The following is a 57,671-nucleotide window of genomic DNA, read 5'->3' on the forward strand; positions in this document are numbered from 1 at the left end:
CTGCTGCTGGTGGTGGTGCTGACTCGCTTCTTGCCCCCGGATGACCCGCGCGTGCGCAATACCGTCCTGGCGATCGCCAACGAGCTCACCGAGGAGGGCCTGGTGCTGCGGTACCGGGTCGAGGAGACCGACGACGGACTCTCCGGCGAGGAGGGTACCTTCACCATCTGCTCGTTCTGGCTGGTCTCGGCGCTGGTTGAGATCGGCGAAGTGGCCCAGGCCAAGCGGCTCTGCGAGCGGCTGCTGTCCTACGCCAGCCCGTTGCATCTGTACGCCGAAGAGATCGAGCCACGCACCGGGCGGCATCTGGGCAACTTCCCGCAGGCGTTCACCCACCTGGCGCTGATCAACGCGGTGGTCCACGTGATCCGCGCCGAGGAAGAGGCCGACAGTTCCGGGATGTTCCAGCCGGCCAACGCGCCGATGTAGCCCCCGTCGATTCGGGGTCAGCTCATATTGCTGACTCTTTCCATCATGGCGTGGGCGATCTCGATAGCGCTGGTATTGATGTCGGCGGACCCCTTGTCTGCGGGTCCTCGCACACTGAAAAACGCGATCTCGACTTCGACCAGGCAATTCCCCCGCAGGCCAATGGCACGCGCCTCCGGTCTGGCCGCTTTGAGCTGTGAACCGGATATCCGGGTGCCAATCGAAACGGTCGCCGCCAGCACGGAGTTGGTGATGCGCACGTCGGTGATCTTGTCCGCGAAGGCGACCTTGCCGCTATCGATGGTCACCATCGCGCCGTCGCAGCTGTCCCATTGCTGGGTGAAGCTCTCGAACAGTTCGGCGGCCTCGTCGGGCCCCGACAGCGCGACCACGCCCTCCGCCACGCTGATCACCTTCGCCGGTCCCGCGGAGTTCCACCAGGTCTCCCGCACCACGTTCTCCACGCTGCCGGATCGACGCGCCGACTGATAGGCGCTCTTGGCCAGCATGGTCGTGATGCCCAGGCAGTCGACCCGCGACACCCGACCGAAGACTTCCTGCAACCTCTCCGGGCCACCGAAGCGCGGTGGCAATTCTGACTTGGCCGTGAAGTCCTGGCCGAGAATCTTTGCCAGTGCGGCGCTGTCCAACAGCACGTCCTTGATCGCTTCTCCGGTGACCAGCTGGGGGGCAAGCCCCGCCGCGGGGAGCGCGGCGCCCGCAACGACAGACGTGCAGCCCGAAGCCAGACTGATGACCAACAGGCAGGCCAAGACCAATCGAGTTCTCATCAGTTCGTGCTCGATACCTTGCGCAGCATCACCTTGACGAGTTCGATCGCCCTGGTCCCGGGTTGCGAGTGCGGCCTGAGCGCCACCTTGGCATCGGCGAGGACGTCGCCCTGGACGCCGACGGCCCGTTCGACCGGGGACTGCGGAGTGTGGTGGTTGTCCCAGCTGATGATGGTCGCCGAAAGTATCGGCCCGTCGGTTCGGACTTCGGTCACTTTCGAATACAACTCTGTATCGCTCCTGTCATGGGTGTACATCGTGACGGTGCGGCCCTCACATTGTCGCCATTGCTGCGTGAAAGACGCGAATAGTCGTTGCGCGTCGTCTGAGGACGCCAGCTTGATCGCGGCCACCGTTGCACTAGACGCCACCACACCGGAGTCGTAATTCCAATAATCCTGCAGTGCCGCCGCGCGGACCGGCGCCACCTCGTAGCTGATCCGCATCGCCGGCGCTATCGCCCCCAGACATTCGATGGGCGCGGCGGCAGAATTATCGCGAATCCCGTTGGGCAACACGCCGATATCACCCACCATCGGCGGGCTGTGGGGCGGCAGATCGTTGCCGACCGCGGCCTTGACCTCCTCGCCATCCGGCAATACTTGCTCGGGGGTAAGCGCATTCGCACCCGGCTGGCCGGCGTGGGTGGACACTCCCGCAACGGTGTTCGTGCAGCCGGTTCCCAGCAGGCCGATACCCAGCAGGGCAACGGCTCCCGCCCAGCCGGCTCGCCCCACCGTCACGGCTACTTCTTGCCCTTATCCCCCGCGGCGTCGGTGGACAGTGCCGCGACAAACGCCTCCTGCGGCACCTCGACCCGGCCGATGGTCTTCATCCGCTTCTTGCCCTCTTTCTGCTTTTCCAGCAGCTTGCGTTTGCGGGTGATGTCACCGCCGTAGCACTTCGACAACACATCCTTGCGGATCGCGCGGATGTTCTCGCGCGCGATGATCTTGGAACCGATGGCCGCCTGCACCGGCACCTCGAACTGCTGACGCGGAATCAGCTCCTTGAGCTTGGTGGTCATCTTGTTGCCGTAGGCGAACGCCGAATCCTTGTGGACGATAGCGCTGAACGCATCGACGGCCTCGCCTTGCAGCAGGATGTCGACCTTGACCAGTTGGGCTTCCTGCTCGCCGGACTCCTCGTAATCGAGACTGGCGTAGCCACGGGTCCGCGATTTGAGCGAGTCGAAGAAGTCAAAGATGATCTCCCCCAACGGCATTGTGTATCGCAGTTCCACCCGTTCGGGCGACAAATAGTCCATGCCCCCCAGCTCGCCGCGCCGCGACTGGCACAGCTCCATGATGGTGCCGATGAATTCGCTGGGCGCGATGATGGTGGTCTTCACCACCGGCTCGTAGACGGTGCGGATCTTGCCCTCGGGCCAGTCCGACGGGTTGGTCACCTGCAATTCGGTGCCGTCGTCCTTGATGACGCGGTACACGACGTTGGGCGAGGTCGAGATCAGGTCGAGGTCGAACTCGCGCTCCAGACGTTCCCGACTGATCTCCATGTGCAGCAGGCCCAGGAAGCCGCACCGGAATCCGAAACCCAGCGCCACCGACGTTTCGGGCTCATAGGTCAGGGCCGCGTCGTTGAGCTGCAGCTTGTCCAGGGCGTCCCGCAGGTTCGGATAGTCCGATCCGTCAACGGGATACAGTCCCGAATACACCATCGGCTTGGGTTCGCGGTAGCCGGTCAGTGCCTCGGTGGCACCTTTTCGGGCGGTCGTGACGGTGTCGCCGACCTTGGACTGCCGCACGTCCTTGACCCCGGTGATCAGATAACCCACCTCGCCGACACCAAGGCCGTCGCTGGCCTTGGGTTCGGGTGAGACGATGCCGACCTCGAGCAGTTCGTGGGTGGCGCCGGTGGACATCATGGCGATGCGCTCGCGGGCGGTGATCTTGCCGTCGACGACGCGGACGTAGGTGACCACACCGCGGTAGATGTCATAGACGGAGTCGAAGATCATTGCGCGAGTGGGTGCGTCGGCATCGCCCTGCGGTGGCGGCACCTCGCGCACCACGTGGTCGAGCAGGTCTGCGACGCCTTCCCCGGTTTTGCCGGAAACCCGCAGCACGTCGCCGGGCTCGCAGCCGATGATGTGAGCAATCTCGCCCGCGTAGCGGTCCGGGTCGGCGGCCGGCAGGTCGATCTTGTTCAGCACCGGAATGATGTGCAGGTCGCGGTCCAGTGCCAGGTAGAGGTTGGCCAGCGTCTGGGCCTCGATGCCCTGGGCGGCGTCAACCAGCAGCACCGCGCCCTCGCAGGCCTCCAGCGCACGTGACACCTCGTAGGTGAAGTCGACGTGTCCTGGCGTGTCGATGAGATGCAGGACGTACTCGGTTCCATCGAGCTGCCAGGGCAGCCGCACATTCTGCGCCTTGATGGTGATCCCGCGTTCGCGTTCGATATCCATCCGGTCCAGGTACTGGGCCCGCATCGAGCGCTCGTCAACGACCCCGGTCAACTGCAGCATTCGGTCCGCCAGCGTCGACTTTCCGTGGTCGATGTGAGCGATGATGCAGAAGTTCCGAATCTGCGCCGGCGGGGTGAAGGTTTTGTCGGCGAAACTGCTGATGGGACTCTCCTGAAGCGGGGGTTTGCGGGTTTCCAGCCTATCTGTGCAGCGCCGCCCGGACCTACTTGAGGCCAATCGCGCTCGGCGGATCGCGTCTATGCTGCGAATATGACGTCTGCCGGGAAGTCCCAGTGGAAGACGTTCCAGCGCTTCGCGGAGAACCTCGTGTTCAACGAGGCGCCCAAGGTTGTCCATCGTCTGCAGAACACCCAGGCAACGCTGCGGACCATTCAGCAAGCCGTCAAAATCACCGCCAACATCGTGGCGATGGGGCTGCCGCCGCCACCGGCCGAGATCACCGCGGGCCGGCCGGTGACCGACACCAGCTCCCCGACCGCTGCGCGGGCGCGCAAGCTCACCTACTCCCCCGACCTCGATGGCCGAGCCGACCCGGGCGAAATCGTGTGGACCTGGGTGGTTTACGAAGACGATCCCACCCAGGGCCAAGACCGGCCGGTGCTCGTCGTAGGCCGTGAGCGCAACGTGTTGCTGGCATTGATGTTGTCCAGCCAGGAGCAGTACTCGGCCGATCCGGACTGGGTCGCAATCGGCACCGGCGACTGGGACTTCGAGGGCCAGCAAGGCTGGGTGCGGCTGGACCGGGTGCTCGATGTACCCGAGGAGAGCATCCGCCGCCAGGGTGCGATCCTGCAGCGCGACGTGTTGACGTGCTGGCGGCGCGGCTGCGTGCCGAGTACAGCTGGCGCTAGCGACGAATGCGGCTATTGGCCGCCGCGGCACCGGGCAGTGATCACCCCTGGGTGATGTAGGACTGCAGCTGCTCCTGCTCGGCCTCGAGTTCTCCCATCCGCGACTTCACCACGTCGCCGATGCTGACGATGCCGATCAGCTTCTGGCCGTCGAGCACCGGCACGTGCCGCACCCGGTTCTGCGTCATCAGCACACTGATGCTGTCGACCGTGTCGGACTTTGTGCAGGTGGCGACGGCACTGGTCATGATTTTAGAGACCGGGCGAGTCAGCACGCTGGCGCCGTGCGTGTGTAGCTGGCGCACGACATCGCGCTCCGACACGATGCCGACCACACCTTCCACTCCGACCACCACCATCGCGCCGATGTTCTGCTCAGCCAAACCGGCAAACAATTCCCGGACCGTCGCATCGGGGTTGATGGTCGTCACCGCTGCCCCCTTGTTCCGCAAGACGTCCGCGATCCGCATTGAGGCCTCCCACAGCTTGTGACCCGACTCACACCCAGGCTACGACTAACTCGTGCGGCGGGAAAGCCAACACCCCAACCGGGCACAAACAGCCAAGTATCGATCCGGTCACCTGCACCTGGGCGCTTCCCGAGCCCCCTGACCGATGGAACCAATCCTGATACCCGCCAGCCGGATCGACCGGTTGAGCGATGACGCACCGACCCGGCTTGCAAGGATGGGCTCATGATTGAGATCACGTTGCTCGGAACGGGAAGTCCCATCCCCGACCCGGATCGTGCGGGGCCATCGACCCTGGTGCGAGCCGGCGGACAGGTCTTCCTGGTCGATTGTGGCCGCGGGGTGCTGCAGCGCGCGGCGGCCGTCGGGGTGGGTGCGGCCGGCTTGTCGGCAGTGCTGCTCACCCACCTGCACAGCGACCACATTGCCGAACTCGGCGACGTGCTCATCACCAGCTGGGTCACCAACTTCGCGGCCGATCCCGCGCCCCTTCAGGTCATCGGGCCGCCCGGCACCGCGGAAACTGTCGAGGCAATGCTCAAAGCGTTCGGCCGCGACATCGGTTACCGGATCGCCCATCACGCCGACCTGAACGCTCCGCCGCCCATCGAGGTTCACGAATACACCGACGGTACGGTCTGGGACCGCGATGGTGTAGCGATCCGAGTGGCACCCACCGATCACCGCCCGGTGGCGCCGACGATCGGGTTCCGCGTCGAGTTCGACGGCGCGTCGGCGGTGCTGGCCGGGGACACCGTGCCCTGTCCCAGCCTGGACGAATTGGCCGCCGGCGCCGGTGCGTTGGTGCACACCGTGATCCGCAAGGACATCATCACGAACTTCCCCCAACAGCGAGTCAAGGACATCTGCGACTACCACTCCTCGGTACAGGAGGCGGCCGCGACCGCCGCCCGCGCGGGGGTGGGCACGCTGGTCATGACGCACTACGTGCCAGCCATCATCGCGGGTCAGGAAGACCAGTGGCGGGCGTTGGCCGCGACCGAGTTCGGCGGGCGCATCGAACTGGGCAACGACCTGCATCGCGTCGAGGTGCACGCCCGCTAGCGGTCCTCCGGGCACGCCCCACTGACTGTTCACCGCCGACACGAATTGCCCTTTTGTCGGCGCGGTGCGGGTTTCGTGGAAACGCAAATCCGCCTGCTCACGCTGCGTAACATCCATATCGCCTGGTAATTGGTCAATGGTCGTGAAGTGGTGGTGGTCGTGATGTCGTTTGCGGTCGTAGCGCCAGAGCTAATGCGGGTGGCCGCTTCGGATCTGGACAATATCGGCTCCACGCTCAGCGCCGCCAACGCGGTCGCGGCGGCCCAAACGACCGCGGTGCAGGCGGCCGCGGCCGACGAAGTGTCTACCGCGATCGCGGCCCTGTTCGGCTGGCACGCGCAGACGTACCAGTCACTGAGCGCGCAGGCGACGTCATTTCATGACCAGTTTGTTCAGACCCTGGCGTCGAGCGGGACCTCGTATTGGTCCGCGGAAGCCACCAATGTCGAGCAGACGCTGCTCAACGCGATCAACGCACCCACCGAGGCCCTGTTCGGACGCCCGCTGATCGGCGACGGCGCCGACGGGCAAACCGTCAACGGGGTGGGACAGGCCGGCGGCGACGGGGGCTTCCTGTGGGGCAACGGCGGCAACGGCGGCGACAGCACCAGTGCCGGTGTGGCCGGCGGCGCCGGCGGTAGTGCCGGGCTCTTCGGCAATGGCGGCGCTGGCGGCACCGGCGCGGATGCTGATGTGAGCGCGACCAACGGTGGCGCCGGCGGGGCGGGCGGCAACGCCGGACTGATATTCGGCTTCGGCGGAGCCGGCGGCACCGGCGGCAGCGGCATCAATTCCTTCGCCTCGTTCGGCGGCGACGGCGGCGCGGGTGGTAACAGCTACCTGTTAGGGGCCGCCGGCGCAGGCGGCAACGGCGGGGTGGGCCTGGGGACGTCCGGATTCGGCGGCACCGGCGGGGACGGCGGCCAGGGCGGGCTGTTCGGAAACGGCGCCGCGGGCGGGCTGGGCGGTCAGAGCACCGACGGTGACGGCGGCAGTGGTGGCAGCGGCGGTCGAGCCGGAATCCTCTATGGCGACGGCGGCGACGGCGGTGCCGGCCGGTTCAGTTCAGGGTCCGGCGGCGCCGCCGGCACCGCCATCCTTGCCGGCAACGGCGGTAGCGGCGGCAACGGCGCTAGCAGCACGGCTACCAGCGGCGACGGGTTCGGCGGTTTCGGTGGGATCGGCGGCACCGGCGGCCTGTTCTTCGGCAACGGCAGCGACGGCGGCAACGGCGGCGACGGGTTCGACGTCGCCAACGGGGGCGGCTGGGGCAGCATCGGCGGCTCGGCCCTGCTCTTCGGCGACGGTGGTGCCGGCGGCAACGGCGGCGCCGGCGGCGGCCAGGGCGCAAACGGCGGCCTCGGCGGCCTGGTGATCGGCAACGGCGGCAACGGCGGCATCGGCGGCGCCGGCGATTCCGGTAACCCCGCCGGCGGTCAAGGTGGCAACGGCGGCGGCGCCTACCTGATTGGCAATGGCGGCTGGGGAGGCGTCGGCGGTGCCGGCGACGGCACCGGCGACGGCGGCGACGGCGGCAGCGGTGGCGACGGCGGGTGGCTGCTCGGCAACGGCGGTAACGGCGCCGAGGGCGGCACCAGCTCAGCAACCGGTGGGGCCGGCGGCAATGGCGGTGACGCTCGGTTCATCGGCAACGGCGGCGACGGCGCTCACGGAGGTGACGGTACCCCCGACGGTGCCAGCGGTACCGGCGGCAGCGGCGGCATCCTGTTCGGACAGAACGGCAGCGATGGCGGATAGCCCACAGCGTCGGGCGGACGCGGGCGAAATGTGCCCGGACTGCTGATCGCATCGCGATACGATCCGCACCTGGCCCAGTGGTCCTGACCCTCAGAGGTGCGCCATGGCATATGTGATCGCCGACCTGGAGGCAATGGCCGCGGCGGCCGCCGATTTGGCCGGGGTGAATTCGGCAATCGCGGCAGCCAACGGGATTGCCGCGGTCCCGACGACCGCCGTGCAGGCCTGCGCCGGCGATCAGGTGTCAGCGGCCGTCGCGGCGTTGTTCGCCGCGCATGCCCAGGGCTATCAGAGCATCAGCACACAGATGTCGGCAATGCATGACCAGCTCGTGCAGACCCTGTCCGCCAGCAGCGCGTCCTACGCCGGGGCCGAGGCCTCCAACGCCGCACAAGCATTGCTCGGTCTGATCAACGCTCCTACCCAAGCGCTGCTGGGGCGCCCGCTGATCGGTAACGGCGCCGACGGCGCGACCGTCGGCGGAATCGGGACGCCCGGCGGGGCGGGCGGGCTGTTGTACGGCAACGGCGGCCGGGGCGGTGACAGCACCCTTGCCGGTGTCTCGGGAGGCGGCGGTGGCGACGCCGGGCTGATCGGTAACGGCGGCAGTGGCGGCACCGGCGGCAACGGCGGCAGTGGCGGGCTCGGCGGCAATGCCTGGCTGCTCGGCAGCGGCGGTATCGGCGGCACCGGGGGTGCCGGTGTCTCATCCGGATTCGGGGGTACCGGCGGAAACGGCGGCCTGGGCGGGCTGCTCTACGGCAGCGGCGGTGCGGGTGGCACGGGTGGTGCCGGTGCCGCGGGCGCCGTGTTGGGCGGCATGGGCGGGCTGGGCGGTGACGCGCGGCTGTTCGGCACCGGCGGCGCCGGCGGGACTGGCGGCGACAACAGCCTGGGCCTGACCGGTCAGGGCGGCCAGGGCGGCGACGGCGGCTACGGCGGTGCGCTGTTCGGTTCCGGAGGTTCCGGCGGGGGCGGCGGCACCGGGAGTTCCGCTGGCGGCGACGGCGGCGCGGGCGGCGCCAGCGGCTACGGAATCGGCAACGGCGGTGCCGGCGGTGCGGCCGGCGACGGTGGTGGTGCGGGCAGCCTCGGCACCGGCGGGAATGGCGGATCGGGCGGACGCGCCGCGTTGCTCTACGGCGTCGGTCGTGACGGCGGGGCCGGCGGCGCCGGCGGCGACGTCGTCGGCAGCGCTGGCGGCAGCGGCGGGCTCGGGGGCGCCGCCGGGTTGGTCGACGTCGGCGGCGACGGCGGAGCCGGTGGGGCGGGCGGCGGCGCCGGGGGTGACGGCGGCGCCGGCGCTTATCTGATCGGCGACAGGGGTGATGGCGGGGCCGGCGGGGACGGCAACGCGGGCAGCCTCGCGGGCGGCACCGGCGGCAATGGCGGTGACGCCAAGCTCATCGGTAACGGCGGCAACGGCGGTGACGGTGGGGTCGGCTTCGGCGGCGGCGCCAACGGCTCCGGTGGTACCGGCGGCGCCGCGGGGCTGCTTGGCAGCCCCGGCAGCGACGGCACCACCGTTTAAGGCCCTAGGCCAGCCGGGTGATCTCCACGTCCACGTCGAGGTCGGTGACGCCAAGCCCGGAGTAGATGCCTTTCAGCGGAGGTACGTCGCTGTAATCGCGGCCGGCGCCCACGCTGATGTACTGCTCGCTGATCTCGGTGTCGTTGGTCGGGTCGTAGTGCCACCAACCGCCGGTCCACGCCTGGATCCAGGCGTGACTGCGTCCGGCCACCGACTTCCCCACCACCGCGTTGCGCTTGGGATGCAGATAACCGGACACATAGCGCGCAGGAATTCCCAGGCCCCGCAACACAATCAGCGACAAGTGCGCAAAGTCCTGGCAGACGCCTTTGCCCTGTTCCAGGGCATCGAGCCCGGAGGAGTGCACACCGGTGGTGCCGGGCAGGTAGTCCAATTCGCTGCGCGCCCAACGGGCCGCCGCGACGACCGCCTCCGCCGGGTCGTGATACTTCCTGATCCGGCGTCCCACGGCGGCGACACGTTTGCTTGTCGGGGTGTACGAGGTGGGGCCGCAGCACCTCGTCGAAACGATCGATGACGGCCATCGACTCGAGTTCTTCCCAGGTGACCTTCGCCTCCGGCGGCTCCGGACGCTCGGTCTCGACGACCGAGGAGGACGTGACCGTCAGCTCGGTGTGCGGGGCGTGCAGGTCGAACGCCGTCACCGCGGTACCCCAATAGTCGACGTAGCGGTAGGACCGGGTAGCCGGAATGGTTTCGACCCGGTTGAGGATCACGTTCTGCCGGGAGTTGGACCGCGGCGTCAGTCGCGCCTCGTTAAACGACGCCGTGACCGGCGCCTCGTATGCGTACCCGGTGCTGTGCACCACCCGCATCCGCCACATCAGGATTCTCCCTTCCTGGCGACCATCTGGCCGCGGGGGCCGGCATCGGTCCAGGCTACCCATGGGGTTACGTGGAAATACTGCAGTGTCAAGGCTTCTCCGACGTCACGACAGGTTCGTTGCAGACCTGACAAGCGGCTGTCCAGGGACTCCAGCAAGACCCCGGGCTGGACGAACTCGAGTTTGCTGCGCGCTTGCCCAAGCAGCCGCTGCGCTTCGGTGGTCGCCCCGATGCGGCTCTGCGGATTATGCAGCAGCTCATCGAGGTTGTGTTCGGCCATGCGCAGCGAGTAGTAGACCGAGCGCGGGAACAGCCGGTCCAGCATCATGAACTCGACCACCCGGGCCGCGTCCAACACCCCGCGATAGGTGCGCAGATAGGTGTCGTGGGCACCCACCGAACGCAGCAACGTGACCCAGGCCGGCGATGACGCGCTGTCCCCTACCCGGGACAGCAACAGGCGCACCGTCATGTCGACCCGTTCGATGGCGCGGCCCAGCAACATGAACCGGTATCCGTCGTCGCGCGACAGAGTGGAGTCGGCCAGCCCGGCGAACATGGCCGCACGCCCTTCGACGAATGACAGAAATTCATGCGGCCCAAGTCGTTTGGCTGCTCGCTCACGTTCCGGGAGAGCGTGGTAGGTGGTGTTCAGGCACTCCCAGGTCTCGATGGACGTCACTTCGCGAGCCGACTTGGCGTTTTCCCGCGCCGCTGAGATCGCCTCGACGATCGAACAGCCGCCCGAAGCGTTGGTGCTGAAGGCCACCAGGTCGGTCAACGACCAGACATCCAGCTCGTGATCGGGAAGGTCGATGCCGAGCACCCGCAACAGCAGCCGCGAGGCATGGTCGGGGTCGATGCTGGAATCCTCGAGCAGCTGGTGTATCGCGACATCGAGAATTCGGGCGGTGTCGTCGGCGCGCTCCACGTAGCGACCGATCCAGTACAGCGCTTCGGCGTTGCGGGCAAGCATCACTTCTTCGCTTTCTGCTGCTGTTGTTGCTGGTGCTGACCTTCTTGCGGCTGATTTTGCTGCGGCTGCTGCTGGTTGGGCCGCGTATCGTCGGGACTCTGCTCGGGCACGGTCCGCGGCAACGACCGCAGCACTTGGGCGCCGCCCAGCTCACGGCCGGTAGCCAAGGAGCGCGGCGCCAGCACCCAGGTGTCCTTCGACCCGCCGCCCTGACTGGAATTGACCACCCGTGACCCCTCGACCTGGGCCACCCGGGTCAACCCACCCGGCAGCACCCACACGTCGTTGCCGTCATTGACCGCAAACGGCCTCAGGTCGACGTAGCGTGGCGCCAGCGAGTCCTCGATGCGTGTCGGCACGGTCGACAGTTCCATCATCGGCTGCGCGATCCAGCTACGCGGATCGTCACGAATCTTCTTGCCGACCGCGGCCAGCTCCTTGTCCGACGCGTCCGGGCCGAACACGATGCCGTAGCCCCCGGATCCCTCGACCGGCTTGAGCACCAGTTCCTTGAGCCGGTCCAGCACTTCTTCGCGTTCCTCGTCCAGCCAGCACCGATAGGTGTCCACATTGGCCAGCAACGGCTTTTCGCGCAGGTAGTACTCGATCATGGTGGGCACGTAGGTGTAGACGAGCTTGTCGTCACCGACACCGTTTCCGATCGAGCTCGAGATGACCACATTGCCCGCGCGGGCGGCATTGACCAGACCGGCCACTCCCAGCACCGAGTCGGCGCGGAACTGCAGCGGGTCCAGGAAGGCGTCGTCGATGCGCCGGTAGATGACGTCGACCTGGCACTCCCCCTCGGTGGTGCGCATGTACACCTGATTGTCGCGACAGAACAGGTCGCGGCCTTCGACCAACTCGACGCCCATCTGCCGGGCCAGCAGCGAATGTTCGAAATAGGCCGAGTTGTAGACACCTGGGGTCAGCACCACCACGGTGGGGTCGGCCTCGTTGGTGGCCGCCGAGTTGCGGAGCGCCCGCAGCAGGTGCGAAGGGTAGTCGTCGACCGCACGGACCCGATGGGTGGCGAACAGGTTCGGGAAGACCCGCGCCATGGTGCGCCGGTTCTCGATGACGTAGGACACCCCCGACGGCGAGCGCAGGTTGTCCTCGAGGACCCGGAAGTCACCGCACTCGTCGCGGATCAGGTCGATGCCGGCGACGTGGATGCGCACACCGTTGGGCGGAATGATCCCCACGGCCTCCCGGTGGAAGTGCTCGCAGGAGGTGATCAGCCGCCGCGGAATGACGCCGTCACGCAGGATCTCCTGGTCGCCATAGATGTCGTCCAGGTACATCTCGAGGGCCTTGACGCGTTGGATGATGCCGCGTTCCAACCGGGACCATTCGGCCGCCGAGATCACCCGGGGCACCAGGTCAAGCGGGAACGGCCGCTCCTGGCCCGACAGCGAAAACGTGATGCCCTGGTCTAGGAATGCGCGGTCCAACGCATCGGCGCGGGCCTTGAGCTCCGACGCATCCGACGGCGCAAGCTCGGCGTAGATGCCCTTGTAGGGGCCGCGAACGTTGCCCTGGGCGTCGAACATTTCGTCAAAGGCTTGGGAATACACATCCGACGAGTTGTAGCCGCCGAATATGCGTTCCGGACGCGCTTGTGACCGCCGCCTACTTGCTTGCATCGGTTCAGTAAGACTCACCTGGTTCATGGTGCCTCAATTCGACAATCCGCCGAGCTAACGGCTCCTCTTTTGGGTGAAAACGTAACCGACTGATAACCTGAGCACTCGCTGTCGGGTGTCAAGGTCACCCGAGCAACCACCGAGCAGACTTTAAGGAACTAACGCGTGGCCAACATCAAATCGCAGCAAAAGCGCAACCGCACCAACGAGCGCGCCCGACTGCGCAACAAGTCGGTGAAGTCGTCGCTGCGTACGGCGGTCCGGTCGTTCCGCGACGCTGCTCACTCGGGCGACAAGGAAAAGGCCGCCGAGCTGCTGGTTTCGACCAACCGCAAGTTGGACAAGGCGGCCAGCAAGGGCGTCATTCACAAGAACCAGGCCGCCAACAAGAAGTCGGCTCTGGCGCGCGCCCTCAACAAGCTGGGCTGACCCGTCAAACCTGAGAACCGGGCCTGGTCCAGGCCCGGTTCAAGCGTGTCTCAGGCCTGGTTCACATCTGGTCAGGCCCGGTCGGCGACCAACTCGGCCACCGTTCTGACCGCGGATTCCAGCGCGTAGTCAGCGTCGGCCGCGGCTCCCTTGACGTCGGCGTTGAGTTGCGCGACCAACTGCATCGCCGTTGCGACCTTGTCGCACGACCAGCGCCGCGCTTGCTTCTGGGCCTTTTGCACCCGCCACGGCGGCATGCCCAGCTGGCTTGCCATGCGGTACGGGTCTCCAGACAACGGCCCCACCCGACCGATCGTGTGTATGGCTTCGGCCAGGGCATCGGCCAGGACCACCAGCGGTTCTCCGCGCATCATCGCCCAGCGCAGCGCCTCGGTGGCGCCGGCCACGTCGCCGGCCACCGCCTTGTCGGCGATATCAAAACCTTTCACCTCGGCCTTGCCGCTGTGATAGCGACGGACCGCGACGGCATCAACGTCACCGCCGGTGTCGGCAACCAGCTGTGAACAGGCCGAGGCCAGTTCGCGGATATCGGATCCGACGGCATCGAGCAGGGCCGTCACAGTATCCTCGCCGACCTTGACGCGCAGCGCGCGGAACTCGCCACGGACAAAGTCGACACGCTCGCTAGCCTTGCTGATCCGCGCACACGGGTGCACCTGCGCACCCAGCGACTTCAGCTCACCGGCGAGCGCCTTGGCCCGCCCACAGCCGGAATGCACCACCACCAGCACCGTGCCCGGTGGAATGTCGGCGGCGGTCGAGGCGATCAACGCGACCGCGTCTTTGCCGGCCTCGGCAGCGGCCTCCAAAACGACTATCCGCTCCTCGGCGAACAGCGAGGGGCTCAGCAGTTCGGCCAGCTCGTAGGTGCTGACGTCGCCCGCGCGCATTCGGTTGACCGGCACGTCGTCGGTGCCCGCGGCCTGGCGTGCCCGCTCACGCGCTGCCCGCACGATGTCGCCCACCGCCCGCTCGACCAACAGTTCCTCATCACCCAGGACCAAGTGCAACGGCGAAATCTCGCTCACCCCCTGATGGTGTCACGAGGGGCCGACCAGGCCCGCCACCGACCACGCCAGCCCACTGCCGAGGGTGGCCAGCAGAGCTGAAATCATCGCGAGCCGAATCCACCGAAATCGCCACAGCGCCACCACCAACACGGTGACTCCCCCCACAATCAGCACCCCGGCAAGCCCCGCCGGGACGGCCACGGTCGCCCCTGGCACATCGGCGGCCCACCGCGCCACATGCAACACCCACCACACCTGCGGCCCGGTGAAGCGGATCAGCAGCTGCGCGCCGGCCGGCCACGGGATGACCAGCACGGCCGCCGCACTGCCCAGCACGGTGATCGGCGCGATCACGGCGGCTACCGCGAGGTTGGCAACCACTGCGACCACACTGAACCGGCCGGAGATCGCGGCGACCAGCGGTGCCGTCACCACCTGTGCCGCGGTCGCGACGGCGAGCCCGTCCGCCAGCACTTTGGGCCAGCCCCGCGCCACCAGGCCGTCCGACCACCCCGGAGCGACGACGACCAGGGCCGCGGTAGCCACCACCGACAACGCGAAACCCATGTCAACGGCCAGGTGCGGCGCCGCGACCAGCAACACGAGCACGGTGGTCGACAGTGCCGGAATCGCCTGCCGTCGACGCGACGACAACATCGCGGCCAGCGCGATGGATGCCATCAGCGCCGCCCGCAACACACTTGCCGTCGGCTGCACCACGACCACAAACGCCACCAGCGCGATCCCGGCCAGTGCCACCGCGGCCCGCGGTCCAACCCAACGCGCCGAGAACAGCACCGCACCGCACCGCACCGCAGACGATGGTGACGTTGGCTCCCGACACCGCCGTCAGATGGGTCATCCCCGCTGACCGGAACGCGCGGCCGGTCTCGGTGCTGACCGTCGAGGTATCACCGAGGACCAAGGCGGGCAGCATCGCGGCCTGGTCGGCGGACAGAACGCGCCGTGCCGCCGCGGCAAACCGGCCGCGCACCTGGTGAGCGGCCCGCTGCAACGCACCGGCACGACCAGCCTTGACCGCACCCGCCGAGTTGAGCACCGCGACCGTGAGATCGTGGCGGGCGGGACCGCTGATGCGGGCCGTGAAGCGCACCGGCCGCCCGACCATCAGCTCTCCCATCTCCTCGAGCTCGGAGGCACGCGCGAACACCACGACACGACCGGAGATCTCGTCATCACGCAACCGCTGGATCGTCGCCCGAAACATCAATCGGTCAGACCCCAGCGACAAGGCACTTTCACTGGGTGTGACGGTCACCGCGGCTGAGGTTCCGAACGCGGCGCTGATCGGATGGCGCGCCAGGGCCTCGGTCCGCAGCGCGATCGCCATTCCAAAGCCCGCGCCCACCACCCCGACCGTGACCAGGCCGGCGCTGACTGCGCACGGCCACCGCCTCGACCGCGGCCGGCGATCGGTGATCCACCACAACACCCCGGCCCCGAGCGCGAGCAGCAGGCACCCGGATGCGCACGCGCGACCGACCGGCCAGACGATTCCCGCCGCGGTCACGATCCAGCTGGTAAGCGCACCCGGAACCAGACGCACATCCAGTCGCTCCGCGACGTCGCGGCCGGCGCCGGCCATCCCGCTATGCACCGGCGTCAGACGCGAACCAGGGACCGCAGCTTCTGCAGTCGCGCCGGACCGATGCCGTCAACTTCAGCAAGCTGGTCCACGCTGGTGAACTTGCCGTTAGCCGCTCGCCACGACACGATCGCAGCGGCGGTGACCGGCCCCACCCCGGGCAGCGAATCCAGTTGTTCCACCGTCGCGGTGTTGAGGTCGAGGACCTCGGCCGGATTGGGGCCCGGGCTCCTCGTGCCCGACGTCGCCGCGGGCGCTGGGCTTGGTGTGGCGGCGCCGATCGAGCTGCCGAATCTTTTGGGCTGCCCCGCGACGGGTGCGAGCCCCACCACAATCTGTTCGCCATCGGCCAGCTGACGGGCCATGTTGAGGCCGATGGTGTCCGCACCGGCCAGCGCGCCGCCGGCGGCCTGCAACGCATCGGCTACCCGGGCGCCCGGTGCCAGCGTGAACAGTCCCCACGTATGGACCAGGCCAACGACACTGACCACCACCGGCCGATCCGGGCCGGCAGCCGCGGCGGGACTTGCCGAGGATCCAGGGCTGGCTCCCGAGCTCCCCGAAACATGTTCCACCGCGGGTAGTTTCGCCGACATCACCGGCGCAGGGCGATCGTGCAGCAACGTGAAAGCGGTGACCAGCACCGCAAGCGCGGCGACTACGGCCAACGCGATGGCACCGGCACGCCCGGGGTCGGCGCGCACCCTGCTCAACAAGCCGCTGCCATCTCCTGCCTCCGACAGCCAGCGCGGGAGCAGCGAGTTCGGGTCGTCATCGCGATCGTCGTGCGGATCCGCACCGGATTCGGCGGCACCGGACTCGGCGTGCAATCGGAGGTCGGGGGCGGTGGTGAGCCGTCGCTGCAGTCGCTCGGCGGGAAGCTCTGTTCGCATGGGCCGACGGTAAATGCGCCGACCGCCACACCAACTCGAAGCGACGGCGCCAAGCCTGGTGCTTGTGGATGAACCCGACACTGTGCATCGGGCAGGTGCAGCAGGACCGGTCCAACACCGGTGTCGAGGCACCCGATTAACAGGTGAGCCCGCGATGCGCCTAACGTGCGAGGCAGGACTGCCGGTTTCCGGCACGCGCAGTCCCTGCGCGGGAAGCAAACCCAACGGTGGTCACCTGAAACAGGAGGCTGCCGATGAAGCTGGCTCTCACCCCCGACGAAGCCGCCTTCCGCGACGAGCTTCGCACCTTCTACACCACCCGGATACCCGAAGACCTGCGCGAGCTGGTGCGCCAGGGCCAGTCGCCGAGCCGCGATGAGATCGTCACGTGCCACAAGATCCTCAACGATCACGGGCTGGCGGTGCCGAACTGGCCGGTGGAATGGGGCGGTAAGGACTGGACACCGACTCAGCACCAGATCTGGGCCGACGAGATGCAGCTGGCCAGCGTCCCGGAGCCGTTGAACTTCAACACCAAGATGGTCGGTCCGGTGATCGCCGAATTCGGATCCCAGGAGATCAAGCAGCGCTTCCTGCCGCCGACGGCCAGCCTCGACATCTGGTGGTGTCAAGGCTTCTCCGAACCTGAAGCCGGTTCGGATCTCGCATCACTGCGCACCACCGCCGTGCGCGATGGCGACAGCTACGTCGTCAATGGCCAGAAGACATGGACGACGCTGGGCCAGTATGCCGACTGGATTTTCTGCCTGGTGCGCACCGACCCCCAGGCGCCCAAGCGGCAAGCCGGCATTTCGTTTCTGCTCATCGACATGGCCACCCCCGGCATCACGCTGCGGCCGATCAAGACCATCGACGGTGGTCACGAAGTCAACGAGGTGTTTTTCTCCGACGTTCGAGTACCGGCCGATCAACTCGTTGGCCAGGAGAACCAGGGCTGGACCTACGCGAAGTTCCTGCTGGGCAACGAGCGCACCGGGATCGCCGGGGTGGGCCGCACCAAGGTGCGCCTCGCCGAGGTGAAAAAGCACGCTGCCAACAACGGCCTGCTCGACGATCCGCTGTTCGCGGCGCGCCTTGCTGAAGCCGAAAACGAGCTGCTGGCATTGGAACTCACCCAGGCTCGGGTGGTTACCGACTCGGCAGACGGTAAGCCCAACCCGGCGTCGTCGGTACTCAAGTTGCGCGGCAGCCAATTGCAGCAAGTCGCCACCGAATTGCTCGTCGAGGTAGCCGGGCCCGACGCGCTACCGGTGGGCGGTGCACAGGCAGCAGGGATCGCGTCACCGCAGTGGGCCCAGCGCAGCGCCCCGCGCTACCTGAACTACCGCAAGACATCGATTTACGGCGGCAGCAACGAAGTGCAGCGCAACATCATCGCGTCCACCATCTTGGGATTGTGAGGCAGTCATGGACTTTCAGTACAGCGACGAGCAAACGCTGCTCCGCGACACCACCCGTGATCTGTTGTCGCGCAGCTATGACGCGGAGAGCCGCAACAAGATCATCGACACCGATCTCGGCTGGAGCCGCGACGTTTGGAGTCAACTGGCCGACACCGGGATCTTGGGGCTCGGATTCGAGCCGGCCGAGGCCGGCCAGATCGAGATCATGCTGGTGATGACCGAAGTCGGTCGCCGGCTGGCCCCGGAACCCATCGTGCACGCCGCGCTGGCACCCGGCGCGATCATCGCCGAGTTGGGCAACGACGCACAGCTGCAGCTACTCGACGAAGTCGCCGCCGGAGGGCGACTGCTGGCGTTCGCACACCTGGAACCGGGCCAGCGCAGCCCGGCGGCCACCGTGTCGACTCGTGCTGTGCGGCAAGGTGATTCATGGCTCCTGAGCGGAACGAAAAATCCGGTCCTGGCTGGTGACTGCGCCGACACACTGGTGGTCAGCGCAGCTTTGCCCGATGGTGGGGTCGGGTTGTTCCTGGTGGATGCCGGCCCCGAGGGCGGTGGGGTCGACAAGCACCCGTACCCGACGTTCGACAGTCAGCGCGGTGCGCAGATCGACCTGGACCAGGCGCCCGCGGCACCGCTGGGCGACGCCGTCGACGCGTCAGCCGCCATTCGCAACGCCATCATCCGGATCCAGTCGGCGATGTGCGCCGAAGCGGTCGGTGCGATGGAAGAAGCCCTTCGCCTGACCACCGATTACCTCAAGACGCGCAAGCAGTTCGGCGTCACACTGAACAAGTTCCAGGCGCTCACCCAGCGTGCGGCCGACATGTACGTGTCGCTGGAGCTGGCCCGCAGCATGAACTTCTACGCCGCAATGTCCATTGCCGACGGCAACCTCGACCCGCTCATCGCCTCCCGGTCCAAGCTTCAGATTGGCCGGTCGGGCCGCCACATCGCGCAAGAGTCGATCCAGCTGCACGGCGGCATCGGGGTGACCGCGGAGTATCCGGTGGGCCACTACGCGGCCCGGCTCACCGCGATCGACCACACCCTGGGTTCCACCCAGGATCAGCTTCGGGTTCTCATCGATCACATCGCCGACTACGACCTGGTCAGGCTCTAACTCCGGGCCGCCGATCGCCTGCCCGCCGCGCCCAGCCCGGCGGCGATCCGCGGAACCGTTTGACCGGCACCCGATCGGGACGCCCGGCGCGCCAACACCCGCCCGTAGTCACAACCATTGGTTGTAACCACTCAAAGAAGTGCCCTCTGCCCACGCGCGGCTGCCGCCGAAATACTAGAAATGTCGGCGCGTCAACGTGCGCCGGCAAGACGAAACAAACCGACAAACGTATGCGAACAAGCCTCAAGAGGAGACATGACTCACTACACGTGGACCGTCATCGGAGCCGGACCCGCAGGGATCGCCAGTGTTGGCAGACTGCTCGACCACGGCGTGCGGCCCAATGAAATCGCTTGGATAGATCCGCAGTTCGCGGCAGGAGACCTGGGCGAAAAGTGGGGTGCCGTCCCGAGTAACACCCAAGTATCGCTGTTCCTGGACTACTTCAACGCCTCACCCGCGTTCGGCTTCGCCGCGGCACCGCATTTCGACCTGCACGACATCGACCCCCAGCACACCTGCCAACTAGGCGTAGTCGCCGGGCCGCTGCGTTGGGTCACCGAGCACCTGCGGGCCAAGGTGGCAGCATTTCAAAGCACCGCAACCGAGCTCTCACTGCGCAACCAACACTGGCAGATCACCACACTCGACGGTGAAATCTCTTCCAAGAACGTGATTCTGGCGGTTGGCTCGACACCCAAGAAGCTGACCTACCCCGAGCTGAAAGAGATACCGGTCGAAGTTGCCCTCAACCCTGAGAAGCTGGCGCAGCAACAACTGGACGGGGCAACCGTTGCCGTATTCGGCTCGTCCCACTCGACGATGATCGCATTGCCGAACCTGCTCGAGCATCCCGTGCACAAGGTGATCAACTTCTACCGCAGCCCGCACAGATACGCTGTCCCCTTCCAGGATTGGACCCTCTTCGACGACACCGGCCTCAAAGGCGACGCGGCTCGGTGGGCGCGGGAGAACATCGACGGACGGCATCCCGAACGGCTGCACAGGTGTTTGGCCGACAGCCCGGAATTCGCTAGACTGCTTCGCGAATGCGACCAGGCCGTCTACACCGTCGGGTTCGAACGCAGGCACCTTCCCCTGACCCCGCAGTGGGGACCGCTGGAGCACGACGGCGCCAACGGGATTCTCGCGCCCGGGCTGTTCGGGATCGGCATTGCATTCCCCGAGTACCGGACCGATCCGCTGGGATTCGGCGAGCACCGGGTGGGAATGGCCAAGTTCATGCAACGCCTCAACAGTGTCCTGCCGCTGTGGCTGCAGTACGGCGGATCGCCGGCCCAGGCGGCGGCTCTTTGCCCGGACGGCGTCGGGCTGCTCGCGGGCGCAACCGCCTAGGGAGCCAGCGCACACGGCTAACTCCAGCTGGGGTCAGTCCGCGGCGAGGCCGTCTCCCGCCCCGCACCCGGATGCCGCTATGACGACCGGGCGCGGGGCGGGCCGGCAGCACCGAAGGACCCCAGACGTTGCCGCTGGCGGGGCCCGTGCACAACCCCAACGGTCCGCGTCCGGTGGGTGGCAGCGGCGATGCCGCGCGGCCACCGGGCAGCGCGGCGGAACCTAGAACTCGAAAGCCGTCTCGGCGGGGACCTCGCTGGAAAACGCCGCATCGAGCCGGGCAATCACGCCAACATCTTTGGCCTGCAACCGGTTGGCCGCGGCCAGTGTGGACGCGCGGTGGGCACCCAGGTAGAGACTGCCCAGCACGTCGCGATCCATCTCGACATCCGCCGGTGCGTCGGTCGGGGTGCAGGCCGCGCGTCCGTCACGGATCTGCAGCGCGAACCGGCCACCGCCGGTGATGGCGATCACCGTGGTGAGGTCGCCGAAATAGGCGCGGGCCTCGAGGGCGGGCACAACGTCCATGATGCGCAGCCACAGGCCGTCTTGCCGCCAGGTCGTGCGAGCCAGTCGGGTGTTGGTGAGCAGGAACGGCATCGGCTCAGCCGGATGGCTGACGATGCTGACCCGCTCCATCGAGTCCAGCCCGAGCAGTGTTCGCCACAGGGCTGCCCGCCCTTCCGGGGTCACAGCGCGCAGCTCGTCGACGCGGGTCAGCTTGGGGTCGGATCTGTCCGCCCGGTAGAGCGCGTAGCCGTCGGCATGCAGCAGCGCAAACGATTCGCGCTCGCCCCCGGGCGAGGCTTTGCATTCGGCCATCAGCTGGTCCCAGAACACCGGCGGGCGCACTAGGCCGCCTGGTACGCGTTGGCGCCAGCGCTCGTAGATCGCTTCGAACTCAGCGCGATGGCGCGCGGGGCTGACCAACCTGACCGGCCCTCCGTCGGGCACCCCGGCGTGCAGTCGGGCGAAGCGTCTGTCGACGGTCAGCTCCTGCAGAATCGTCGCCGGGCCGTAGCCGAATCGGCCGTAGATGCCGCCCTCGCTGGCATGGAGCGCAGCCACGGCATACCCGGAATCGGCCATCCGCCGGTGCAGTTCACCGCACATCGCGCGCAGCAGCCCGCGCCGGCGGTGCGTTGGCGCGACGGCGACAAAGCTCATGCCGGCGGTGGAAAGCACGTTGCCGCCGGGCACCGTCAGCTGCAGATCAATGAACAGCGCCATCCCGACGACATCACGGCCGTGACGGGCCACCACCGCCCCATCGGCAGGTATCAGCCCCCGCCAGGCGTCGGCCGACTCCGCACCGATGAAATCAGTGAAACTTGCCCCGGCCAAAAGGTACATCCCGGCCCAGTCGTCCTCCGCCGGAGTGGTCAACGTCACCGATGCGGGCAGTACTGCAGTCACGGGCTCCGACTCTGGCACACGGCGGCGCCGGCCCGCATCCCATTTACCGGCTCCGCCCGGGAGGCAGTCCGAGCCCACCAAAGCTCGGTGAACATAATGGGTCCAATCGCAACGGCAAAGGAGCCTTCGATGAGCACAGAACGCCCGCTTCGGGTTATCCAGTGGACCACCGGAAATATCGGGCGGCGGTCGCTGCACGCCATCATCGGGCGACCCGACCTGGAACTGGTGGGGGTGTACGCACACGGCCCGGACAAGGTTGGTGTCGACGCCGCCGAGCTGGCGAGCTGGCCGGACCCCACCGGGGTGCGGGCGACCAGCGACATCGGCGCGCTGCTCGCGCTGGGCGCCGACGCGTGTTGCTATAACCCGTTGTGGCCCAACATCGATGAGCTGGTGGGATTGCTCGAGTCGGGCGTGAATGTGTGCACCAGCGCCGCCTGGATCACCGGGGGCAAGCAGACACCGCGGGACCGGGAACGCATCCTGGCCGCCTGCGAACGCGGCGGCGCGACGATCTTCGGCAGCGACGCACATCCGGGGATGACCAACATGGTCGGCATGGTGCTCAGCGGCTCGTGCGAGCGAGTCGACGAAATCCGGATCACCGAATCCGTCGACTGCTCGACCTACGAATCGGCGGCCACCCAGACGGCGATGGGGTTCTCCCAGCATCCCGACACCCCCGGCCTGGCCGAGAGCGTGCGGGTCGAAAGCGAGGTCTTCGCCGAATCGGCGGCGATGATGGCCGACGCGATCGGCGCAACGTTGGACAAGATGACCTTCGACGTCACCTTCACCGCGGCCACCGCGGACACCGATTTGGGGTTCATGAAGATCCCCGCGGGCACTGTCGGCAGCGTATACGGCTACCACCGCGGCTGGGTCGGTGATCGCAACGTCGTCAGCGTCGGATTCAACTGGACGATGGGCAATCATGTGGTTCCGCCCAAGCCACTCGAGCACGGACATGGCATCCAGGTGTTCGGGTTGCCCAACATGCGCACGGTGCTGCACTGTCTGCCGCCGAAGGACTGGACGGAGCCCGGTTTCATGGGCCTGGGCATGATCTACACCGCGATGCCGGTCACCAATGCGGTTCCGGCGGTGGTGGCCGCCAAACCGGGGATCGTGACGCTTGCCGATCTGCCGCCGATCACCGGGCGGGCGGCCCTCTGACAATGGCTGCCTACGCCAGGGCCCTGCTCAGTGTCATTGCCATCAGCATCACTTTGGAGGTCTTGTGGACCGGCGGGATCTCCCGCCCACCCACGGTCCTCTACCACCTGTGGCATATCGGACTGATGCTCTTCGTCCTAGCGGTGCGGCTCGCATATCAGCGACAGCTTTCGCCAGAAGTGGCGAAGTATTCCCTGGTTTTGATCGTGGGGATGGCATTCGCCACGGTCGGAGATGTGGTCAATAGCGCGATCTCCGGCATCGAGCCGATCAGCCGCAAACTGTCGGCCGCGGTGATTCTTTTCGGCATCGCCTACGGCCTATATGCCATTGTGCTGTACAAGTTTGCCGCGCCCAGGCTGCGCTCGTACGGCGGCTTCGCATATCAGGCTCGCTGGCTTATCGTCGCCGTGGTTGCGGCGGCCAACACGGCGACTTGGGTCCTGCACATCCGGAACTCGGTGCAGGGCCATCACTTCCTCGAGGTGGGCAGCTTCCTCTTCAATCTGATCATCTACACGGCGCTGATCAGTTTCAGCATCTGGTATTTCTGGGCCGACCGATTCAGCTTGCTGGCGCTATCGGTACTGATTGGCGGATTGCTCATCCCCGTCTCAGACCTGTACCTATTTTTCACCTGGCTGCCCTCGGGCCAGGACTCGAATGTTCCTGGGTTCGACCTGTATGCGCTGAACTGGATTCTTTACTTTGACGGGCAGGTGCTGTTTGCGTTCCTGCCGGTGGCGCAGGACAGCGATTCGCGCCCGCAGCGCACGTGACTCGAACGGCTGAACAACACTGCCGAGAGCGGTCCCCCGGCGAAAGTCAGATCAATAACTGCCGATGAGCGGCGCCTCGATGCGTCGATCAAGCAAGTTTAAAAGCGCCCATTGTGGCGGTCGGCCATGCCGATCCGATGCGATCACCCCCGCCCGCCGGCGCCTGCCACGACCCACCCCGGTCCCCCCGGAGGAACGAAGTCGTGCACTAAGAGTTAGACTGCTTAGCCAAGCAAATATTTTCTTGCCTACGCCGGAAGCTTGCTTGCCCAGCAGGCCACGGCGAGCTGCATCGGCGAGCGGAGGGGCGGTCGGGTGCCTACGATTCCTGTTACCAGCGTGCTCAAACGAGCGTGGATCCCCTTGCTGATGGTGGTGGTACTGACCATCTCGGGCTTGGTGGTGTCACGCCTGCACAAGATATTCGGTTCTGAGGACCTCAACGCCAACGCCGGCGCCGGGATCGACATCGTGCAGTTCAACCCCAAGGTCGTCATCTATGAAATCTCCGGCCCCGCCGGATCCACCGCCAACATCAACTTTTGGGACGCCGACGCCAACACACACCAGGTAAACGCGACCCCCCTGCCGTGGTCGTTCACTATCTCGACGACGCTGCCCTCGGTGAGCGCAAACATTATGGCTCAAGGCGACGGTAGTCAGATCGGCTGCCGTATCACCGTGGATGGTGTGGTGCGGGAAGAGAAGTCGGCCGCCGGGGTCAATCCGCAGACCTTTTGCTTAGTGAAATCGGCATGAGCGAGTCCAACAGCGGCGCCAGTATCAGCACCGAGGACACCGGCCCGATCGAAATCGGCGCGGCCACCGGCGGCGCACCCAACCGCGAGCGCGGCCACCGCCCGGTCATTCCGCACACCATCCGGATCCTTGCCGTGCCGATCATCCTGGGCTGGGTGCTGCTGACGGTCCTGGTCAACGTGGTCGTCCCGTCGCTCGAGGTGGTCAGCGAACAACATTCCGCGCCGATGACCCCGATGGACGCGCCGTCGATGAAGGCGATGATGCGGCTGGGACACAACTTCCGGGAATTCGACTCCAACAGCACGGTCATGATCGTCCTGGAGGGCCAGCACAAGCTCGGCGATGATGCGCACCAGTACTACGACAGCCTAATTCGCCAGCTGCGCCAGGACCCCGAACACATACAGCACATCCAGGATTTCTGGGGCGACCGGCTGACCGCCGCGGGGGCCCAAAGCGCCGATGGAAAAAGCGCCTACGTGATGGTGAACCTGGCCGGAAACCAGGGCACGACCCTGGCCAATGAATCGGTCGAAGCCGTGCGTGACGTCATCAACCGGACGCACGAACCCGCCGGGGTCAAGGCATATGTCACCGGGCCCGCCGCGCTCAGCGACGACATGCACCTGATCGGCAACGCCAGCTTGGCCAAGATCACGATGTTCACCCTGGGCGCCATCGCGGTGATGTTGCTGCTGGTCTACCGCTCCATCGTCACCACCGTGATCCAGCTGTTCATGACCGGAATCGCGTTGGCCTCCTCGCGGGGAGTGGTGGCGGTATTGGGCTGCCACAACGTATTCGGACTCACCACGTTTGCCGCGAACATTCTGACGATGCTGGCGATCGCCGCCGGGACCGACTACGGGATCTTTCTGGTCGGCCGCTACCAAGAGGCGCGCCAAGCGGGCGAGGACCGAGAAGACGCCTACTACACAACCTTTCGTGGGGTGGCCCCGGTGGTCTTGGGATCCGGACTGACCATCGCCGGTGCCGCCTACTGCCTGAGTTTCGCGCGGCTGCCCTGGTTCAACACGATGGGCGCACCCGTGGCGATCGGGATGTTGGTCGTCGTGTTGGCCGGGCTGACACTGGGTCCCGCAGTGGTATTCGTGGGCAGCCGATTCCACCTATTCGAATCCAAGCGGGCCGCCAATAGAGGCCGGCTGTGGCGGCGGGTCGGCACCGCGGTGGTACGTTGGCCCGCACCGATTCTGGCACTGAGCGGCGCGATCGTTCTGGTCGGCATGGTCGCCCTGCCCGGTTTCAAGACCAGCTACAACGACCGCTACTACCTACCGGCCTCGGCGCCGTCCAATCTCGGCGAGGCCGCTGCCGACCGGCACTTTTCGCACGCCCGGATGAACCCCGACATGTTGATGGTCGAGGCCGAACACGACATGCGAAACCCGGCGGACATGCTTGTCCTGGACAAAGTGGCCAAGAACGTCATCCGCACCGTGGGCATCGCCATGATCCAGGACATCACCAGGCCGCTGGGTATCCCGATCCAGCACAGCTCCATACCGTTTCAGAACAGCATGCAAAGCCAGACGATGATGCAGAACATGGCCTTCCTGAAAGAGCGGATGGCCGACATGACCAAGATGGCCGACGAGATGCAGGTCCTGATCGACACCACAGAACGCATGTACGCCGTCATGCGCGAGCTCGACACCACCACGACCGACATGGCGCGCGTCACCGCCGAAACCTCGACCATCACCGACGAGCTGCGAGACCACCTCGCCGAGTTCGATGACTTCTGGCGACCGATGCGGTCCTACTTCTACTGGGAAAAACACTGTTTCGACGTTCCGGTCTGCTGGTCGTTCAGATCGCTGTTCGACTCTCTGGACGGGATCGACAAGCTTTCCGAGAAGTTCTCCGAACTCACCGAAGACATACAGCACACGGCCGGTCTCACGTCACAGATGCTGACTTTGATTCCGCCGATGATCGCCACCATGAAGACGACCAAAGCGCTGACGCTGACCATGCAGTCCACGTTCTCGGCGATGCTCGACCAGATGGACGAACTCAGCAACACCGCTATCGTCATGGGCCAGAGTTTCGACGCTTCCAAGAACGATGACTTCTTTTACCTGCCCCCGGAAGCCTTCGACAACCCGGACTTCCCGACGGGGCTTCGGATGTTCTTGTCTCCGGACGGAAAATCGGCCCGGTTTTTCATTACCCACCAGGGCGATCTGATGACCCCGGAGGGGATTTCGCGGGTCGACGCGGAACGCACAGCGGCGCAGGAGGGCCTGAAGCAATCGTCGCTCTCGGATGCCAAGGTCTATCTGGGCGGAACCGCCGCCACCTTCAAAGACATGGCCGACGGCGAAAAGTACGACCTGATGATCGCGGTGGTATCTGCGCTGACACTGATCTTCTTGATCATGTTGCTGCTCACCCGAATCGTAGTCGCCGCCCAGGTGATCGTCGGCACCGCAGCCAGCTCGATCGCCGCGTCATTCGGTCTGTCCGTGCTCATTTGGCAGGATTTGTTCGGCATCAAGATCCACTGGATCGTGGCCGCGCTGTCGGTCATCATCCTGCTGGCCGTCGGTTCGGACTACAACCTGTTGCTGGTCTCGCGGTTCCGCGAAGAAATCCACGCCGGACTCAAGACCGGGATCATCCGGTCCATGGCCGGAACCGGTGGGGTGGTGACCGCCGCAGGTCTGGTTTTCGCCTTCACCATGGCGTCCATGCTGGGCAGCGATCTGCGGGTGCTCGGACAGTTCGGGTCCACGGTGTGCATCGGCCTACTGCTGGACACGCTGATCGTGCGCACCCTGCTGATGCCATCGATCGCGACGTTGCTGGGCCGCTGGTTCTGGTGGCCGCAGGTTGTGCACCCGCGCGGCGACAATGCCCGGCCCAGGGTCGCGGCGCCAACCCACTGAAAACCGCGCCCTGTCCGAACAACTCGGTGTTTGGGCTACCCCCGCAGCGAAGCAGCGCCGACTTGCACGCAAACCGCGACCGCTTCGTCGCCGACGTGCAACGCCAGCACCGGCCCCAGTGGGGTCACCAGCGCCGGCTCACATGCCGGAAGGCGGCGGCCCAGTTCCACCGCGACGCTGTTGGCGCCCTCCACATTGGCGACATGATGCACGGCCAAGAGCGCCGGTTCGCGCCCGACCACTTCACATACTCGGTCTACCAGCGCCGCCATTGCATGCTTGACGGTGCGAACCCGTTGGGCTAGCACGAGTTTTCCGTCCTCAACCCGCAACAGCGGCTTGAGGGCCCAGGCGGTGCCCAGCCATGCCTTGGCGCCGCCGATTCGTCCGCTGCGGCGCAAGTTGTCCAGCCGGTGGACGACGACGAACGCGTGCGTCCGGCTCACGGTGGCATCGGCAGCGCGCCCAACGGATTCGAGATCTTCTCCGGCCGCAGTGGCCCGTGCCGCCGCCAGCGCGACGAACCCGGTTCCCATCGCGGCCGACTTCGAGTCGATGACGCGCACCTCGGGCCCCAGATCCGCCGCGGCCAGTTTGGCGGCGCGGTAGGTTCCCGACAGTCCCGCCGAAATATGCACCGCCACTACCCCATCACCGGCACTATCGGCCAGCGCTGCGCGATAGACGGCACGCAGCTCGGCCGGGGTGGCCGCGGCAGTGGTGGCATGACACTTGTGAATATCGTCGGGGACCTCATCCACACCGTCACGCAGGTCGACGCCGTCGAGCAGGATATGCAGCGGGACCTCGCGTATCGCCCACCGTTCTCGGATATCGGCGGGCAGGCGCGCCGATGTATCCGTGACCACCACAACGGCCATGGTTTAGCTGCGCGGCTTCTCGCTGGGCACCCCGGCTTCGGCCAGCGCCTTGAGCATCAGCTCCGCGACCCCCTGGTGAGCCTCGAAGTTCCAGTGGATTCCGTCCGGGTTGCCGAGCCCGCTCATGATCTCTTCGGCAACTGCGGCTTTGAGATCTACCAGCGGGACATCGTGGCGCTGCGCCCATCGTGTTATTGCGGACACGGTGCCGGGGCGGCCGTGATGCGCCTTGCCGTAGGTCTCGGCGATGTGCACTGACGGTAGGGACGCCACAACGGGAATGCCCGGGCGGTTGAAATCGATTGCGCTACGCGTCTGTTCGAGGTATTCAGCGCTCAGATCCGCCGGCAGGGCCGAGCGAGCCACCGGTGACAGCCGTGGCTGCACCCAGGCGTACCCATCGCGCACCCACCGTCGCAACCACGGTGGACGCACATAGCGAATGAGCTCGCGCAGCGCCGTCGGCAACACCGAGGGCAGTGAGTCCATCCCGCTGGTGGCAAAGATCACCGCGCCGGCTCGGGGTAGCGCCGCCCACGACCGCGGATCCTGGGTGGCCGCCCACCAGACGTCGCGGCATGTCCAGCCGATCCGCCCGATCAATTCCAGATCCCACCCCAGTTGTGCTGCAACGATATTCGGCCAGATGCGGGGATCGTCGGCGGGCAGTCCGCCGGTCGGACCGTAGTAGGACAGCGAGTCGGCGAAAACCAGCAGCAGGGGCCGTTGGCTGGGGCTTGCCCCGCGCTCAGAGGACATCGTTGGCGACCTGCGCCGAAGCGTTCCACACGTCCAGACGCCACCGGATCGCGTCGAAATCGCTGCCGGCAGCGTCGGAATGGCCGGACAGCTGCACCCAGCTGGCGTTGCCCATGCCCCCCAACGCGGGCCAATTGGAAACCGGCAGCCTCAGCAGCGCGGCCGACAACGCGGCGATCAGACCGCCATGTGCGACGAGCACCACCGGGCGGTCCGCCTGGGTGGGGCCACCCCATTCCGGCTCGGCGGAGACCAGCTCGGTGACCAACGGCACGCTGCGCGCGGCCACGTCGATTCTGCTTTCCCCGCCGTGCGGAGCCCACTCGGCATTTTCGCGCCATGCCAGCCGGGCGCCTGGCGCCTCGGCGTCAATCTGGGTGTGGGTCAATCCCTGCCAATCACCGAGGTGGGTCTCACGCAGCCGGGGGTCCACCCGCACCTGCTGGCCGGTGCGCTCCCCCAGCCTGGTTGCGGTGTCGTACGCGCGCCGCAGATCCGACGAGACGATCAGCAGCGGCTGCAGTTTGCCCAGCACCTCTGCGGCGGCCACGGCCTGGGCGCGGCCCAGGTCGCTTAGATCGGTGACCAGTTGCCCCTGCATCCGGCTACCCAGGTTGTAGTCGGTCTGCCCATGCCGCAGCATCACCAGCCGGCGCACGGTCATGGCGCCTCCGCCGGGTCATCGGAGCCCTCCGCCAAGTCCACCGCCACCACCGGGCAGTCGGCCCACAACCGGTCGAGTGCGTAAAAACTGCGGTCATCCTGATGCTGGACGTGGACCACGATGTCGCAATAGTCCAACAACGTCCAGCGGCCCTCGCGGGCCCCCTCGCGGCGCGCCAACTTATAGCCGGCTCGGCGCATCTTCTCCTCGACCTCGTCGACGATGGCGTTGACCTGGCGCTCGTTGGACGCCGAAGCAATCACGAAGCAGTCGGTGATGACCAGCTGGCCGGACACGTCGATGACCAGCACGTCGTCGGCCAGTTTGGCCGACGCGGCGCCGGCAGCCACCGTCGCCATGTCGATGGCTTCCTGAGTAGCGCTCATGTGTTGTTCCCCGCGGGCAGAATGGTCGTGGTGTCCAGGGTCTCCCCGCCCCCCGAGTCCGGTGGCGTGCGGTAGAGCCTGCGCTTTGAGACATACTGCACGACGCCGTCGGGCATCAGGTACCACAGGGGGCGACCATGCGCGGCGCGCCGACGGCAATCCGTCGATGAGATCGCCAGCGCCGGGATCTCCACCAGGGACAAGGCGTTCTCGGCGAGCCCGTCCAGCGCGGCGGTGACATGGTCGTGGCGCAGTTCGTAGCCCGGCCGACTCACTCCGACAAACCGCGCCGACTCAAACATCTGCTCCCAGCCCTGCCAGGACATGATCGAGGCCAGGGCGTCGGCGCCGGTGATGAAGTACAGCTCCGCAGCCGGGTTGAGGGCATGCAGATCCCGCAGCGTGTCCTTGGTGTAGGTAGGACCGCCCCGGTCGATGTCGACCCGGCTGACCGAAAAGCGGGGGTTGGAAGCCGTCGCGATGACCGTCATCAGATAGCGGTCTTCGGCAGGCGAAACACGCCGTCCCTTCTGCCACGGCTGTCCGCTGGGCACGAACACGACCTCGTCGAGTTCGTAGCGGTCGGCTACCTCACTGGCGGCGACCAGGTGACCGTAATGGATGGGATCGAAAGTCCCACCCATGACACCTAGCCTGCGACGGTGCTTTTGCACGGTTTGCCAGCTTACTTGAGCGCACGGCGCCGCTCAGATCGTGCGGGAACCGGCCCGGACGGGGCAAACGACAGGCACTGGGCCGCTGGTCCGCCTGGCCCAGCCCGGACCTGCGGGAGCCGCTTCGCGTTTTGCGAATCATGAGCCTTTGAGCAATGGCGCCGCATCGAGCCGCCCGGTCAGGTAAAAGGGGTCTGTGGAAAACATGCCGCTGGGCTCCGTGGACTCCCAGCAGTCGCTGAAAAATTCGATAACCCGGCGGTTTTATAGCCGATCGGAGGTCACCGGCAAGATCACGCTGCCGGCGGTGCCGGCCATGATCGACGAGTAGGTGAAGATGTGCGATGGCATGTTCGCCGATGTGGGACGAAAGTTCTCCGAAGAGGAGCTTGCCCATCTGCGTTCGGTGCTCGAAGGCCAGTTGGCTCAGGCCTACTCGGCCTCGCCCCGTTCCAGCATCATCATCTCATTCAACGGGCCCGTCGGCCCCACGCTGAACTACGAGGTCAATGCGCGCTGGTGGACCGTGGAGGCCGCCTACGAAAACTGGATCGACACCCGCAAGCCCCCGCTGTTCGGTACCGAACCCGACGCTCGGGTGTGGGCGCTGGCTAACGAGGCGGCCGATCCCAGCACGCATCGCGTGCTCGAGATCGGTGCGGGGACCGGGCGCAATGCCCTTGCCCTGGCGCGACGGGGGCATCCGGTCGACGTCGTGGAACTGACGCCGAAATTCGCCGAGATGATCCGGGCCGACGCCGAGAAGGAGGGCCTCGACGTACGCGTCATCGTGCGCGACGTCTTCACGACCATTGCGGACCTGCGGCGCGATTATCAGCTGATCGCGCTCTCGGAGGTGGTGTCGGACTTTCGGACCACCCAGCAGTTGCGCGAGCTCTTCGAACTAGCCGCGCAATGCCTTGCTCCCGGTGCGCGCTTGGTCTTCAACGCCTTCCTGGCCTACGGCGGCTACACGCCGGACCAGGCGGCGCGCGAGTTCGGCCAACAGGCCTACACGACCATTTTCACCCGGCACGAGCTATCGGTTGCGGCGGCCGGACTACCCGTCGAACTCATCGCCGACGACTCCGTGTACGACTACGAGAAGGCGCATCTGCCGGCCGACGCCTGGCCTCCCACCAGCTGGTACGCCGACTGGGTCAGCGGCCTCGACGTGTTTCCTGTGGCCCGCGAGATGAGCCCGATCGAGCTGCGCTGGCTGGTCTTTCGCAAGACGCACTGAAGTGCCCCGGTCACACCGGCAGTAGTTCGTCGATCACGGTGGCCAGCTGCTTTGCCGATCTGCATTCGTGCATCGCGATGACCTCCTGATAGCGCGGCACCGCCGAGTCTCCGCTGCCCCACAGGTGTTGGGGCTCGGGGTTGAGCCAGTGCGCGTGCCTACTCGCGGTCACCATGTCGGCCAGCACGTCGGTGGCCGGATTCCGGTAGTTGGTGCGACCGTCACCGAGCACCAGAAGCGAGCTGCGGGGGGACAGCACGTTGGGGAAACCCTGCATGAAAGAGACAAACGCGTTGCCGTAGTCGGAATGGCCGTCTCGGCTGTAAACCCCGGCCTCCCTGGTGATCCGCTGGATCGCCACAGCCAAGTCAGCGTCCGGCCCGAACATGTGCGTCACTTCGTCGGTGGTGTCGATGAACGCAAAGACCCGCACCCGCGAAAACTGTTGGCGTAGCGCATGTACCAACAGCAACGTGAAGTGACTGAACCCCGCCACCGAACCGGAGACGTCGCACAGCACAACCAGCTCCGGGCGCGCCGGGCGCGGCTTGCGCAACACCACGTCGATCGGCACCCCACCGGTGGACATCGATTTGCGCAGCGTCTTGCGCAGATCGATGGAACCCGCCCGAGCGCGGCGCCGCCGAGCCGCCAACCGGGTCGCCAGCGTGCGCGCCAGTGGGGCAACCACCCGGCGCATCTGACGCAGTTGCTCACCGGAGGCTCGCAGGAACTCGACATTTTCGGAAAGCTGCGGAATGCCGTACATCTGGACGTGGTCACGCCCGAGCTGCTCGGCGGTGCGCCGCTTGGTCTCCGCGTCGACCATCTTGCGGAGATGAGAAACCCTCTGCGCTGCAATCGCTTTAGCGATCTGCTCTTGGGTGGGGGTGAGCTCGTCACCATAGGGGGCAAGCAGGCCGGCCAACAGCTTGCCCTCGAGTTTGTCCAGCGCCATCGCCTTGAGCGCCTGATACGACGAGAACGACGGCCCCCGGCTGGAGTTGTACTTGCCGTAGGTCTCCACGATCCGCGCGATCATCCCCACCAGCCGCTGGTCCATGTCGGCCAGATCCGGGTTGTCGGTGAGCAAATCCAGCAGCATCTGCCGCATCGCCTCGACGTCGTCGGGCGGCAAGCCCTCGGACTGCCCGGTTTGCTCCTCGGTGATGACCGCCCGCGCGCCCAGGGCGGCCGGGAACCACAGGTCGAACATGGCGTCGTAGGTGTCGCGGTGGTCGGGCCGGCGCAGCACCGCGCAAGCGATGCCCTCGCGTAGCACCTCACGATCCTCGAACCCAAGGGCCGCCATCACTCGGCCGGCGTCCACCGTCTCCGAGGGGCCCACCGAAATTCCGCTGCCGCGAAGCGCTTCCACGAAACCAACCAGATGACCGGGCAACCCGTGCGGGGCGAGCGGGTAGCTAGGTCGGATACGGCGAGTGGCCATCAGCGCAATCCCCTCAGTTCAACCGGAGTTCCCCGGTTGCACGTTGCTGATCGGACTGATGTTTGAGCACCACACCGAGGGTGGCAGCAACGACCGCATCGTCGATGGTGTCCAGCCCCAGCGCCAGCACGGTGCGGCCCCAGTCGATGGTCTCGGCAATCGACGGCAGCTTCTTGAGCTGCATCCCGCGCAGGACCCCAATGATGCGCACCAGCTCCTCCGCGATGTGCTCGGGCAGCTCGGGAACCCGCGACAACAGAATGCGGCGTTCCATTTCGGGAGTCGGGAAGTCGATGTGCAGGAATAGGCAGCGCCGCTTGAGCGCCTCGGACAGCTCTCGGGTGGCGTTGGAGGTCAGCAGCACGAACGGCGCCCGGGTTGCGGTCAGCGTGCCCAGCTCGGGGACGGTGACCGCAAAGTCGGACAGCACCTCCAGCAGCAGGCCTTCAATCTCGATGTCGGCCTTGTCGGTTTCATCGATCAGCAGCACCGTCGGTTCGGTGCGCCGAATAGCGGTCAGCAGCGGGCGCTGCAGCAAAAATTCCTCGCTGAAGACGTCATCCTTTGTCGCCGCCCAGTCACCCGAGCCGGACTGGATGCGCAGGATCTGTTTGGCGTGGTTCCACTCGTACAACGCGCGGGCCTCGTCCACGCCCTCGTAGCACTGCAGCCGGACCAGCCCGGAGCCGGTGGCTTGCGCGACGGCGCGGGCCAGTTCGGTCTTGCCCACCCCGGCGGGGCCTTCTACCAGCAGCGGCTTGCCGAGCCGGTCGGCGAGAAAGACCGCGGTCGCGGTGGCGGTGTCCGGCAGATAGCCGGTCTGCGCCAACCTGCGTGAGACATCGGCGATGTCGGCGAAAAGCGGTACGGACCGTGCTGGCACGCTCACAATGGTTCTCCTTACAGGTCCTAACGGGGGCCGTCAGGCCGGACGCGTGTGACCCTCACCCCACACGATCCACTTGGTCGAGGTCAGTTCCGGCAGGCCCATCGGACCGCGGGCGTGCAGCTTCTGAGTCGAGATACCGATCTCGGCGCCGAAGCCGAACTGCTCACCGTCGGTGAAGGCCGTCGATGCGTTGACCATCACCGCAGCGGCATCAATCCGCTCGGTAAACCGTTGGGCCGCAGCAAGGTTAGTGGTCACGATAGCCTCGGTGTGACCGGTGCCGTACTCGTTGATGTGGGCGATGGCACCGTCCACACCGTCCACCACCGCCACCGCGATCTCCATCGCCAGGTATTCACGACGCAGGTCCTGTTCATCCGCATCGAGATGCACGGTGACACCGGCGTCCTGCAGAGCGCCAATCAGCCGGGGCATGGCATGCTCGGCGATCGCCGCGTCGACCAACAGCGTCTCGGCCGCGTTACAGACGCTGGGTCGGCGGGTCTTGGAGTTGAGCAGGATTCGTTCGGCGACGTCGAGGTCGGCGGCTTCATGCACGTAGACATGGCAGTTGCCGACGCCGGTCTCGATGGTGGGAACCTGCGCATCACGCACCACCGCGTCGATCAGACCCGCACCGCCACGCGGAATCGCCACGTCGACCAGGCCGCGGGCCTGGATGAGATGGGTGACCGTGGACCGGTCGGCGCTGGAGAGCAGCTGGACCGCGTCGGCGGGCAGCTGCTCGCTGTCGAGGGCCGACCGCAACACGTTGACCAGGGCTTCGTTGGACCACGCCGCCGACGAACTGCCGCGCAGCAATGCCGCGTTACCCGACTTGAGGGTGAGTCCGAAAGCATCCACGGTGACGTTCGGACGCCCCTCGTAGATCATGCCGACCACCCCGAGCGGGACACGCTGCTGACGCAGCTGCAGACCGTTGGGCAAGGTGTAGCCGCGCAGCACTTCGCCAACCGGGTCGGGCAGGCCCGCGACCTGACGCAGGCCCGCGGCGATCCCATCGACCCGTTGCGGGTTGAGGGCCAGCCGGTCGAGCATCGCGGCGGGGGTATCGGCAGCCCGTGCCGCGTCGAGGTCTTCGGCGTTGGCCGACAGAATCCGGTCGACGTGGGCCAATATCGCATCGGCGGCCGCATGCAGCGCGCGGTCTTTGACCCCGGTCGGCACCACGGCCAACAGTCGAGCGGCGACCCGCGCCCGGCGCGCGGCGTCATGCACCTCTTGGCGCATGTCCGGCTCGCGCTGCTGGGCCGCTGCACTCCTGGGTGCTGCTTGCAGAGTCATTACCCGAGGGTAACGGGCGTTAGCCGGACGAGTAAGACGGCCCGTTCGGGTGGCCGCCCGGCCGCGCGGGGCCGGCCGGGCGGCTCGGGGGGCTAATTGAGGCCGCCCACCCGTCGCACCTTGCTTTGCCGCTCCTCGAGGATGTGACCAAAATCCTGCAGCAGCAGTGGTTCACGCATCACCAGATGTTCGAGGTGCTCGCGGTCGACCTCGAGCGCGGTGACTTCGTCGAGCGCATGTGCGCCGGCCAGGTTGGGTTGGCGGGTCAACGCCGTGAGCCCCAGGAATCCGCCTTCATGCAACGTGGTGACCGGCACGATCGACCCGTCTTCGGCCGTCGCGGTCAGCCGCACGCGTCCGGTGATCAAGAACGTCATCCCGGCCGGCACCTGTCCGGCGTACTCCATGGTGTCGCCGGCCGCGAACCGAATGATCCTGGCGCTGCACAACAACGCCTGCTGGTCGGTATCGCTGAGCCTCATCACCGGTGCCACCACCGTCTTGAGCGCGTGCTGGACGCGTTCGGTGGTCGAGAAATCGTCATCGGCCCCGTTGAGGTGCAGCCCCTCCCGCCGCGCGGCGTACCAAATCCAGCGCAGAAATGTTGCGCGCGCGGCACTCTCCTCGGCCGGCGACCGCAGCCCGATGGTGGTGCAGTATTCGGTGCCGCCGACCGGCTCGGTGGTAACTAGGAACCCGCCGTCGAGCTGCGGCAGCGCGGCGGCAACCCGGGACAGCAGCGCGCACACCCGATCGGGGGCGTCCGCGTCGGAAAACTTGGTCGGTATCGCCAACTGGTAGGCGCCGGCCGGGCGGCTCAGGTTGGTGAACGGTGTGCTGGCCAGTACCGAGTTCGGGGTGATTCGCAGTCCGCTGCCGGTCTCGATGTGCACTGCACGCCAGTTCACCTCGACGATTCGTCCCCGCGTGGTGGTCGTATCGAGCCAGTCGTCGATCTGGAACGGTTGCTCGAACAGCATGAACAGGCCGGAGACGATCTGGCTGACGGAGTTCTGCAACATCAGACCGATGACGACCGATGTCACCCCCAGCGCGGTGAACAGGCCGCCGATTCGAACGCCCCAGACGAACGAGAGGATCACCGCCAGTCCGGCGCCGATCAGTACGAACCGTGCGACGTCGACGAAGATGACCGGTAGCCGTCGGCGCCACGAACCCTGCGGGGCCCCGGAGAAGACCGCGGCATTGAGCCCGGACAACAGCAGGACCAAGACCAGGAAGCCGAATACGGTGGCCAGCAGCCGCACCGCGGTGTCGTGGGCCGGCACTCCCGTCGCATTGACCAGCAGCAGCAACAGCGCGCCCAGCGGCAGCACATAGTTGCGCAGCAGGCCGACTTGGCGGGCCAGCGCGCTTTGCCTGCGGCGCAACAGCCGCTGGACTTCGGTGAGAATCACGACCAGCACGGGCAGAGCCGCCGCGATTCCGACGGCCCAGTAGAACCAAGCCGAGCCGAACACGCTCATCGCCGCTCCGACACTTGCCAGATCTGCTGCTGTGATCCCCGGACCGAGATGGCGCCGGCCGGTGTGAACGTCCATATTTCGCGCATCGCGTCGTGCACCCGGGCGCTGACGTAGATGCCCGGATCCGACAGGTGGCCGAGCATTCGGTAGGCCATCTGCACCGCGCCGCCCCACATGTCGTAGGCCAGGTTCGATCGGCCCACCAGACCACTGACGACTCTGCCGGTGGTGACCCCGACCCGCACCCGCAGCGGATGCTGTGACTGGTTGGCGAACCTGTTCACGATGAGCTCGATCTCGACGGCAAACTCGATGCCCCGGTGCACGTTGTCCAGTCGCGGCGTGGTGGCGCCGCAGGCGGCGAGGTAGCCATTGTGAAATGTGCGAATCGGTTCCACGCCCAGGGATTGGGCCGCCGAATCGAACTGTCGGAACAGCTCGTCGACGATACCGACCAATTCGTCACCAGAGAGCCCGTCGGAGATCTCTTCGAGCCCGATGAGCTCGGCGAAGATGACCGTGACATCCTGATGCTCTTCGGCGATGACCTCGCCGCCCGCTCGGTAGCGCTGCACCACCGGTTCTGGCATCAGTGCGAGCAGCAGCTGCTCGTTTTGGTTGCGTTGCTCGGTGAGCAGCTGATCCTTGACTTTCAAATTGCTGCTCATCTCGTTGAAAGCCGCAGTGAGATCACCAAGTTCGTCGCGCGACTTGACCGGCACGGTGACCTCGTACTCGCCGGAGCGGATCTTCTCGGTGCCCGCCTCCAGCCGACGGATCGGGCGCACCAGCAGCTTGGCCAGCACCATGGACACCACGCAGATGAATAGGGTGATGCCCGCGACCGCCAACACCACCGTCCGGCCGAACGACGACAATCGCTCGTAGGCATCCCAGTCGTCTCGAGTCGCCAGAATCGCCCACCGCAGATCGGAATTGGGCACGTCCAGTGGGGCGTAGGCCTCCAACTCTCGATTGCCCAGATAGTCGGTGTCCTTGGTGATGTCGGACTGTCCACGCAGGGCAGCGCGCAAGCCCGCGCTGGGCACCGGTTGGACCAGCACCGTGGTCCCCAACCGGATCGCCTTGTTCACGACGTCTTCTCGGCTACCGCCGGCCAGCGCCTCGCGGCGGTATTCGTCCGGGCTTTCCAGGAAAAGCCGTGAGTCCGAACGCATCAGGTTGTCCGAGCCCGCCAGATACGTTTCGGTCGATCGACCCATGCCAACGGCTTCCCACTTCTCGTTGGCGTTCATGATCTGGTTCAAGTTGGTGGGCGGCAACGCCAGGGCCATCACTCCCTGCAGCTTGCCGTCCACCCCGACCGGCGACACCAGCCACGCGGTGGGGGCGTCAACTTCGGGCTGATAGCGCTGGAAGTCTGTGATCCACACGAAGTCGATCTCATTGGACGCCAGCGCCTTTTGATACGCGGTACGCAGGTTGGTCTCGCGATACGGGCCGGTAAAGAGGTTGGTCCCCAGATCGGGTCCCTTGTTGACCGAGTAGACGACGTTGCCTTGCAGGTCGAGCAGCAACGCGTCGCGGTACTGGAATCGGGTGACGATGCCGCGGAAAAAGTCGTTGAAACGGGCGTTGGCCGCCGACCATGCGCTGCCATCACCGGCGTTGTTGAAGCGCATCGACTCACTCGACGAACTGAACGGTGCGGTGTAGTACGCCTGCAGGTACGTCTGCGCGGGCGATGCCGGCAGCACCGCCTCGAGATCGAGTTCGTGTCCGGTCGCCTGGTCGATCGGCTTGATCAGCTCGTTGACGTAGTAGTCGACGATCGCCTGCTGCTGGACCGGGTCGACGGTCGCGTTGGCCAATTGCGCGAAGCCGTCGGTGAACGCCGCGGTGGCTTCGTTGGCGCTCATCCCGTTGCTGTACACCATCACCGACTTGGTCAACTCGGAGAAGAGTGCCTCGACCTGCCGCTTCTGGGCCTCCAGCAGCTGGAGTAGTCGCTCAACGGCAACGCGCTGCAACGCGTTGCGGCCGCTGACGTAGCCGATGACCCCGACCACCGCGACCGAAAGGATGCTGCAGACCAGCAGCGTCACCAACAACTTGGCCTGGATGCCGACCCGGAGAAATCGCAGCAACCGACGACCTCGACTGTCGGTTCTGCCGGTCTGACCGGACGCGGCTGCTGTGACGGGTTCCGTTGGCTGCCCCGATGTCACCCGGCTTCCTTTCGCCTATGGCCGCGGGACCGGCAGATCCCGCAGCAGACTAACGCGGAAACGCAGACAAAACGGCGTTTGCGCGAAACACGCGATCGCGCATGAGCCAGCAGTTGATCTCAAGTCTCGCCGGCCGATGGGCCCACGTCGCGACCGCGGTTGCTGTCAAGCGACCCGTTCGCGCTGGGTTACTTGCCGCACCTTCATCTGCCGCTCGTCGATCAGTCGCCCCAGCTCCTGCAACAGCGCCGGCTTGCTCATCACGATGCGCTCGAGATACTCGCGATCGATGTCGAGCACGGTCACCTCTTCCAGCGCCACCGCACCGCCCCGGTTGGGTTGCCGAGTCAACGCGGTCACCCCCAGGAAGACGCCCTTACCGAGGGTGCCGACCGCGACAGCGGGACCGTCCGCCGGCGTCACCATCAGACGGACGCTGCCGGCGATGATGAAGGACATGCCTTTGGGCACAACGCCGGCTTGCTGGACGGTTTCATCGGTGCCGTAGCGCACCACCTTGGCGTATGGGGCCAGCGACTGCTGATCGAGCAGACTGAGCTTGAGTTCCGGGCTCACCGCGCGCAACGCGTCCTGGACTCGTTGGGGGGTCGAGTAGCTGTCACCGGCCCCGTCCAGCGCAAGCCCCTCGCGACGGGCGGCGTACCAGACCCACCGCAAAAACGTATCTTGGGCAGCACCGTCTTCGGCGGGAGACTTGATCCGGACGGTGGTGCGGTACTCGGCGCCGCCCAGGGCAACCGTGGCCAGCACCACCCCGCTCTTGAGATTGGGCAATGCGCTGGCGACCCTGGTCAGCATCGCGCATACCTTGTCCGGTGCATCGTCCGCCGCGAATTTGGTTGTGATGCTGCACTTGTGCGAACCATCCGGGCGACTGAGGTTGGTGAAAGCCGTCGTCGCCAGCACCGAGTTTGGGGTGATTCGCAGCCCGGTTCCGGTTTCGATGTGTACGGCACGCCAGTTGACCTCCACCACTCGCCCTCGCGCAGTGGGCGTGTCCAACCAGTCCTCGATCCGGAATGGCTGCTCGAACAGCATGAACAAGCCCGACACGATCTGGCCGACGGAGTTCTGCAGCATCAGGCCGATCACGACCGACGTCACGCCCAAGGCGGTGAAGATGCCTCCGACCCGAACCCCCCAGACGTAGGACAGGATCATCGCCAGCCCGATACCGATCAGCGCAAACCGGGCCACATCGAGAAAGATGGTGGGCAACCGCTTGCGCCAACTGTCCTGCGGCGCGCTGGCAAATACCGTCGCGTTGAGCGCAGAGAGCAGCAACACCAGCACCAGGAAGCCGAACACCGTGGTCAGGATTCGTACCGTGCCTTCTCCTGCCGGCACTTGTGAGGCTTTGACCAGGAACAGCAGGAACGCACCGAGCGGGAGCAGGAAGTTGCGTAGCAGGGTGACCTGACGGGCCAGGTGGCTGTTCCTGCGGGCCAGCGAATTGTGCAGCTCGGTGAGCAGGATCAGACCAACCGGCACTCCGATCGCGATGCCGATGGCCCAGTGGAACCACGAGGCGCCCAGGACGTTCATGACTGCTCCGACATCCGGTAGATCTGCTCTTGCACACCGCCGACCGAGATGGTCCCTGCCGGTGCGAACTGCCGCTCGTCTCGCATCGCCTCATACACCTGCGAGGTGACGTAGATACCGGGTTGCGGTGACCCACTATGCATTTGGTAGGCGGTGCTTACCGCCGCACCCCACATGTCGTAGACAACGCTGGTTCGACCGACCAGCCCGCTGATGACGTTGCCGGTGTTGATTCCGGCCCGCAGCCGTAGTTGGTGGCCGCTTTGGTGGCGCAACCGCTCGATGATGCGCTGCATCTCCAGCGCGAATGCGACCGTGCGGGCGACGTTGTCCAAACGTGGCGTGGTGACCCCGCAGCTGGCCAGATAGCCGTTGTGTAGCGCGCGGATCCGTTCCACCCCAAGGAATTCAGCCGCCGAGTCGAACTGGCGGAACAGGTCATCGACGATGGCGACCAACTCGTTGCCCGACAGCGATCGGGAGACCTCGTCCAAGCCCAGGATGTCAGCGAAGATCACGGTGACGTCCTGGTGTTCCTGGGCAATCGTCTGCTCGCCCTCGCGATACCGCTGCACCACCGGCTCGGGCATCATCGACAGCAGCAGCCGATCGTTTTCCCGGCGCTGCTCGTTGAGCAGATCCTCCTTGATATTCAGGCTTCGGCTCATCTCATTGAAAGCGGCGGTCAGATCGCCGATCTCGTCACGCGACTTCACCGGAATCGCGACGTCGTAGTCACCGCCGCTGATCTTCTCGGTGCCCGCCTCCAGGCGTCTGATCGGCCGCACCATCAGTTGGGCGATCAACATCGAGAAGACACAGATGATCACGATCATCGCCACGGTCACCAATACCAGCGCCTTGCTGAATGCGGCCGCGGCGGCGAATGCCGCAGAATCGTCGTTGGTCGCCAGGATCGACCAATGCAGATCCGAGTTGGGAATATTCAGCGGCGCAAAGGCTTCCAGCTCGCGGTTACCCGTATAGTCGACCGCGCTGACCGTTCCGGTCTGGCCCCGCTGCGCCTCACGCAGACCCGCGGTCGCCACCGGTTGCAGCAACACCGTGCTCCCGAGTTGGATCGCCCGGTTCACCACCTCCGGTGAGGTCCCGGCCGCCACCGCCTGGCGGCGATATTCTTCGGGATCCTGCAGGAACAACCTCGAATCCGATCGCATGAGGTTGTCCGGCCCGGCAAGATAGGTCTCGGTCCCGGTACCCATCCCGGCCGCTTGCCAGTTCTTGTCGGCGGTCATCATCTTGTTGATCTTGGCGATGGGCAGCGGTAGCGCCAGCACACACCTTCGGTTCTGCCGCCCTGCAGCACCGGGGACACCAGCCAGGCCGTCGGCGCGTCCAGCTGTGGTTGATACGGCTCGAAATCGGTGATCCAGGTGAAGTCGACGGCGTTGGCGCCCAGCGCCCTGAGATAAGCATCATGCAGGTTGGATTCGCGATACGGCCCGGTCAGTATGTTGGTGCCGAGATCGGGGTCCTTGCTCAAGCTGTAGACGATGTTGCCACGGGTATCGAGCAGAACCGCATCGTCGTAATCGAATCGGGTGACGATCTCGCGAAAGTAGCCGTTGAATTCCGCGTTGGCGGCCGACCACGCGCTGCCATCGCCGGCGTCGTCCAGCCGCATCGAATCCTGATCGGACGTGAACGGCGCGGTGTAGTACGCCTGCAGGTATTTCTGCGCCGGCGATGTCGGCAGCAGCGCTTCGAGGTCGAATTTGGTTCCAGTCAGGTGTTCGACCGGTTTGATGAGCTGGTCGTTGTAGTAGTTAACGAGCGACTCTTGCTGCGCCGGGCTTATCGTCGCGTCCGCCAGTTGGTCGAATCCGGCGGTGAACTGCGCGACCGCGTCTATCACGGTCAGCCCGCTGGCGTAGATGACCAGCGAATTGGTCAGGTCGGAGAACAGCGTCTCCACCGCACGCAGCTGCGATTCGCGTAGCCGGGTCAGACGTCCGTACGCGGCAGCGCTGAGCGAATTACGGCCGGTGTGAAAACCGACCGCCACGATCGCGGCCACCGAAACGATGCTCGACAGCAGCAACAGCACCATGAGCTTGGACTGGATGCTCACCCGGAAGCGCGGCCGGCGGCGGCGCTTGCCCTTCGCACCATCGTGAGCCGGGGCACCCTCCACCACCGGCTCCGGATCTTTCGCCTCGGCCGCCGTCAAAAGACTTCCTTTCTGTAATTTGCCGCCCAACCGCTCTACGATGCACCGATTGCGCGCCAGACGAGCGCCGACACGCAGCGCAGGCGCGGTTTGCTGTGTTTGTTGTGCGACCGCCTGGTGACCACCGCGTCACCTTCGCCGTCGTTGCCACGGCCGCTACCCGCCTGCCGGGCAGGGCTCCGGCGTTGTTGATTAGCAGGCTTGTGAGCTGGGGAATTGTGGATTGAGGAGGTCTAGGCGGCGGTTGGCGGTCAAAGCGGTGATCCGGCAGGCTTCGGCGATGTTGTCGACGCCGTTGAGGCGGTGCAGATTGATCGCGGTGTTGCGTAGCGTTGCTAGGACCTGTGCGCCGTTTCCGGTATGTGCCCTTTGACGGTCTTCGTCGAAGGTGACGTCGCGTATCCAGTGCAGGCTGTTCTCGATTCCCCAGTGTTGACGCATCCAGGTCATGATCGCGGTAGGGCGGGCGTGCTCGAACGGCAGGCTGCAGATGGCATAGACCACCTCCACGCTGCGCTGGTCGGTGGCGGTGATCAAGCGTTCACGAGTGATCCGAATGATTTGTTTTGCGTAGGGGAAGCCGATTCCTCGTGCAGCGGTGATGATTTGCAGGGTGCGGGTCTCGACACGGCCGTGGCCGCGGGAGTCGTCGGTAGCGGCTGCGGGCACCTCGGCCCAGGGCATCGCGGTGATACGCGCAAGTATTTTGGCTTGGTTGGACTTGACGATCATCAGGTAGTGCGACTTCAAGGTGGCGCAGATCAACTTCGCGGTGACGACCTGGGTATGCATCGCATCCACGGTGACCAGCCACCGCAAGCTACCCGGCAGCAGCGTGAGCAGGGCACGTACGCAGGGAATTTCATTGCTTTTCTCGGCGACAGCGAGTTGACCGAGCACCAATCGGGCACGGTGGGCGAACACCGACACGAGATGCGTGGCTGTCGCTTTGGCGCGTAAAGCACCACGCAGCATCTTGCCGTCCAACGCGATCGGCACCAATCCACTGGGGTCGCTGCTAGCCACGTGTGCAGTGAAGTAACTGCCCATCCTGGCGTTGAGGTCGGCGGGGTCTAGCCGAGACAAAACAGCGCGGAAGGTCTTCTCACTGGGCCGCCGGAACCGGACCCCTAATTGGGCCAACACATCATCGGGAGCGGTGGCCGCCCATGTGGCAAAACCAGCATAGCCGCGCATCCCCGCGGCAGTGGCCAGAACCGCGATCGCCAACAAAGCCATCAGCGAATACCTCCGACCGCGTGAGTCCCTCGGGTCTGGCACCGAGGCCAACACATCGAAAAACTCCGATCCGATGAGCTCGCTGCGCCCACCAGGACTCCAGCGGTCGAACACCTCTGGAACCGACGACACAGGCAATACTGAAACGGTAGGCACGGGCAACTCCAGACCAACGACGAACAGTAACCAACTCGATCGTTCTCCAGATAGCCCGTGCCTACACTCCGGCCCCAATAGCGCGGCACCAAAGATCATCAACCCAGCTCACAAGCCTGCTAATCAACAACGCCGGAGCCCTGGCCTGCCGGGGTGCACCAATTCACCGACGAGACAATTATGGGCGGGACGAAAATTCGTTCAATACTGAATTATCAATTCGCTCGATAATGAATTAATAGAATGTTTAAAGGGCCTCAATTAGACCGGCCATTAACGTAACGCGCCTTCCGCCCGGACCAATTCCCCACGGCACCTAAGGCGGATAGCAAGCGATGGCCGACTCCTGTGGTTCCAACGATCAAGGTCGCGATGTCGCCAAGCCGGGACACCGGTTGACCAATGCGCCGCCAGTCACCGCACGACGTTGCCGAAATCTTCATCCAGGTAACCCTTTTGACCGGAAGCCGGCCCTGGGATCGCGAGCCGTCGAACAACGCCGACGGGGCCGTGATCACGGTTGCCCGCCATCGGCCCATCCCGCCTCAATTGCTTGGCCCGCTGGGGCTGGCGCGAAAGGCCCGACAGTCGATCCAGCCCTTACCGCACACGCAATAGCCGGCGGCGCTGCCCGAATCGGTTGACCTCGGCGCGAAACCCCTCCGTCATTGTCCGAGGCTAGCTAAAGGAGCAATTTGATGTCGTACGTTTTGGTTACGCCCGAGATGGTAGCCACTGCGGCCGCGGATGCGGCTGCGATCGGCTCGACGGTCAGCGCGGCCAATGCCGCCGCGGCGATCCCGACCACCGCGATAGCCACTGCCGCCGCCGATGACGTGTCTGCGGCCATCGCGGCGCTGTTCAACGCCCACGCCGAGCAGTACCAGGCCCTCAGTGTTCGCGTGGCCGAATTTCATGAGTCCTTCACCCGCGCCCTGACCGCCGGCAGCACCGCCTACGCCACAGCCGAAGCCGCCAACGCCGGGCCCCTGCAGCCGCTGCTCGACCTGATCAATGCGCCGACCCAGGCACTGCTGGCACGCCCGCTGATCGGCGACGGTACCAACGGGGCACCGGGCACCGGGCAAGCCGGCGGCAACGGCGGCCTGCTTGTCGGCAACGGCGGCGCCGGCGGGTCCGGAGCGTCCGGTCAACGCGGCGGGGCCGGCGGGGCCGGCGGGCTTCTGCTCGGCAACGGCGGGGCCGGTGGTGCCGGTGGGGTCGGCGCGCTCGACCAGGCCGGCGGCACCGGCGGCAATGGCGGCGCCGGCGGTCTGTTGTTCGGCCAGGGCGGGGCCGGTGGTGCCGGTGGGGTCGGCGCGCTCGGCCAGGGCGGCGGCACCGGCGGCAATGGCGGGGCCGGCGGTCTGTTGTTCGGCAATGGCGGTGTCGGAGGGGGCGGTGGGGCCGGGGGTGTCGGTGGAGTCGGCTCGGCGGGCGGTACCGGCGGGACCGGCGGGACCGGCGGCGCCAATGGGCTGTTCGGGGCGGCCGGTACCGGTGGCAGCGGCGGGGCCGGCGGCGATGGCGCTCCCGGTGACAGCGGTACCGCCGGTGGGACCGGCGGGACCGGATCGGCCGGCGGTGCCGGCGGGACCGGCGGGGTCGGCGGGGCCAATCAGTTCTTCGGCCACACCGGGGACGGTGGCCATGGCGGTACCGGTGGTGCCGGCGGCACGGGTGGGGCCGGTGGCTCGGGTGTCGGATCAGGCCTGTCCGGCGGTACCGGCGGGGACGGTGGCGTGGGCGGCGCCGCGGGCCGCGGTGGCGCGGCGGGTGCCGGTGGTCCACTGGTTACCCCAGGGCATGCGGGCAACACCGGCACCGGCGGCACCGGCGGTACCGGTGGCACCGGCGATCTCCACACCGACGGCGGCAACGGCGGCAACGGCGGAAGCGGCGGCGCTGGCATCGCCGGTGTCGGCGGTGGCAACGGCGGCACCGGGGGCGGCATCGTGACCGGGATCAATGGCGGTGCCGGCGGGGCAGGTGGTGACGGCGGCGATAGCGGCAACGGCGGCAACGCAACCGGCGGCGGCGACGGCGACGGCGGCAACGGCGGGACGGCCGGCACAGGCGGCGCCGGTGGTTTGGGTGGCGGTGGATTCCGGGTCGGACATGGTGGTGGTGGCGGCAACGGCGGCAATGGCGGCGTCGGCGGCACCGCAACCGCGGGCGGCGACGCCGGTAGCGGCGGCACCGGCGGCACCGGCGGCGTCGGTGGCGACGGTGGCGACGGTGGCACCGGCGGTCGGGGCGGCAGCGGCGGTGCTGGCGGTATCGCAACGGGCGGCGGCAGCGCCGGCAGCGGCGGCGTGGGCGGCGGGGGCGGCAACGGCGGCCACGGCACCGACGGCTCCGCCGGTGTGGCCGGTCATGGCGGTGGTGCCGGTGGCGCCGGCGGCGATGCCGGCGACGGCGGCAAAGATGGTGACGCTCTCGACGGCGGCACCGCCGGCACCACCGGTGCCGGCGGCAACGCCGGTAACGGGGGCGGCGCCGGTTCCGGCGGCAAAGGCACCTTCGACGGCGGCGCGGGCGGCGCCGGAGGCGACGGCGGCAAGGCCGGCAACGGAGGCGCTGGCGGCATCGACAGCAACGGTCAGGTCGCCGACGGCGGCAACGGCGGTGACGGCGGCAACGGCGGTGACGGCGGTGACGGCGGCAACGGCGGTGACGGTTCACCCGTCGGTGCCGGCGGTACGGGCGGTATCGGCACCGCTGGTGGTGCGGGGGGCGGAGGCGGCGCGGTGTCCGGCCGCCCCGGCCAGAACGGCAGCGAGGGCCAGCCTGGGTGAACCCCGCACGTCGAGGCGGCCGTTCTTCCGGTCGCGGAAACCCTTAGGGGCCCAACGGTGTTCGCGGATTTATGGAACTAGCAGACGTGGCCGCTACGGCCGGTCTGTCTGGCTAGTCGCGCGGCACGGTGGTTTCGATCTCGTCGAGCCAGACTCGCGCCGACATGTCCGAGGGAGCCCGCCAATCGCCGCGCGGAGACAGCGCACCTCCGTGGGACACCTTGGGACCATTGGGTAGTGCCGACCGCTTGAACTGGCTGAACGAATAGAAGCGCTGGGCGAAGACCATCAGCCAGTGCCGGATCTCGGATAGTGAGTACGACGGCCTCTTGTCGTCGGGGAAACCGGGTGGCCAGTTGCCACGTTGCGAGTCGCTCCACGCGTGCCAGGCCAGAAAGGCAATCTTCGAGGGGCGAAATCCGTACCGCAGCACATGAAACAGCGAGAAGTCCTGCAACGCGAAGGGGCCCACCTTGGACTCGCTGCTCTGCAATTCTTCTTCCTCGCCGGTGGGCACCAGTTCGGGAGTGATCTCGGTGTCCAGCACCGACTGCAATACCTCGTCCACATGCTCGTCGAACTGACCCGATGAGATGACCCAGCGCATCAGGTGCTGAATCAATGTCTTGGGGACGCCGGCGTTGACGTTATAGTGCGACATCTGGTCGCCGACACCATATGTCGACCACCCCAGCCCGAGTTCGGACAGGTCGCCGGTGCCGAGCACGATTCCGCCGCGATGGTTTGCGATGCGGAATAGATAGTCGGTGCGCAGCCCGGCCTGAACGTTCTCGAAAGTGACGTCGTAGACCTTCTCCCCGCTGGAGAACGGGTGCCCGATGGTGTCGAGCATCAACCGGGCCGTCTCGGTGATGTCGATTTCCTCGAAGCTGACCCCCAGCGCCTTGGCCAGCTTGATCGCGTTGTTCTTGGTGCGATCACCGGTGGCGAATCCGGGCAGGGTGAACGCCAGAATGTCGCTGCGCGGGCGGCCTTCGCGGTCCATGGCGCGAGCGGCGACGATCAGCGCGTGGGTGGAGTCGAGCCCGCCGGAGACCCCGATGACCACCTTCGGATAGTTGAGCGCCCGCAGCCGCTGTTCGAGGCCGGACACCTGGATGTTGTAGGCCTCGTAGCAATCCTGTTGCAGCCGTTGCGGATCAGCTGGGACGAAGGGGAAGCGTTCGAGCTCGCGCCGCAACCCGATGTCTCCGGCCGGTGGATCCAGCCGGAACACGACGGGCCGAAATGAGTCCGCCAATGACCGGTGATGGCGACGGTTGTCGTCAAAGGTGCCCATCCGCAGCCGCTCCGATCGGAGCAACTCGGTGTCCACGTCGGCCACGCAGCGGCGTTCTCCGCGGGGAAACCGCTCGGATTCGGCCAGTAGCACCCCGTTTTCCCAAATCATGGTCTGGCCGTCCCAGGCCAGGTCCGTCGTCGACTCGCCCTCCCCCGCCGCGGCATAGACATAGGCGGCCAGACACCGTGCCGACGCCGAGCGGGCCAGCAGCGCACGGTCCTCGGCGCGCCCGATGGTGATCGGGCTCCCGGACAGGTTGGCAAGTATCGTCGCGCCCGCCAACGCTGCCTCAGCACTGGGCGGTATGGGGACGAACATGTCCTCACAGATCTCGACGTGCAGCACGAAGCCGGGCAGGTCGGAGGCGGCGAAGAGTAAGTCGGGGCCGAACGGCACGTCCGCGCCGCAGACCCGAATGGTGCCCCGCTCGTCGTCTCCGGCCGCGACCTGACGGCGTTCGTAGAACTCGCGATAGGTGGGCAGATAGGACTTCGGCACCACCCCCAGCACGGCTCCGCGATGAATGACGACGGCGGTGTTGTAGATGCGATGCTGATACCGCAGTGGCGCGCCGATCACCAAAACGGGCAACAGATTGGCCGACGCCGTCACCACATCGAGCAGCACGTCCTGCACGGCGTCGAGAAGAGCGTCCTGCAACAGGATGTCCTCGATCGAGTAGCCCGACAGCGTCAGCTCAGGAAACACCGCCAGCGCGACACCGTCGTCGTGGCACTGGCGGGCCAACCCCAGTACCGACGCGGCATTGGCCGCCGGGTCACCAAGCGTGGTGTGGTGGGTGCACGCGGCAACGCGCACAAAGCCCTGGCCGTATGCGTTGTAGAAGTCCATCGTCGTTCCATTATCGGCTTCCCACCGCCGAAGACCGAAACGACGGGCGGAAACCGATCAACGAGCCTTGTCTAGGGGTCCGGGTGGGCGCCTAGATCGCAGGCAAGATGTCCCGCTCGGTGCGTTGTCGCGGCGCCCATGCCCCACCCGCCCCTGGGCCTGAACGGCTTCGGTCTGCTCACCGAGTTCGGCGACACTGCCGCCCATCGCGTTGGCGCCGCTACCGGGTCGGATACCCGCCTCACGAAACCGCTCGATTGTCCGACGGCGATTGGCAGGCAAGCTGATTCGTGTCTACTCTCGAGGCTGTGGAATCCCCGGAACTCGTCGCGGCGCTGACCGGTCACCGGATAGCCGTGCTCACCGGCGCCGGGATTTCCACCGATTCCGGCATACCGGACTATCGCGGACCCGATTCGCCGCCGAGCAATCCAATGACAATCCGCCAGTTCACGTCGGACCCGGTTTTCCGGCAGCGGTACTGGGCACGCAATCATGTTGGCTGGCGGCACATGGATGACACCGCGCCCAATGCCGGCCATCGCGCGCTGGCCGCGCTCGAACGTGCCGGCGTGGTGACCGGAGTGATCACCCAGAACGTCGATCTGCTGCACACCAAGGCGGGCAGCAAGAATGTGGTCAACCTGCACGGCACCTATGCGCAGGTGACGTGCCTGGGCTGTGGTCACACGATCAGCCGCTCGACGCTGGCCGCCGAACTCGAGTCGCTCAACCCGGGATTCATCGAGCGCGCCGAAGCCGTCGGCGGCCTGGCCGTGGCTCCCGACGCGGACGCTGTTATCGCCGATACCGAATCGTTTCGCTACATCGACTGCCGCTGCTGCGGTGGGATGCTCAAGCCCGATATCGTCTACTTCGGCGAAAGTGTCCCCAAAGAACGTGTGGATCAAGCATTTTCACTGGTCGATCAGTCCGACGCGCTGCTCGTGGCCGGTTCGTCACTGACCGTGTTCTCGGGCTACCGGTTTCTACGTCACGCCGCGGCACGGGGCATTCCGGTCGCGATCATCAACCAGGGCCACACCCGCGGAGACGATCTGGCCGACGTCAAAGTCGACGGCGGTTGTTCTGAACTGCTGGTCTTGCTGGCTTCCGAACTAGCCGCAGCGGTTTACGTGGAACCGATAACCGTTTGCTAGCAGTGTCTTTGATCGCCAGCTTGACCAGCGGATGCCCCTGCGCAAAGGCCGATGATCCGCTTGGACCGATGCCATGTCCCGCACCGTCAGAAGGTGCAGGGGCATGCTGCGGATGGCGTGTACGAAGTTGCCGGGCACGTAGACCGGATCACCGGCTTGGATATCGGGAAGTTGCACAAGTAGCTCGCCGAAGATGGCACGCAGTTGCGCGCGGGCCAGATGCGCGCCGAGACAAAAGTGCACTCCACCGCCACCGAAGCCCACGTGGGGATTTGTACTGCGGCTCAGATCGAGGCGTTCGGGATGACAGAACGCATCCTCGTCCCAGTTTCCGGAGGCATAGAACATCACCACCTTCTCCCCCGCACGAATCAGTTGTCCGCCCAGCTCGAAATCCGCTGCCGCAGTACGGAGAAATGTCATCACCGGCGTAGCCCACCGAACGAGTTCCTCGACCGCTGTACCAATGCGAGTGTCGAAATCGGCTAGCAGCCAAGCCTTCTCGCCGGGAAAGTCGGTAAGCGCCTTCAGGCCATGACTGATGGTCTGGCGGGTGGTGTCATTACCGGCCACCGCATGCAGCACAAAAAACGCCGCCACATCCGCATCGGCGAGCCTATCGCCGTCCACCTCGGCGTTGACCAGAGCGCTGAACAGGTCATCGCCGGGCCGGTCCCGCCGCTCGGCGGCCAAAGAGACGGCGACCTGATGCAGATACATCTGATTTTCGAAGAGCACGGCCAGCGGTTCTCGACCATTCAGGTAGCGGGGGTCCGCCCAGGAGACCAGCGCATCGGCGGCATGTGCCACCCGCTCACGGTCGGCTTCGGGAATTCCCACCATGTCCGACAGGGTGCGGATGGGCAGTTCCTTGGCGCAGTGCTCGACGAAATCGACACCGCCGCCGGCCATCCGGAGCTCTTCGACAATGCCCTTGGCGTTGATCTTGATCGAGTCCTCGATGCGGCGGACTTGCCTGGGCGTGAATGCCGCGCTGACCAACTTGCGCAGCTTGGTGTGTCGCGGTGGGTCCATCGCCAGAAATGACTGTGACGCTTCCAGCAGTTCGGCGGGGACATTCTCGAACAGCACGCCATTGCCGGACAAGAACACCTCGTTGGTGCGGCTGACCGCAACGATGTCAGCGCGCCGGGTGACCGCCCAAAACCCCGGGTCGCTGGGATCCTGGATGAGCGCGTCTTCGACCGGAGGGTGCCAGCTCACCGGGCGTTCGGCCCGCAACACCGAAAATGAGCTCTCCCGCTGCGCCGCACTCGATGCCCAGAACGCACGCGATGACAGATCGATCGTGTCGTAGGGCCGCACGCTCTCCGAAATTGCCGTCATCGCCGCTCTCCTTCATCAACTATGACCCCGGTCACAGACTGACGATGCTATGTCTAGACACTATGTCTAGTCAATATGTCGAGCGGTTGGCTATGCTCGTCCGAAGACCAGGAGGTGCCCGGGCAAACATGGCGTCCATCACCCGAAATGCGCAGGCCAACCGCCGGCAGCGGCGGGAGCAGATGGAATGCCGCCTGCTAGAGGCCACCGAGCGACTGATGAACAATGGCGCCAGCTTCACCGAGCTCAGCGTCGATCGGTTGGCGACCGAGGCCGGCATTTCGCGCGCCAGCTTCTACATCTACTTCGATGACAAGGGCCACCTGCTGCGCCGTCTGGCCGGTCAGGTGTTCGACGACCTGGCCACCGGCGCGCAGCATTGGTGGGACGTGGCCTGGCGCCACGATCCGGACGACGTCAGAGCCGCGATGTGCGCCATCATCGCCCGCTATCGCCGTCATCAACCGATCCTCATCGCCCTCAACGAGATGGCCGGCTATGAGCCCCAGACAGCACAAACATATCGGGACATCCTGGCCGCCATCTCCGCGCGATTGGCCCGGGTCATCGAGGACGGCCAGGCCGATGGCTCAATCCGCCCCGAACTATCCGCGACCACCACGGCCAACGCGCTCACATGGATGGTCGAGCGAACCTGTCATCAGAACCTACCGAGCAGACCGCCCGAATTCGACGCCGAGCTGGCCGATACGCTCTCTGAAATCGTATGGGGTGCCCTGTATCTCACGTCAACGTCGCTGCGATGACGCACCGGGATTGGCCTACCACGACCTCGGCAGGCAGGTCGCTGATCTCAGCGAAGGCATTCCGGTGCGATTAGTGTGCGCCGGTTCCGCCAGATCCGCCTGCGCCGCCGAGGCCGCCGTCGACCAGCGCCGGCCCGGTCGGCCCGCCGCCGGTCACGCCACCATGGCCTGCTCCGCCAATCCCGACAAGTTCGGTATCGACGAACCGGTCACCGCCAGCGCCGCCCGTGCCACCGGTGCCGCCGGTGCCGCCGCTGCTGCCGCCGAACGCAGGGACGGGCGGGGATCCGTCACCGCCGTTGCCACCTTGGCCGCCCTTGCCGCCCTGGCCGCCCTGGCCGCCCTGGCCGCCCTGGCCGCCCTGGCCGCCAGGAGCATCCCAGCCGTCACCACCGTCACCGCCGTTGCCGCCTACCCCGCCGTTGCCGGCACCACCAATACCCTGGGCATCAACTCCGCTACCACCCTGGCCGCCAGTGCCGCCGCCGCCACCTATGCCCCCGAAGCCCATACCGCCGTCACCGCCGTCACCGCCGGCGCCACCGGTACCCACGCTGGAGTAGCCACCTCTGCCACCGGTTCCTCCCGAGCCACCAAAGGCCCCGTTGCCGCCGTCGCCGCCGGCGCCGCCGGTACCGGGTGCGTTGAAACCAGGGGCATTTCCGCCGATGCCACCGTTTCCGCCTGAGCCGCCGTTGCCGAAAGTGCCGAGCTCGCCGGCCGCGCCCGTACTTGATCCGTCCCCACTCAGGCCGCCTTGACCGCCAAGCCCGCCCGGGCCCCCACCTCCGCCGTCACCGCCCTTGCCGCCATTCTGTGGCGGACCAGAGATGCTCCCGTCAGCTCCTTATACCACCATTGCCTCCCCAGGCCCCGAGGCCGCCGGTACCCCCTGTCCGCCGTCGCCGCCGGCCCCGGTGGCACCGTCAGTGAACCCCGCGGCGTGAGCCTGACCACCGACGCCGCCGGTACCACCGGCACCTCCGACACCACCAAAGCCCCCGTAGCCGCCATAGCCGCCGTTAGCGCCGCTGCCAGAAGCCATGTCTGCTCCATGCGCACCATCGCCACCGGTACCGCCCATGCCACCGGTACCGCCGGACCCGCCGAGGCCACCGTTGCCGCCTTTGGCACCGCCGTCGCCACCGGCCCCGCCGACACCACCGGTCGCGCCAGCCCCGCCCCTATCGCCGTCCGCGGACAATGTGGCACCGCTGTCCCCGACGGTGCCCTTCCCGCCGGTTCCACCATCACCGCCGTTTCCGCCAGTGCCGTAGAGTCCGCCGTCGCCACCGGCCCCGCCGGCACCACCTTTGACGCCGATAGCACCACTGCCGCCGTCTCCGCCGTCACCGCCGTTACCACCGGTGGTTACACCGGACCCGGCTTTGCCGTTTCCGCCAGATGTGGGACCGGCGCCGGCCTGGCCACCGGCCCCGGCGTTACCGGGGTCACCCCCATGTCCGCCGTGACCACCACGCTCACCGGAGCCCGCTACCGCGTTGGCGCCGTCACCGCCGTCCCCGCCGATTCCGGCGGTCCCACCGTCCCCCGCCAGCACCACCAACGCCCTGCGTTCCATCGGAGTAACCCGCGGCTTGGGCCTGACCGCCCTGTCCACCGGCACCGCCAGCTCCGCCGGCCCCACCATTTCCGCCCTTACCGCCGGACCCGCCATCGATATCGGCCCCGATGATCCCGTTCGCACCATTTCTGCCGGTACCGCCGGTACCCCCGGTACCCCCGTCTCCACCGCTACCGCCATCACCGCCGTGACCGGCCAACGCGCCCCCGCTGCCACCGGCACCGCCCTGACCGCCAGTGCCGCCAGTTCCTCCGGTTCCGCCCGCGCTACCTGCCACAGGGCCGGTGGAGCCGACCTGGCCCTTGCCGCCGTTCCCGCCGTCACCACCGTCGCCGCCATTGCCGTAGAGCCCGCCGTCACCACCGGACCCGCCGGCACCGCCGTTCACGCCGGTAGCGCCGCTGGCGCCGTCGCCGCCGTTACCGCCAGAGGTGGGAGCGACCCCGGCCGCACCCTCGACCCCTGCGATGGAACCGGCCCCGCCTTGCCCGCCGATGCCGCCGACGCCGGGGTCACCGCCGTCGCCGCCGTTGCCGCCGGCCTTCCCGGAGCCAACGTCCGCGTTTGCGCCGTGGCCGCCGTTGCCGGCGTTCCCGCCGGTCCCGCCCACGCCGCCCGCGCCGCCGACGCCCTGGGTGCCGTCCGCGAATCCCGCGGCCTGAGCCTGGCCGCCTAGGCCGCCGACACCACCGGTCCCGCCGGTACCACCGTCACCGCCGTTGCCGCCGTTGCCGCCGTCACCACCGTTTGCGGAGGAGAAAATGCCAGAGGTACCGGTACCACCGCTACCACCGGTGCCTCCGGTACCACCGACACCACCGGTACCACCGTCACCGCCGTGGCCGGCCAAGGCACCACCCTTGCCCCCGGCGCCACCGTCACCACCGGTCAACCCGGTGTGGCCATCACCACCGTTGCCGCCTCCGATGGTGGTGCTGCCGTTGAAGCCGATGCCCCCGGTGCCCCCGGTGCCTCCGGTGCCGCCATTGCCATACAACCCGCCGTCACCGCCGACCCCGCCGGCACCACCTTTCACACCTTGAAAACCGCTGCCGCCGCTGCCGCCGTCACCGCCGTTACCGCCGGTGGTCGGGCTGAACCCATCCGCGCCGTGGGCCCCGTCAGTGGAGCCGGCTCCGCCGGTGCCACCGGCGCCACCGGCACCGTTGTCGCCACCATGCCCACCGTTACCCCCGGCCGCACCCGAGAACGCCGCCGCGTCGGCACCCTTACCACCGTCACCAGCGACACCGCCGGATCCGCCCTCACCACCGGCCCCGCCGACACCCTCGGTGCCGTCGGCGAATCCCGCGGCCTGAGCCTTACCGCCGGCACCACCGTCACCACCGGCCCCGCCGACACCACCCTTGCCCCCACTGCCACCGTCACCGCCATGAAGGTTGCCCCCGGTCACACCCTCAGCGCCGGTAGCGCCAAGCCCGCCCGCACCACCGGTCGCGCCGACACCACCGACCCCACCGGCGCCGCCGTGACCGCCCAGGGCACCACCCATGCCACCGACCCCGCCCATGCCGCCAGCCCCGCCATCACCGCCGTTCTCCCCGGATGCGCCAGCCGCGGTGGCATCCGCCCCCTGGCCACCGACTACGCCATCACCGCCGTCCCCACCGGCGCCGCCATTGCCATACAACCCGCCATCACCGCCGGCACCACCGGCACCCCCGGCAGACGCGGCTGGACCGGAGGCGCCGTTTCCACCGTCACCGCCGTTGCCGCCGGTGATGGGGCTGAACCCATCCGCCCCGGTGGCACCGACGGTGGAGCCGGCTCCGCCGGTACCACCGGCGGAGCCGGCACCGTTATCGCCACCATGCCCACCGTTACCCCCGGCCGCACCCGAGAACGCCGCCGCGTCGGCACCCTTACCACCGTCACCAGCGACACCGCCGGATCCGCCCTCACCACCGGCCCCGCCAACACCCTCGGTGCCGTCGGCGAATCCCGCGACCTGAGCCTTACCGCCGGCGCCACCGTCACCACCGGCCCCGCCGACACCACCCTTGCCCCCACTGCCACCGTCACCGCCATGAAGGTTGCCCCCGGTCACACCCTCAGCGCCGGTAGCACCAAGCCCGCCGGACCCGCCGGCCGCGCCGACACCACCGGACCCGCCTGCGCCACCGTGACCGCCCAGGGCACCACCCATGCCACCGGCCCCGCCCATGCCGCCGGCCCCGCCATCGCCGCCGTTCTCGCCTGATCCGCCAGCCGCGGTGGCATCCCCCCCCCCCCCCCCCCGCCACCGGCCACGCCATTACCGCCGTCCCCACCGGCGCCGCCGTCACCCTGCCCGCCCAGGAACCGCAAAAAGCCGCCCTGCCCGCCAGAACCGCCCGCCCCGCCGACACCACCAACGCCGCCACAGCCGCCATTGCCGCCGTTGCTCCCGGGCGCGATCCCGGCAGCCCCGGCCCCGCCCGCACCACCGGCGCCACCAACACCTCCGAGGCCACCCGCCCCGCCGGAGCCGATCAGCCAACCACCGAGCCCGCCGGCACCACCGTTGCCGGCACTGCCGCCCTCACCACCCGCCTCACCAACACCGCCTGCCAGATCGACAGCACCGTCGCCACCCGCGCCGCCGTGACCGCCCAACCCCCACAGCCCGACAGCAGAGCCACCGGCGCCCCCGTCACCGCCGCTACCGGCGACCGCGCCGGTTCCGCCGGCCCCGCCAGCGCCACCGCTACCGAACAGCCGTCCGCCATCGCCGCCACCGCCACCGGCCCCACCATCGCCAGAGTCCGAATTGACTCCGCCGATACCGCCAGCCCCGCCCCGACCCCACAACCCGCCATGACCGCCATCGCCACCGACCCCAGCACTACCGGAGCCGGAACTGTCACCACCGGCACCGCCGGTGCCGCCGATGCCGAATAAACCGCCGTTTCCGCCGGACCCGCCGGCACCCCCGTTTAGACCAAGCCCCTGTCCCCCGGCACCACCGGACCCGCCAGCACCCAGCAACCAGGCCCGCCCGCCGGCACCTCCAACACCCCCGTTGACCGGGCCCGCACCGCCAACTCCCCCGGTTCCA

The 57,671-nt window shown here is 66.8% G+C and carries 37 protein-coding genes and 8 pseudogenes (2 of these 45 cut by a window edge); 17 read left to right on the plus strand and 28 right to left on the minus strand.

Annotated elements, in window-relative coordinates; translation table 11 throughout:
• A protein-coding gene (locus SHTP_RS18080; RefSeq protein WP_096371344.1) for a glycoside hydrolase family 15 protein crosses the window boundary here: on the plus strand, nucleotides 1–429 show its 3' portion. 1,641 nt of this gene lie to the left of the window's left edge; only the last 429 of its 2,070 coding nucleotides appear in the window; its start codon lies off the left edge, out of view; the stop codon is at nucleotides 427–429.
• 17 nt (nucleotides 430–446) lie between these two features.
• Here SHTP_RS18080 and SHTP_RS18085 read toward each other — a convergent pair whose 3' ends face one another.
• The 3 genes and pseudogenes from SHTP_RS18085 to lepA form a co-directional block, all read right to left on the minus strand.
• Nucleotides 447–1,220, minus strand: coding sequence for a sensor domain-containing protein (locus SHTP_RS18085; RefSeq protein WP_096371345.1), 774 nt, complete (start codon nucleotides 1,218–1,220; stop codon nucleotides 447–449).
• The gene (locus SHTP_RS18090) at nucleotides 1,220–1,963 is read right to left on the minus strand and encodes a sensor domain-containing protein (protein ID WP_011741400.1); all 744 of its coding nucleotides are present in this window, start codon (nucleotides 1,961–1,963) and stop codon (nucleotides 1,220–1,222) included. The genes SHTP_RS18085 and SHTP_RS18090 overlap by 1 nt, the downstream gene beginning before the upstream one ends.
• Nucleotides 1,964–1,965: 2 nt before the next feature.
• Nucleotides 1,966–3,883, minus strand: a pseudogene (lepA, locus tag SHTP_RS18095) (translation elongation factor 4).
• Between the two features lie 32 nt (nucleotides 3,884–3,915).
• Here lepA and SHTP_RS18100 point away from each other — a divergent pair.
• Nucleotides 3,916–4,517, plus strand: a pseudogene (locus SHTP_RS18100) (type II toxin-antitoxin system PemK/MazF family toxin).
• 41 nt (nucleotides 4,518–4,558) lie between these two features.
• Here SHTP_RS18100 and SHTP_RS18105 read toward each other — a convergent pair.
• Complete coding sequence (locus tag SHTP_RS18105) at nucleotides 4,559–4,987, minus strand: CBS domain-containing protein (RefSeq protein ID WP_096371346.1); 429 nt, start codon at nucleotides 4,985–4,987, stop codon at nucleotides 4,559–4,561.
• Between the two features lie 225 nt (nucleotides 4,988–5,212).
• Between SHTP_RS18105 and SHTP_RS18110 the strand changes: the two genes are divergently transcribed.
• The 3 genes from SHTP_RS18110 to SHTP_RS18120 all read left to right on the plus strand — a co-directional run bounded on the left by SHTP_RS18110 (nucleotide 5,213) and on the right by SHTP_RS18120 (nucleotide 9,341).
• Complete coding sequence (locus SHTP_RS18110) at nucleotides 5,213–6,052, plus strand: Rv2407 family type 3 sulfatase (protein ID WP_020786752.1); 840 nt, start codon at nucleotides 5,213–5,215, stop codon at nucleotides 6,050–6,052.
• Between the two features lie 162 nt (nucleotides 6,053–6,214).
• Nucleotides 6,215–7,810 carry a PE family protein gene (locus tag SHTP_RS18115; RefSeq protein ID WP_172900567.1) on the plus strand — a complete coding sequence of 532 codons (1,596 nt, stop codon included), beginning with the start codon at nucleotides 6,215–6,217 and terminating at the stop codon, nucleotides 7,808–7,810.
• 103 nt (nucleotides 7,811–7,913) lie between these two features.
• A complete protein-coding gene (locus SHTP_RS18120) occupies nucleotides 7,914–9,341 on the plus strand; it encodes a PE family protein (RefSeq protein ID WP_096371348.1) in 1,428 nt (475 codons plus the stop codon).
• Between the two features lie 4 nt (nucleotides 9,342–9,345).
• On the opposite strand, the pseudogene SHTP_RS18125 reads toward SHTP_RS18120, so the two are convergent.
• The 3 genes and pseudogenes from SHTP_RS18125 to SHTP_RS18135 form a co-directional block, all read right to left on the minus strand.
• Nucleotides 9,346–10,186 (minus strand): annotated as a pseudogene (locus SHTP_RS18125) (transglutaminase family protein).
• Nucleotides 10,186–11,163 (minus strand): alpha-E domain-containing protein, encoded by a 978-nt coding sequence (locus tag SHTP_RS18130; RefSeq protein WP_096372540.1) that lies wholly within the window; start codon nucleotides 11,161–11,163, stop codon nucleotides 10,186–10,188. Before SHTP_RS18130 ends, SHTP_RS18125 begins: the two are co-directional and overlap by 1 nt.
• Nucleotides 11,163–12,836, minus strand: coding sequence for a circularly permuted type 2 ATP-grasp protein (locus SHTP_RS18135; protein WP_096371349.1), 1,674 nt, complete (start codon nucleotides 12,834–12,836; stop codon nucleotides 11,163–11,165). Before SHTP_RS18135 ends, SHTP_RS18130 begins: the two co-directional genes overlap by 1 nt.
• Before the next feature lie 138 nt (nucleotides 12,837–12,974).
• On the opposite strand from SHTP_RS18135, the gene rpsT reads away from it, so the two are divergent.
• Complete coding sequence (gene rpsT, locus SHTP_RS18140) at nucleotides 12,975–13,238, plus strand: 30S ribosomal protein S20 (RefSeq protein ID WP_011741410.1); 264 nt, start codon at nucleotides 12,975–12,977, stop codon at nucleotides 13,236–13,238.
• A 71-nt stretch (nucleotides 13,239–13,309) separates the two neighbouring features.
• Here rpsT and holA read toward each other — a convergent pair whose 3' ends face one another.
• From holA to SHTP_RS18155, 3 genes and pseudogenes are all read right to left on the minus strand, one after another.
• Nucleotides 13,310–14,287: a DNA polymerase III subunit delta gene (holA, locus tag SHTP_RS18145; RefSeq protein ID WP_265338802.1), complete on the minus strand. Its 978-nt coding sequence runs from the start codon at nucleotides 14,285–14,287 to the stop codon at nucleotides 13,310–13,312.
• A 12-nt stretch (nucleotides 14,288–14,299) separates the two neighbouring features.
• Nucleotides 14,300–15,875, minus strand: a pseudogene (locus tag SHTP_RS18150) (ComEC/Rec2 family competence protein).
• 17 nt (nucleotides 15,876–15,892) lie between these two features.
• On the minus strand, nucleotides 15,893–16,768 hold the full coding sequence (locus SHTP_RS18155) for a ComEA family DNA-binding protein (protein WP_096371350.1): 876 nt from the start codon (nucleotides 16,766–16,768) through the stop codon (nucleotides 15,893–15,895).
• Nucleotides 16,769–17,022: 254 nt separating this feature from the next.
• Here SHTP_RS18155 and SHTP_RS18160 point away from each other — a divergent pair, with 254 nt between their 5' ends.
• From SHTP_RS18160 to SHTP_RS18170, 3 genes are all read left to right on the plus strand, one after another.
• Entirely contained in the window at nucleotides 17,023–18,189 is a 1,167-nt protein-coding gene (locus SHTP_RS18160) for an acyl-CoA dehydrogenase family protein (protein ID WP_096371351.1), read from the plus strand.
• Nucleotides 18,190–18,196: 7 nt separating this feature from the next.
• Nucleotides 18,197–19,315 (plus strand): acyl-CoA dehydrogenase family protein, encoded by a 1,119-nt coding sequence (locus SHTP_RS18165; RefSeq protein WP_015356517.1) that lies wholly within the window; start codon nucleotides 18,197–18,199, stop codon nucleotides 19,313–19,315.
• Between the two features lie 255 nt (nucleotides 19,316–19,570).
• Nucleotides 19,571–20,671, plus strand: coding sequence for a pyridine nucleotide-disulfide oxidoreductase (locus SHTP_RS18170; protein WP_096371352.1), 1,101 nt, complete (start codon nucleotides 19,571–19,573; stop codon nucleotides 20,669–20,671).
• Nucleotides 20,672–20,893: 222 nt separating this feature from the next.
• Here the strand turns inward: SHTP_RS18170 and SHTP_RS18175 are convergent, their stop codons facing one another.
• Nucleotides 20,894–22,087 (minus strand): enhanced intracellular survival protein Eis, encoded by a 1,194-nt coding sequence (locus SHTP_RS18175; RefSeq protein ID WP_096371353.1) that lies wholly within the window; start codon nucleotides 22,085–22,087, stop codon nucleotides 20,894–20,896.
• A gap of 129 nt (nucleotides 22,088–22,216) precedes the next feature.
• On the opposite strand from SHTP_RS18175, the gene SHTP_RS18180 reads away from it, so the two are divergent.
• The 4 genes from SHTP_RS18180 (at nucleotide 22,217) to SHTP_RS18195 (ending at nucleotide 27,722) form a co-directional block, all read left to right on the plus strand.
• Nucleotides 22,217–23,266, plus strand: coding sequence for an NAD(P)H-dependent amine dehydrogenase family protein (locus SHTP_RS18180; RefSeq protein WP_096371354.1), 1,050 nt, complete (start codon nucleotides 22,217–22,219; stop codon nucleotides 23,264–23,266).
• Nucleotides 23,267–23,268: 2 nt separating this feature from the next.
• Nucleotides 23,269–24,045 (plus strand): hypothetical protein, encoded by a 777-nt coding sequence (locus SHTP_RS18185; RefSeq protein WP_096371355.1) that lies wholly within the window; start codon nucleotides 23,269–23,271, stop codon nucleotides 24,043–24,045.
• Nucleotides 24,046–24,414: 369 nt separating this feature from the next.
• Nucleotides 24,415–24,804: an MmpS family transport accessory protein gene (locus SHTP_RS18190; protein ID WP_231991500.1), complete on the plus strand. Its 390-nt coding sequence runs from the start codon at nucleotides 24,415–24,417 to the stop codon at nucleotides 24,802–24,804.
• On the plus strand, nucleotides 24,801–27,722 hold the full coding sequence (locus tag SHTP_RS18195; protein ID WP_096371357.1) for an MMPL/RND family transporter: 2,922 nt from the start codon (nucleotides 24,801–24,803) through the stop codon (nucleotides 27,720–27,722). The genes SHTP_RS18190 and SHTP_RS18195 overlap by 4 nt, the downstream gene beginning before the upstream one ends.
• Before the next feature lie 35 nt (nucleotides 27,723–27,757).
• On the opposite strand, the gene SHTP_RS18200 is transcribed toward SHTP_RS18195, so the two are convergent.
• The 5 genes from SHTP_RS18200 to nadD are packed head-to-tail and all read right to left on the minus strand — an operon-like array spanning nucleotide 27,758 to nucleotide 31,086.
• Nucleotides 27,758–28,603: a DegV family protein gene (locus SHTP_RS18200; protein ID WP_096371358.1), complete on the minus strand. Its 846-nt coding sequence runs from the start codon at nucleotides 28,601–28,603 to the stop codon at nucleotides 27,758–27,760.
• 3 nt (nucleotides 28,604–28,606) lie between these two features.
• Nucleotides 28,607–29,362, minus strand: a complete 756-nt coding sequence (octT, locus tag SHTP_RS18205) for a diglucosylglycerate octanoyltransferase (RefSeq protein WP_096371359.1) — start codon at nucleotides 29,360–29,362, stop codon at nucleotides 28,607–28,609.
• Nucleotides 29,352–30,026 carry a glucosyl-3-phosphoglycerate phosphatase gene (gene gpgP, locus SHTP_RS18210; protein ID WP_096371360.1) on the minus strand — a complete coding sequence of 225 codons (675 nt, stop codon included), beginning with the start codon at nucleotides 30,024–30,026 and terminating at the stop codon, nucleotides 29,352–29,354. The genes octT and gpgP overlap by 11 nt, the downstream gene beginning before the upstream one ends.
• Complete coding sequence (gene rsfS, locus SHTP_RS18215) at nucleotides 30,023–30,412, minus strand: ribosome silencing factor (protein ID WP_096371361.1); 390 nt, start codon at nucleotides 30,410–30,412, stop codon at nucleotides 30,023–30,025. The genes gpgP and rsfS overlap by 4 nt, the downstream gene beginning before the upstream one ends.
• Complete coding sequence (gene nadD / locus SHTP_RS18220) at nucleotides 30,409–31,086, minus strand: nicotinate-nucleotide adenylyltransferase (protein WP_096371362.1); 678 nt, start codon at nucleotides 31,084–31,086, stop codon at nucleotides 30,409–30,411. The genes rsfS and nadD overlap by 4 nt, the downstream gene beginning before the upstream one ends.
• Before the next feature lie 205 nt (nucleotides 31,087–31,291).
• On the opposite strand from nadD, the pseudogene SHTP_RS18225 reads away from it, so the two are divergent.
• Nucleotides 31,292–32,329, plus strand: a pseudogene (locus SHTP_RS18225) (class I SAM-dependent methyltransferase).
• 10 nt (nucleotides 32,330–32,339) lie between these two features.
• Here the strand turns inward: SHTP_RS18225 and SHTP_RS18230 are convergent.
• The 8 genes and pseudogenes from SHTP_RS18230 to SHTP_RS18265 form a co-directional block, all read right to left on the minus strand.
• Nucleotides 32,340–33,779, minus strand: coding sequence for a vWA domain-containing protein (locus SHTP_RS18230; RefSeq protein ID WP_096371363.1), 1,440 nt, complete (start codon nucleotides 33,777–33,779; stop codon nucleotides 32,340–32,342).
• A gap of 13 nt (nucleotides 33,780–33,792) precedes the next feature.
• Complete coding sequence (locus SHTP_RS18235) at nucleotides 33,793–34,668, minus strand: AAA family ATPase (protein ID WP_096371364.1); 876 nt, start codon at nucleotides 34,666–34,668, stop codon at nucleotides 33,793–33,795.
• Nucleotides 34,669–34,701: 33 nt separating this feature from the next.
• Nucleotides 34,702–35,973 (minus strand): glutamate-5-semialdehyde dehydrogenase, encoded by a 1,272-nt coding sequence (locus SHTP_RS18240; protein WP_096371365.1) that lies wholly within the window; start codon nucleotides 35,971–35,973, stop codon nucleotides 34,702–34,704.
• 92 nt (nucleotides 35,974–36,065) lie between these two features.
• Nucleotides 36,066–37,460, minus strand: a complete 1,395-nt coding sequence (locus tag SHTP_RS18245; RefSeq protein WP_096371366.1) for a mechanosensitive ion channel family protein — start codon at nucleotides 37,458–37,460, stop codon at nucleotides 36,066–36,068.
• Nucleotides 37,457–39,649 carry an adenylate/guanylate cyclase domain-containing protein gene (locus tag SHTP_RS18250; protein WP_172900568.1) on the minus strand — a complete coding sequence of 731 codons (2,193 nt, stop codon included), beginning with the start codon at nucleotides 39,647–39,649 and terminating at the stop codon, nucleotides 37,457–37,459. The genes SHTP_RS18245 and SHTP_RS18250 overlap by 4 nt, the downstream gene beginning before the upstream one ends.
• Before the next feature lie 165 nt (nucleotides 39,650–39,814).
• Nucleotides 39,815–41,215 (minus strand): mechanosensitive ion channel domain-containing protein, encoded by a 1,401-nt coding sequence (locus tag SHTP_RS18255; RefSeq protein ID WP_096371368.1) that lies wholly within the window; start codon nucleotides 41,213–41,215, stop codon nucleotides 39,815–39,817.
• Nucleotides 41,212–43,406: pseudogene (locus SHTP_RS18260) on the minus strand (adenylate/guanylate cyclase domain-containing protein). Before SHTP_RS18260 ends, SHTP_RS18255 begins: the two are co-directional and overlap by 4 nt.
• A 192-nt stretch (nucleotides 43,407–43,598) precedes the next feature.
• Complete coding sequence (locus tag SHTP_RS18265) at nucleotides 43,599–44,801, minus strand: ISAs1-like element IS2404/ISMul1 family transposase (RefSeq protein ID WP_420873023.1); 1,203 nt, start codon at nucleotides 44,799–44,801, stop codon at nucleotides 43,599–43,601.
• Nucleotides 44,802–45,499: 698 nt separating this feature from the next.
• On the opposite strand from SHTP_RS18265, the gene SHTP_RS18275 reads away from it, so the two are divergent.
• Nucleotides 45,500–47,599, plus strand: a complete 2,100-nt coding sequence (locus SHTP_RS18275) for a PE family protein (protein ID WP_096371371.1) — start codon at nucleotides 45,500–45,502, stop codon at nucleotides 47,597–47,599.
• A 112-nt stretch (nucleotides 47,600–47,711) separates the two neighbouring features.
• On the opposite strand, the gene SHTP_RS18280 is transcribed toward SHTP_RS18275, so the two are convergent.
• Entirely contained in the window at nucleotides 47,712–49,754 is a 2,043-nt protein-coding gene (locus SHTP_RS18280; protein WP_096371372.1) for an NAD(+) synthase, read from the minus strand.
• Nucleotides 49,755–50,044: 290 nt separating this feature from the next.
• On the opposite strand from SHTP_RS18280, the gene SHTP_RS18285 reads away from it, so the two are divergent.
• Nucleotides 50,045–50,914, plus strand: coding sequence for an NAD-dependent protein deacetylase (locus tag SHTP_RS18285; protein ID WP_096371373.1), 870 nt, complete (start codon nucleotides 50,045–50,047; stop codon nucleotides 50,912–50,914).
• 99 nt (nucleotides 50,915–51,013) lie between these two features.
• On the opposite strand, the pseudogene SHTP_RS18290 reads toward SHTP_RS18285, so the two are convergent.
• Nucleotides 51,014–52,261, minus strand: a pseudogene (locus tag SHTP_RS18290) (cytochrome P450); the annotation flags it as partial.
• A gap of 128 nt (nucleotides 52,262–52,389) precedes the next feature.
• On the opposite strand from SHTP_RS18290, the gene SHTP_RS18295 reads away from it, so the two are divergent.
• Nucleotides 52,390–53,028 carry a TetR/AcrR family transcriptional regulator gene (locus tag SHTP_RS18295; RefSeq protein WP_096371374.1) on the plus strand — a complete coding sequence of 213 codons (639 nt, stop codon included), beginning with the start codon at nucleotides 52,390–52,392 and terminating at the stop codon, nucleotides 53,026–53,028.
• Nucleotides 53,029–53,098: 70 nt separating this feature from the next.
• Here SHTP_RS18295 and SHTP_RS30470 read toward each other — a convergent pair.
• Nucleotides 53,099–56,681: pseudogene (locus SHTP_RS30470) on the minus strand (GTP-binding protein).
• On the minus strand, nucleotides 56,678–57,671 hold the 3' portion of the coding sequence (locus SHTP_RS30475; protein ID WP_231991803.1) for a PE family protein. The gene runs 602 nt beyond the window's last position; 994 of the gene's 1,596 nt are visible here — the last part of the coding sequence; the start codon falls outside the window, past its right edge — the gene reads right to left on this strand; the stop codon is at nucleotides 56,678–56,680. Before SHTP_RS30475 ends, SHTP_RS30470 begins: the two are co-directional and overlap by 4 nt.

Origin of the sequence: Mycobacterium ulcerans subsp. shinshuense (assembly GCF_002355775.1) — a bacterium.
Classification (GTDB): Bacteria; Actinomycetota; Actinomycetes; order Mycobacteriales; family Mycobacteriaceae; genus Mycobacterium; species Mycobacterium marinum.

What these genes read in the sequence shown, in the direction of transcription:
- rsfS (WP_096371361.1), bottom strand. Translation starts at nt 30,412, where the DNA reads ATGAGCGCTACTCAGGAAGCCATCGACATGGCGACGGTGGCTGCCGGC.
- SHTP_RS18165 (WP_015356517.1), top strand. Translation starts at nt 18,197, where the DNA reads ATGGACTTTCAGTACAGCGACGAGCAAACGCTGCTCCGCGACACCACC.
- SHTP_RS18200 (WP_096371358.1), bottom strand. Translation starts at nt 28,603, where the DNA reads ATGGCCGTTGTGGTGGTCACGGATACATCGGCGCGCCTGCCCGCCGAT.
- SHTP_RS18195 (WP_096371357.1), top strand. Translation starts at nt 24,801, where the DNA reads ATGAGCGAGTCCAACAGCGGCGCCAGTATCAGCACCGAGGACACCGGC.
- SHTP_RS18255 (WP_096371368.1), bottom strand. Translation starts at nt 41,215, where the DNA reads ATGAACGTCCTGGGCGCCTCGTGGTTCCACTGGGCCATCGGCATCGCG.
- octT (WP_096371359.1), bottom strand. Translation starts at nt 29,362, where the DNA reads ATGTCCTCTGAGCGCGGGGCAAGCCCCAGCCAACGGCCCCTGCTGCTG.
- SHTP_RS18190 (WP_231991500.1), top strand. Translation starts at nt 24,415, where the DNA reads ATGGTGGTGGTACTGACCATCTCGGGCTTGGTGGTGTCACGCCTGCAC.
- SHTP_RS18110 (WP_020786752.1), top strand. Translation starts at nt 5,213, where the DNA reads ATGATTGAGATCACGTTGCTCGGAACGGGAAGTCCCATCCCCGACCCG.
- SHTP_RS18105 (WP_096371346.1), bottom strand. Translation starts at nt 4,987, where the DNA reads ATGCGGATCGCGGACGTCTTGCGGAACAAGGGGGCAGCGGTGACGACC.
- SHTP_RS18115 (WP_172900567.1), top strand. Translation starts at nt 6,215, where the DNA reads ATGTCGTTTGCGGTCGTAGCGCCAGAGCTAATGCGGGTGGCCGCTTCG.
- SHTP_RS18185 (WP_096371355.1), top strand. Translation starts at nt 23,269, where the DNA reads ATGGCTGCCTACGCCAGGGCCCTGCTCAGTGTCATTGCCATCAGCATC.
- SHTP_RS18170 (WP_096371352.1), top strand. Translation starts at nt 19,571, where the DNA reads ATGACTCACTACACGTGGACCGTCATCGGAGCCGGACCCGCAGGGATC.
- SHTP_RS18275 (WP_096371371.1), top strand. Translation starts at nt 45,500, where the DNA reads ATGTCGTACGTTTTGGTTACGCCCGAGATGGTAGCCACTGCGGCCGCG.
- SHTP_RS18120 (WP_096371348.1), top strand. Translation starts at nt 7,914, where the DNA reads ATGGCATATGTGATCGCCGACCTGGAGGCAATGGCCGCGGCGGCCGCC.
- SHTP_RS18245 (WP_096371366.1), bottom strand. Translation starts at nt 37,460, where the DNA reads ATGAGCGTGTTCGGCTCGGCTTGGTTCTACTGGGCCGTCGGAATCGCG.
- gpgP (WP_096371360.1), bottom strand. Translation starts at nt 30,026, where the DNA reads ATGACCGTGCGCCGGCTGGTGATGCTGCGGCATGGGCAGACCGACTAC.
- SHTP_RS18280 (WP_096371372.1), bottom strand. Translation starts at nt 49,754, where the DNA reads ATGGACTTCTACAACGCATACGGCCAGGGCTTTGTGCGCGTTGCCGCG.
- SHTP_RS18135 (WP_096371349.1), bottom strand. Translation starts at nt 12,836, where the DNA reads ATGAACCAGGTGAGTCTTACTGAACCGATGCAAGCAAGTAGGCGGCGG.
- SHTP_RS18085 (WP_096371345.1), bottom strand. Translation starts at nt 1,220, where the DNA reads ATGAGAACTCGATTGGTCTTGGCCTGCCTGTTGGTCATCAGTCTGGCT.
- SHTP_RS18240 (WP_096371365.1), bottom strand. Translation starts at nt 35,973, where the DNA reads ATGACTCTGCAAGCAGCACCCAGGAGTGCAGCGGCCCAGCAGCGCGAG.
- SHTP_RS18160 (WP_096371351.1), top strand. Translation starts at nt 17,023, where the DNA reads ATGAAGCTGGCTCTCACCCCCGACGAAGCCGCCTTCCGCGACGAGCTT.
- SHTP_RS18155 (WP_096371350.1), bottom strand. Translation starts at nt 16,768, where the DNA reads ATGCGAACAGAGCTTCCCGCCGAGCGACTGCAGCGACGGCTCACCACC.
- SHTP_RS18295 (WP_096371374.1), top strand. Translation starts at nt 52,390, where the DNA reads ATGGCGTCCATCACCCGAAATGCGCAGGCCAACCGCCGGCAGCGGCGG.
- SHTP_RS18180 (WP_096371354.1), top strand. Translation starts at nt 22,217, where the DNA reads ATGAGCACAGAACGCCCGCTTCGGGTTATCCAGTGGACCACCGGAAAT.
- SHTP_RS18130 (WP_096372540.1), bottom strand. Translation starts at nt 11,163, where the DNA reads ATGCTTGCCCGCAACGCCGAAGCGCTGTACTGGATCGGTCGCTACGTG.
- SHTP_RS18230 (WP_096371363.1), bottom strand. Translation starts at nt 33,779, where the DNA reads ATGGCCACTCGCCGTATCCGACCTAGCTACCCGCTCGCCCCGCACGGG.